Here is a 56,727-nt window from a genome sequence, read left to right as displayed (position 1 = left end):
GGTCGCTCCGGTGCCCACCTCGACGCGCAGCCTGCTGAAGGCGAACAACGCCCACGCGATCAGTGGGAGCAATACGACATAGGGCAGCCAGGCCCTGATGCCCGGCGCACCCATGTGGATCTCCGCAGCCAGCAAGACCGCCACGGCCGCACCCGCCGCCCACCACCAGATCGGCACCCAGAGTCGCTCCGAGTACAGCACGGAGTTCGCGGGTGCTGAGGAACCCGTGTGGGGAGTGGAGTCGCCGGACTCCGACGCGTGTTCGGCCTGTCGATCTGCAGTCACGAGTCCCAGGGTAGTCGCCACACCGAGACGGAAGCCGGCCAGCGTAGTCTCGTACGACGTGAGCGACGAAGTCACCGAGTCCGGCAGCGAACCATCCGTCGATCGACCCACCATCCCGTGCCTGCCTTCCGATCCGGTGTCCGAGGTCCTGGTACGCCGACTCGATCCCGAGCTTCCGGTGCCGACGCGTGCGCACGACGGTGATGCGGGGGTGGATCTGCGAATCACGGCTCCGGTGACCATCGCACCGGGCGAACGCGTCCTGGTGGGGACCGGAATCGCGATCGCTCTCCCGTTGGGAACCGTCGGGCTGGTGCATCCGCGATCGGGGTTGGCGGCGAAGTCGGGCCTGTCGGTGGTCAACACCCCGGGCACCATCGATGCCGGCTATCGCGGGGAGATCAAGGTCTGTCTGATCAACCACGACCTGCACACTCCGATCGAACTCGAGCGCGGCGACCGCGTCGCCCAACTGATCGTGCAGCGAGTCGAGTTGGTGACGTTCGTCGAGGTGGACGAGTTGGACGACACCGTTCGAGGGGCCGGTGGTCACGGTTCGACCGGTGGCCATGCGAGTCTGAAGCAGTGAGTTCCGCCACGACGTTCACCGGTGGCAGGCACAGTGGAAGCAACCGAGAAGAAGAGAGCTGAACATGTTCGGACGGCGTAAGAAGAACGACGCCGGCAGTGCCTCCGCGCCCGGTGCGGAGCCATTCGTCGACAGCGTCGAAGACGAAGACGACGATGTCGAGGCCGCGGACACGACCGCAGACGGGCCCCACGATCTCGAGGACCTCGACGACGATCGCGAGACCGTCGCCAAGACGCGACTCGACCTCGGCTCGGTGCTGATTCCGCTGCCGGAGGGCGGTCAACTCCAGGTGGAGATGTCGCAGGCCGGTAGCCCGCAGGCAGTGCACATCGTGACGCAGTTCGGGCGCATCACCATCGCTGCCTACGCGGCACCCAAATCGCCCGGTCAGTGGCGCGAGGTGGCAGCCGATCTGGCGTCGTCTCTGCGCAACGACAAGGCCGAGACGACAGTCGAGACGGGTCCGTGGGGACGCGAACTCCTCGGTGTCACGGCCAACGCCGACCTGCGCTTCATCGGAGTCGACGGCTATCGCTGGATGGTCCGCTGCGTGCTGGCGGGTCCGTCGGGTGCGGTGGGCGAGGGCCAACCGCTCGTGCGGCTGGCGCACACGATCCTTCGCCAGACCGTGGTGGATCGGGGTACCGAGCCGCATCCCGTTCGGACCCCGTTGCCGGTGGTGTTGCCGCAGGTACTGGCCGAGCAACTTGCTGCAGCCGCGCAGCAGCAGGCGGCAGCTCAGCAGAACGCTGCGCAACAGGCCGCGCAGCCCCAGGCTGCGGTACCCACCGCCGAACCTGTTGTGCCGCAGCAGGATTCGACGCCGCAGCCGACCGCCGCCGAGCGTGACCGCGCGCCGCGTCGGGGCGCGTCGGGATCGGCGATTCAGCAGCTGGGCGGCTGAGCCTGCGGACCGTCGAGACCGTCGAGACCGTCGACCGCCGCTCGGCCGAGGCATCCCGGGCCGCGTCCGATGTCGTCCAGGGTCACGGTGCGCAGCGCGCAGTTCGGTAGCGCCCGCGCCCACTGTCGAGCCACCTCGATCGGATGGACCGCGTCGTCCACTGCGCCCACGACGACGGCAGGCAGCTCCAGCCGAGCGAGCTCGTGGAATTCGGGGCTGCGGTGGCGAGCCGCCTCCTCCAGCGCGTCCGGAAGCGCGGGCCACTGGGCAGCCCATGACCTCCGCAGCGTGCGCGCGAGCCACGGCGGGCTCGACGCGGCCATTGCCGCGGTGACGGCGTCGAGCCCCTGTTCACGCAGGGATCGAACGGTGAACTCCGCGCTCAGGGCCGCGGGGGATCCGGTCGGGTCTCCGGTCCACGCCGGGAGCGCGAGTGCAACAGCCGCAGTGTTCGATGCGTTGGCCGCGGCCCAGCGAACCGCTACCGCGGCCCCGAGGGATATCCCCGCGATCACGACGCGTCCGTGTCGGTGCACGGCGTCGTCGAGGGCGTTCAGGTAGCTCTCGACCACCGCGGCCGGGTCGGGTTCGACCGCGATGGTGGTCAATCCCACACTCTCGAATGCGGCCGAGAACGCGTCGGCGGCGAACCGGGCATCGGACCCCGTTCCCGGTAGAACGATCGCGGTGCGGGTGTCGAATCGGCTGTGCACGACACGATTGTGCACGCCTTCCGACACCTCCGTAGCGGCGGTTGGTCAGCGTGACACTTGGGGTCTACAGTGGCGAAGTACCCACCCTGACGAGGGAACGACCCCCACCGCTGGAGCGCACAATGGCACCCGCTGCCGCAGGATACTTTCGCCGCCTGACGCGGAAGTTGACAGAGGACATCGATCAACTCGATGCCGAGGAGATGGCCGAAACCTCCGAAGCCTCCGGGGCTCGGCGAGCGTGCGACTGCTTGCGAGGCGAGGAAGTGACCATGCTCGGTCGGTTGCGCAGCGTCGAAGCCTGCTCGAAGGCGGCCAATGCCAACATCGAAGCCGAGTTCTTCGACGGCACCGACACGGTGACGCTGCTCTGGATCGGGCGCCGCAAGATCGCCGGAATCGAACCCGGCAAGACTCTGCTCGTGCGCGGACGTGTCGGCGAACGCGACGGACGCAAGATCGTCTACAACCCCTATTACGAACTGCGCGACGACAGCTGATCGTCGCCGGTATGGCACTCTCGTTGTCGTGACCAACAGTGACGATTCCGTGCCGCCCACGCCGACATCGAACACGCCGGAACCCACAATCGACGCGTCGAACACGGACCGCGTCGAGAAGGTGGCTCCCACCGTCCTCGAACAGCTCGGCGGTCTGAGCGGGCTCGTCTACTCCACCCTGCCCGTCGTCGTCTTCGTTCCGGTGAACAGCTACGTCAACCTGTCGGTCGCCCTCTGGTCCGCTCTGGGAGTCGCCGCCGCGGTGTTGGTGTGGCGGTTGGTTCGTCGCAGCCCCATTCAACCCGCCATCTCGGGATTCTTCGGAGTCGGGATCTGCGCGTTCATCGCATACCGGACGGGAGATGCCAAGGGCTACTTCCTGTTCGGCATCTACACTTCGCTCGCCTACGGTGCGGCTTTCGTGTTGTCGGTGCTCGCGCGCTGGCCGTTGGTCGGCATCATCTGGGGATACCTCAACGGCAAGGGAACGTCGTGGCGTGGCCACCGGTCGGCTGTGCGCTACTACGACGTGGCCACCATCGCCTGGGCATCGGTGTTCGGCGCTCGATACATCGTTCAGTCGCAGCTCTACGACTCCGACCAGACGGGCTGGCTCGCCGTTGCCCGCATCGGCATGGGCTGGCCGCTGACAGGGGTGGCGCTGTTGGTCACGCTCTGGGCCGTGCGTGCTGCCGATCGCGCGCTCGACGCTGCGTCGAGCGCGGACCGCAGTCGGGATCGGCTGTCGTCAGATCAGGCCGACAGCGGAGCGTAGTTCGTTCTCCACCTCTTTGGCCGCGACGAACAGCAGCTCGTCGCCGCCCTCGAGCGGATCGTCGTGCTGTGGAACGATCACTCGACCGCCGCGCAGAATCGTCACCAACGCTGCGTCCCTGGGCAATTGGAGCTTGCGGACCGGCTTGCCGGCCAGGGGGGTGTTCTCCGGCAGCGTGATCTCGACGAGGTTCGCCTGACCCTTGCGGAACGTCATCAGGTGGACGAGGTCGCCTACCGACACGGCTTCTTCGACCAGGGACGCGAGCATTCGCGGCGTCGAGACTGCGACGTCGACGCCCCAGGCGGCATCGAACAGCCATTCGTTGCGTGGATCGTTGACCCGGGCCACCACGCGATTGACGCCGAACTCGGTCTTGGCCAGCAGGCTGAGCACCAGGTTCGCCTTGTCGTCACCGGTGGCAGCGATCACCACGTCGTAATTCTCGAGGTGGGCGGCTTCGAGCAGACTCAACTCGCACGCGTCGGCCAGCACCCATTCCGCTTCCGGGATGGCGGCCTGATCGACGTGGTCGAGTTTGCGTTCGAGGAGCATCACATCGTGTTCGCTGCGGATCAACTCGCGTGCGATGGATCGGCCGACTGCGCCGGCTCCGGCGATAGCGACTTTCATGGCTTCCCGTTCGGGTCGATGGGGGAGGTGGGGAATGTGCGCGCGTGCATCAGTCGTCCGAGGGCGGCGGATTGCCCGCCAGTGCAATGGCTTCGGCGACGGTTCCCGAGACAGCGGCGACGTACACCTCGTCACCGGCTTGGATCACGGTTCGTTTGTCCGGTAGCAGTCCGCTGCCGAAACGGATGACGAACGCGGCCCGCGAGTTGGTGGCTTCCTCGAGTACCGAGAGCTTCTTGCCGATCCAGGCGTCGTGGAAGTCGAGCAGGACGACGGCGACGCTGCCCGACGGATCGCGCCACTTGGTGGTGGGGTCGTCGCGCAGCAGGTTGTGCAGAAAACGATCGGTGGCCCAGGGGACGGTGGCGACGGTCGGGATGCCGAGGCGTTCGTAGACGGCGGCGCGCTTGGCGTCGTAGATCCTCGCGACCACTTTGTCGACGCCGAACGTCTCTCGTGCGACGCGGGCGGAGATGATGTTGGAGTTGTCGCCGGACGACACGGCCGCGAAGGCCTCGGCCTTCTCGATTCCCGCGCTCACCAACACATCTCGGTCGAACCCCATGCCGACGACGCGATGGCCGGCGAAGTCGGGGTCCAGACGCAGAAAGGCTGTTTCGTCGCGGTCGATGATCGCTACCTCGTGTCCGATGCGTTCGAGCGCCCCGGCCAGCGATGCGCCGACGCGGCCACATCCCATCACAACTACGTACAACGCCCAGCTCCGTCCCGATCTCGATGGTCGACCACTGCCGACCGACACTGCCATGACCGGCAGGCGTGCACCAACGTATCGGGGGATCGGCCACCGTACGGATCGAGGGTGCGCTCCGACGCAGTTTCGGGCGCGTGGTTGAGACGACCGTAGGAGGACGGCCTACGCTTCTGTGCGTGTCCAAGGTCTCGACTGCCGCCAAGCGGCTAGTGCTCGGTAAGCCGTTCCGCAGCGACAAGCTCGGTCATACGTTGCTTCCCAAGCGGATCGCGTTGCCGGTGTTCGCCTCGGACGCCATGTCGTCGGTTGCGTATGCACCCGAGGAGATCTTTCTGGTGCTGTCTGTCGCGGGCATCTCGGCAGTCGCGTTCACCCCGTGGATCGGTCTCGCCGTCTGCGTGGTGATGGCCGTCGTCGTGGCCAGCTACCGACAGAACGTGCATGCCTATCCCTCCGGTGGTGGCGACTACGAGGTCGCGACCACCAACCTTGGCCCCGCAGCCGGATTGACGGTCGGCAGCGCACTGCTGGTCGACTACGTGTTGACCGTGGCCGTGTCCATCTCGGCGGCCGCGTCGAACATCGGGTCTGCGGTGCCGTTCGTGGCCCAGCACAAGGTGCTGTTCGCTGTCGTGGCCATCGTCCTGGTCACCTCCGTCAATCTTCGTGGCATCCGGGAGTCCGGAACTGCGTTCGCCATCCCGACGTACGCCTTCATGGGTGGCATGGTCCTGATGCTGGGGTGGGGCCTGTTCCGTGTCTACGTTCTCGGCGACGACATCCATGCCGAATCGGCAGCCTTCGATCTGCGGGCCGAGGATTCGCACCTGTACGGCATCGCGTTCGCATTCCTCATCGCGCGAGCGTTCTCGTCCGGTTGTGCGGCACTGACCGGGGTGGAGGCGATCAGCAACGGGGTACCGGCATTCGAGAAGCCGAAGTCGCGCAATGCCGCGACGACGCTGCTGCTGCTCGGAGTCATCGGGATCACACTGCTGATGGGCATCATCCTGCTCGCGCAGAAGATCGGCATCAAATACGCGATGGATCCCGAATACCAACTCGTCGGAGCGCCGGAGGGCTACCAACAGAAGACGCTCATCGCTCAGTTGGCGGAGGCGGTCTTCAGCGGATTCCCCATCGGGTTCTTCTTCATCACCACCGTCACGGCCCTCATCCTCGTTCTTGCGGCCAACACTGCGTTCAACGGATTCCCGGTGCTCGGTTCGGTGCTGGCACAGGATCGGTATCTGCCGCGCCAGCTGCACACTCGCGGTGACCGCTTGGCCTTCAGCAACGGCATCCTCTTCCTGTCCGGTGCCGCGATCGCCTTCGTCGTCGTGTTCGGCGCCGAGGTCACCAAACTCATTCAGCTCTACATCGTCGGTGTGTTCGTCTCGTTCACCCTCAGTCAGACCGGCATGGTTCGGCACTGGACGCGGCTGTTGGCCACCGAGACCGATCCCGAGCAACGCCGGCGCATGCAGCGCTCGCGGGTGGTCAACGGGGTCGGTCTCGGCATGACCGGAACGGTGCTGGTCATCGTGTTGATCACCAAGTTCGCCGCCGGTGCGTGGATCGCGATCGTGGCGATGGTGGCGATCTTCGTCCTGATGCGCATGATCAGAAAGCACTACGACACCGTGGCCCGTGAACTCGAGAACGAGGAATGGGACGGAGTGCTGCCCAGCCGGACGCACTCGATCGTGTTGGTCTCGAAGCTGCACATGCCGACCCTGCGCGCGTTGGCGTACGCCAGGGCGACCAGGCCCGACACACTCGAGGCGGTGACCGTCAACGTCGACGAAGCCGACACGCGCGCGCTGGTCAGGGAGTGGGAGGCGAGTGACGTCACGGTGCCGCTCAAGGTCGTCGAGTCGCCGTACCGAGAGGTCACCAAACCGGTTCTCGATTACGTCAAGCGAGTTCGCCGCGATTCGCCTCGGGACGTTGTCACGGTCTTCATTCCCGAGTACGTGGTCGGTCACTGGTGGGAGCAGGTTCTGCACAATCAGAGCGCGCTGCGACTGAAATCCCGACTGCTGTTCCAGCCTGGCGTGATGGTCACCAGCGTGCCGTGGCAGCTTCGGTCGTCCGAGAAGGCCAAGCGTGAGGTGCTCGGCAATGCGCCCGGTGCGTCGCGTCGCGGCTACGAGCCTCCGGCCGGCAAGTGAGCGAGAGTTGGTTCGGGCTCCTGCTCGAGGTCGAATTGGGCGCGCCAGGGCACGGCGGGTTCTGTGTGGCCCGCCACGACGGCCGGGTGATGTTCGTGCGTCACGGATTGCCCGGTGAACGGGTCCTGGCCAAGGTGACCGAGGACCGGGGCGGATCGTTCTGTCGCGCCGATGCCGTGGAGATTCTGTCTGCCTCTCCGGACCGGGTGGACGCGCGCTGTCCCATCTCCGGACCCGGCGGCTCGGGCTGTTGCGATTACTCCCACGCGAGTGCCGATGCCGGACGGCGACTGAAGTCCTTCGTCGTCGCCGAACAACTTCGCCGCGTCGCCGGAATCGAGCGTGAGGTGCACGTCGAGGAACTACCGGGGTCCGGCGACGGCACCGGGTGGCGAACCCGTGTGCGACTCGCCGTCGATTCCGGCGGACGGCCCGGCTATCACCGCTATCGCAGTAGCTCGATCGTCACCGAACTGACGTGTCCGCAAATGGATTCCGCGGCCTTCGAGGGTCTGGCGGATCAGCAATGGCGGCCGGGTGCCGAGCTGCAGGTGGTGCTCGACGGGGAAGGTGAGCGGCACGTGGTGGAGATCGCGCCCGCGCAGCTCTCGCCCACCGGACGCCGATCGCCGGGGCGTCGTGGCGCGGCCGCGCGTCGGGCTGCGTCGTCGCGGTCCCGGCCGGAGAAGGCCGTGATCGGATCGGGTCGGGTCACCGAACAAGTCTCGAACAGGGCGTGGACCCTCGACGCCACCGGATTCTGGCAGGCCCACCGCGGCGCGCCGCAGGTGTACACCGATGTGGTGGGCGACTGGGCGGACGCCACAGCCGGTGACGGTGCGTGGGATCTGTACGGCGGTGTCGGTGTGTTCGCCGCCGCGCTGGCCGATCGGGTGGGTCCGAGCGGCCGAGTCACCAGCGTCGAATTCTCCCGTCGCGCCGCCGAGGACGGCCGTTCGGCGCTGCAGGATCTACCGCAGGTCTCGTTCGTGCCGGGTCGGGTCGAGCGGTCGTTCGAGACGTTGACCGAGCCGGTAGCGGTTGCGGTGCTCGATCCACCTCGGGCGGGTGCCGGACGGGACGTGATCGACGCCCTCGCCGTCAGGTCTCCGCGTTCGGTGGTGCACATCGGATGTGATCCGGCCTCGTTCGCACGGGATGTGAGCTTGTATCGAGCTGCGGGATACGAACTGGTCGACATGCGCGCGTTCGACGCCTTTCCTTCGACCAGCCACGTCGAATGCATCGGCCGTTTCGTTCGTCGGTGAGGGCGGCGACCGATCAGGCCCGGTACGCAACTTCGGCGACCGGGGCGAAGGTGTGCGTGGGAACGGTCACGATGCGCTGGGCGCCGCAGGTGCACCCCTGATATCCGACGAGTCCCTCGCTCGTGTCGTGGGTGGAGTGGGTGGTCCAGGTGTGTGTGGTGTGTTCGGTGTGCATGCGTCCATCGTGATGTAATGGTCTTGTGCACATCAACCCTTACGGCGAATATGCGGTGAAACTCGGTATCGACCTGCTCAATTCACCGCCCACGTCGGCAACCGAACTGGGCAACCGCTGCGTCGACGCCGGCCTCGTACCGGACTGGACAGCAACCGACGCCGATCTTCTCGACACCCTCGAGTTCCTGCGTGACTGGGCCCGTGTGGTGGACGCAACCACCGAGAACGATCGGGCCGACGAGCTCAATGCGCTGTTGGCACAGGCGTCGGCGTACCCGCGGCTGACCAACCATGCCGACGACGGCTGGCACATGCACTATCGCGATCCCAACATCGAACTCGGCGGCGTCATCAGGGCCTTGGTGAGCGTCGGCACAGCGTTGCATCTGACCGGACGCGGAATGTCTCGCCTCGATCGCTGCGCCGCCGCCGACTGCACGCTTGCGTTCGCCGACACCTCGAGGACAGGCAGGCAACGCTACTGCGGAACTGCGTGCTCCAATCGCGACGCGGTCCGCAGGCATCGAGCACGCGCGGCCTCGTGATCGAGGCGATGCGCACCGTGTTCGCTAGGACTTTCGGTTGTACAAGCGCATCGTGATGGGCCCGAACACCGCCAGCAACACCGCGCACAGCATCAGCGTCACTCCCAGCCGACCGGTGTCCACATCGCCCTGCATCAGTCCGCGCAGTGACGTGACGAGGAAGCTGACCGGGTTGACGTCGACGAATGCGCGCAGCCAACCGGGCATCGTGCTGGGGTCGACGAAGATGTTGCTCGCGAAGGTGAGCGGAAACAGGATGAACATCGACACGCCCATGACCGCGGCCTCGGTGCGCACGATCATCGCGATCATGGTCCAGATCCAGGACAGGCAGAACGAGAACACCAGCAGCAGGGCGATGGACGCCACGACGCCGAGGACACCACCTTGCGGCCTGAAGCCGAGGACCAACCCGAGGATCAGCACGATCACCGACGCCAGCGTGTAGCGAACGACGTCACCGAGAAGCGCACCGACCAGGGGCGACGGACGCCAGATGGGCAGCGAACGGAATCGATCGAACACGCCCTTCTCGATGTCCTTGTTCATGGTCACGCCGGTGTACATCGTGATCATCACCACGGTCTGCACGAGGATGCCGGGGAGCAGGAACTGGATGTACGCCTCGGTCGACCCGGCCAGCGCGCCACCGAACAGGTAGGTGAAGAGCAACGTGAACATGATGGGAAAGGCCGTCACGTCGAACAATTGCTCGGGTACGTGCTTGATCTTGAGCAGCGCACGCCACCCGAAGCTCAACGACGTCGACAACGACGACGGACGCGGCGGACGAGGCCCGGCGGCACCGAGCACGTCGATGATGGTCGACGCCTGTGGCGTCGACTGCTGGGCTTCGGTCGTCATGACGCAACCTCCCGGTCGGATTCGACTGTGGTGCCGGCCTGATAGGTCGTTCCTGCAGGCTCCACTCCCGCCCCTCGGGTCGTTCCTGCAGGCTCCACTCCCGCCCCTCGGGTCGTTCCTGCAGGCTCCACTCCCGCCCCATGCCCGGTGAGGGCGAGAAACACCTCGTCCAAGCTCGGTTGCCCCAGCGTGAACGACGCGATGGGAATGCCTGCAGTGTCGAGTGCAGGCAGCACGGGCGCGGCCTGTGCCGGATTGTCCAACCGTGCGGTCACGGTGAACGGATCCGGGTCCTCGGTGACGTTGTCGCCGAGCAGATCTCGCAGGATCCGTGCAGCGGCCGTTCGCTGGGACGTTTCGAGAACTCGCAGGTGCAGTGAATTCGATCCCACCGATGCCTTCAGCTCGCCCGTCGTCCCTTCGGCGATGACCTTGCCTCGATCGATGACTGCGACACGCCCGGCCAGTTGATCGGCCTCGTCCAGATACTGTGTCGTCAGTAACACCGTCGTTCCGCCTGCGACCAACGCACGGACGATCTCCCACACGTGGTTTCGGCTGCGAGGGTCGAGTCCCGTGGTGGGCTCGTCGAGGAATATCAGTTCGGGAGTGACGATGATGCTGGCGGCGATGTCGATGCGACGGCGCATGCCGCCGGAGTAGGTCTTGACCTGCCGCGGTCCGGCATCGGCGATGTCGAACGCCGTCAGCAACTGCTCGGCTCGTGATCGGGCGGCAGGCCGTGAGTAGCCGAGCAGTCGAGCGAGCAGCACCAGATTCTCCGTACCGGTGAGATCCTCGTCCAGGGAAGCGAATTGTCCTGTCAGAGCTACCTTCTGCCGTACGGCCTCCGGTTCGTTCGCGACGTCGTGGCCCAGGACCCGGGCGTTGCCTCCGTCGATCGGAAGCAGGGTGGCCAGCATCCGGATGGTCGTCGTCTTGCCTGCGCCGTTGGGCCCGAGCACGCCGTAGACACCACCGGACGGGATGGACAGGTCGACTCCGTCGACAGCGATGTTCGTGCCGAAACGTTTGACCAGACCGTGTGTCTCGATCGCCGCCATGTCTCTCGTTCCCTCCGGTGGGCCGGTCGCCCGATTCCCCGCGATTGTCCGATTCTCCACCAAGGATGAAACGCGGTCCACAACTCCGCAAACGAATTTCGGTTCCGAACCATCCTCCGGTCGGTTTGTTCCGAATATGTACTGCGGCGGGAAAACGCGGAGGTTTCGATATGAGAGCGATATGACCACTAGTGTCATGATCGATGAACTCGATCATGAACCCGTCTGTTGGGACGACCTTCCGATGAGCGCGCCGTTGTCGGATGCGTCCGGATCGTCGGATGCCGGCCGTGACCGGCCGACGTCCGATGCCTCGGAGAACTACGCGGCAGAGGATGCGGTGTGCGCTGTTCCCAGTCCACAGCTCAAGAACCTGCGTGCCGACGAAACGGATCGTCTCCGCCGGTTGATGGCGTCGGTCGCACAGGGCGATCGGGCGGCGTTCGCCGAGTTGTACGACGCGACGTCGTCGCGGGTGTACGGCATGGTGCTGCGGGTGCTTCGCGACCCGGGGTACAGCGAGGAGACCGCACAGGAGGTCTTCCTTCAGATCTGGCGTGCGGCACCGAACTACGACCCGAACCAGGGCAGTCCACTGGCCTGGATCATGACGCTGGCGCACCGTCGCGCCGTCGATCGCGTTCGGAGCGAGCAGTCGGGTACCGACCGTGAGGCCGCGTACGGCGCAGTCAGTCACACACCGGAGCACGACGAGGTACTCGAGACGGTGACGCAGCGGCTCGAATCCGAGGCCGTGGTTGCCTGTCTCGATACTTTGACCGATACGCAGAGCGAGTCGGTCCGAATGGCTTATTACAGCGGTTACACCTATCGCGAAGTTGCGGAGCGGCTCGGGGTCGCGGTTCCTACCATCAAGTCGCGCATACGAGACGGATTGATCAAATTGAAGACATGCCTGGGGGTGATCCCGCAATGAACGAATCGTCACGACAACGACTGCTCGACGACGCGGTGGTCTATGCCCTGCACGCGACCACCGAAGCCGAACGACGCGACATCGAGACCGAACGGCTGCGCGTCGACGAGACCGCACGCGCCCAGTTCGACGTCCTCGTGGGCGAGATCCACGAGACGCTGGCCTTGGCAGCGGCGGCCGACGCCGCTCCTGCACCCGAGCGCCTCCGGCAACGGGTGCTCGATCAGGTCGCCGTCAGCGATCAGGAGCCCACGGTCCACAAGCTGCCACCGAACGTCACGCCACTGCACCGGCATCGGCGGGAACGCTCGAAGGCCTGGCGGTACTCGATGGTCTCGGCTGCGGCCGCGGTGGTCGTCGCCGTCGGCGGCGTAGTGGTGGTCAGCCAGACCATGGGCAACGATGCGCAGCCGACTCAGGCGGATCAGATCGTGGCCGCGCCCGATTCACGACAGGTGACGGCGGAGTTCCCCGGTGGCGGCTCGGCGACCGTGGCGTACTCGCTGTCCCAGAACGCGGTAGTCGTCGATCTCGACGGAGTCCCGCAGCCACCACCCGGCCGCGTCTACCAAATGTGGTTCGTGGACGGTTCACCTCGCTCTGCCGGCGTGGTGACCGAGGATCAGCTCACCTCCGAGGACGGCACGGTGGTCGACGGTCTCGGGTCGTCGACGAACTTCGCGTTCTCGCTCGAACCCGCGGGCGGGTCTGCGCAGCCCACCGAGGTGCTCACGATGCTGACGCTGGGTGCCTGAGAACAGCACACGCACAGTCGCCTCGGGCGGTTCGACGTTCGGTCAGAGGCCGATGTCGAACCGCCCGAGCGTTCTGATCACCGCTGCCATCTGGCCGTAGGCTCCGGTGGCGAGATTTTCCAGCAGCGCCAACTTGACCTCCGGTGCGTCGCGTGTGAGAGCCCGGAAGTGCGCCGCCGACACCACCACGAGATCGACCGGTGTGTCGGCGACCATGTCGAGCAGGAACGGTACCGACATCAGCAGAGGCATCTCACCGAAGCTCATCCCGGGGGAGAGTGTGGTGATGCGGTGCTTGCCACCGTCGGCGGCGACGGCCGTGGACGTCACCTCACCACGCAGCATCAGGAACAGGCCCGCAGCCGCATCTCCCTGGCGAACGATCACATCTCCGCGCGCGTAGTGCCGCTTCTCCAGATACGGAGTCACCGCGTCGAACTGCGCGGCGGACAGCCCGGCCAGCAACGGATGCTCGGCCGTGGTGACCACGGTCGGTTGTCGCACACCCGCGCAATGACGATCGAGCAATAGATTCTCGGCCCACTGGATGGCCGCACCCAGGCTCGAGTAGGTTCGGCCCGCGGGGTCCGCCGGGTCGAGACTCGACGTCGTGTGACCCATGATCGCCCTGGGATCCACCAGACCCACCACACAGCCGTGCTCCGCGAGATCCTGACGTAGATCCTCGAACATCGTCCGGGCGATGTCACTGACCTCGTCGACGCCGCGCACATCGATGACGAGGGCATCGAGTTCCCGATCGAGGTCGCCGATCTCACGGACGGCAGTCTCGGCACCGGAGAACAGTAGATCCCCGTGCAGTTCGTACACGCGGGCGCGATCGCCCACGGCAGCCAAGGTGGCCTGTTCCACGTCCGATCGCCGTTTGCGTGAGGGTGCCTCGGTGACCACGTATCGGCGCCGGATCGAGGATTTCGCCGCTCGGGTGACGTGCAGGAAGTGCAGTTCGAGTCGTGTCGAGAGTTCTCGGCAGGCGGCGACTCCACGCACGCTGTTCCCGTGCGAGTCGAGCCGCGGGGAGTAGACGGCGATGCCCATCTGCCCCGGAAGTACCGCCAGGATCCCGCCTCCCACCCCACTCTTGGCCGGCAGGCCGACCCTCGCGACCCAGTCGCCTGCGCCGTCGTACATCCCACACGTGGTCATGACCGACAGCACTCGTTCGACCAGTGCAGGTGCCAATGCGCGTTCACGCGTGCGTGGATTGACGCCGTTGTTGGCCATCGTTGCCGCCATCATGGCGAGGTCCGCGGCGGTGACGTCGATCGAGCACTGGCGGAAGTACAAATCGACAGCGGCGTCGGGATCGTGGTCGATGATGTCGAACGAACGGAGCATGTACCCGATTGCGCGGTTGCGATTGCCGGTGCGGGCCTCCGACCGGTAGACGGCGTCGTTGAACGTCAGAGACCGTCCCGCATACCGCGAGTACGAGGCTCGAATGCGCTCGAATCGATCCTCGGCACTTCGCCCGACGATCAGCGACGCCGACGTGATGGCACCTGCGTTGATCATCGGGTTGCGTGGTCGCTCGGTGACGGGGTCGAGACTGATCTCGTTGAACGGTTCACCGGACGGCTCGACGTCGATCTTGCGCGCCACGGCGTCCAGGCCCCGGTCGGCCAACGCCAACGCGTAGGTGAACGGCTTGGAGATCGATTGGATCGTGAAGGGGAGTCGAGTGTCGCCGACCTCGTAGACGTAACCGTCCGTGGTCGTCAGCGCGATACCGAACCCGTCCGGCGCGACGGCAGCGAGCTCGGGAATGTAGTCCGCCACCTGCCCGGACGTATCGTCGCGGCACAGTTCGTGAACTCGGCGCAGGATGGCATCGACCACGTTGCTCATAGGCCACACTGTATGTGTGATGTCCGTTTCGTCACTGCCCAGGTTAGGGGCGGCTGACCCAGGGCCTCTCCACGTTCGACGGTACTGTCGGCGTCACGATGCTGGGCGGAGCAGCAGTGCTCGATAACTCCGTAGACTGAAATTTCCATTGTGTTTTCCGGCCGGAGGGAGCGATCTCGTTGGGTGTCCTAGCTCGAATTCAGACGCCCGAGGACTTGCGCGACCTCGGCAGTGCGGAGCTGGCCGAACTGGCCCGCGAGATCCGTGCGTTCCTCGTCGAGAAGGTGTCCGCTACCGGCGGCCACCTCGGTCCCAATCTCGGCGTGGTGGAACTGACACTGGCGATTCATCGCATCTTCGACTCCCCGCGCGATCCCGTCATCTTCGACACCGGTCATCAGGCATACGTGCACAAGATGCTGACCGGGCGCACCGGTCTGTTCGACACGCTCCGTAAGCAGGGCGGCCTGTCGGGCTACCCGTCACGGGTCGAGAGCGAACACGACTGGGTCGAGTCCTCGCACGCGTCGGCCTCTCTCTCCTACGCCGACGGCCTGGCCAAAGCGTTTGCCCTGAAGGGCGAGACCGACCGCCACGTCGTCGCCGTGGTCGGCGACGGTGCCCTGACCGGCGGAATGTGTTGGGAGGCCCTCAACAACATCGCCGCAGGCCGCGACCGATCCCTGGTGATCGTCGTCAACGACAACGGTCGCTCCTATGCCCCGACCATCGGGGGCCTGGCCGATCATCTGGCGGCCCTGCGGCTCCAGCCCGGGTACGAGAAGGTGCTGGACAACGGTCGTCGTATCGTTCGTCGCATTCCGATCGTCGGGCCCACGGCCTACGCGATGTTGCACGGCATGAAGGCCGGGGTGAAGGACGCCATCAGCCCGCAGGTGATGTTCACCGATCTCGGTATCAAATACCTGGGGCCTGTCGACGGCCACGACCAGCACGCGATGGAATCGGCATTGCGCCGAGCCAAGGCATACGGCGGTCCGGTCATCGTCCACGCGGTGACGCGCAAAGGCATGGGCTACGTTCACGCCGAAAACGACGTCGCAGACCAGATGCACGCCACCGGGATCATCGATCCGTTGACCGGACTGGCGCGATCCAAGTCGGCACCGGACTGGACCTCGGTGTTCTCGGCGGCATTGATCGAGCAGGGTGAGCAGAACGAGGACGTCGTGGCGATCACCGCAGCGATGGCCGCGCCCACCGGTCTCGCCGCGTTCGGAATGCGGTTCCCCGACCGATTGTTCGACGTCGGAATCGCCGAGCAGCACGCGATGACGTCGGCTGCCGGGCTGGCGCTGGGCGGCATGCATCCGGTGGTCGCGATCTACTCCACCTTCCTCAATCGAGCGTTCGACCAGCTGCTGATGGACGTGGCGCTGCTCGGACTGCCGGTCACCGTGGTGCTGGACCGCGCCGGTGTCACCGGGGCCGACGGTGCCAGCCACAACGGCATGTGGGACATGTCTCTGCTCGGCATCGTCCCCGGCATGAAGGTGGCGGCACCGCGCGATGCCGAGACTCTGCGAGAAGAGTTGGCCGAGGCGATCGCCACGTCCGACGGACCCACTGCCCTGCGCTTTCCGAAGGGCGCAGTGACCGAGACCGTACCGGCAGTACGCAGACTGGACGGAATCGTCGACGTACTGAGCGAGCCGTCGGGTGCCACGGGCGATGTGCTGATCGTGGCCGTCGGAGTGTTCGGTCCGCTGGCCGTGCACGCCGCGGAGAAACTCCGACAGGACGGCATCTCGGCGGCCGTCGTCGACCCCAGATGGGTGCTGCCCATCCCGCAGGCGCTGCTGAAATTGGCGGAGGACTACCGGATGGTGGTCACCCTCGAAGACAGTGGCCTGCACGGTGGTATCGGTTCGACTCTGTCCGCGGCTCTTCGCGCGGCAGGTGTCGACACCCCGTGTCGCGATCTCGGTGTGCCACAACGATTCCTGGACCATGCATCGCGCGAACAGCTTCACCACGAACTCGGTCTCACCTGCGAGGACGTCGTACAGCGGGTTTCGCACTGGGTCAAGAGCCTCTGACGCCGGCTTCTCGCCGGACGTCGACGCCGTAGAACCCGCGGCGTCCGGTCACCGCGCCCGCGACTGCCATCGGTACTCGTCATCACGAGTGAGAAGAGCACCGACGGTTCCCACCGTTGCGTTGCCGAGTGACGATAATTTTCTTTGCGAATATGTGACCTGTGTGACTGGTGTGTCGTTGCTGGACAAACCGGGACGACTGGCATGTTTTGTCCATGACCCTCGTCTTCGACGGTAGAACCGACGTCTCGGACAGCCGAATCGATCCGGCTCTCGGCGACGGTGACTCCGACTGGGCTGCCGTCGAACCCGTGGATTGCACTCCTGCTCTGGATTCCCGGAACGACGGGGTGGAGCGACGGCATTCGCGGTGGTTCGTGGCGATGTCGGCAGTGATCGGTGTGGTGGCATTCGCTGCTCACGATCGTTTGCTGTCGTTCGACTCGTTGTACGGATTGTTCGGCAACGGTGTCGACGCTCTCGTCTACCGGCACGGCGGCGCAACCGTGCTCAGTGGCGAAGGGCTGTACTCGTTCTCGTTGTTCGGCACGCTGCCGTTCACGTATCCGCCGTTCGCCGCGGTGCTGTTCGCGCCTCTGGGCTTGCTGTCCGATACCGCCACCGGATTGCTGGTGAACATATCCAACGTCGTGTTGCTCTACGGAGTGGTCTATCTCAGCTGGCGTCGACTCGGTTACGAGAACAGCACGCGGACCAAGGTGGTGAGTGTGGCTCTTGCAGTGGGCTGCTCGTGGCTCGAGCCGGTGCGCATGTCGTTGTGGTTGGGCCAGATCAATCTGCTGTTGCTCGCCTTGGTGCTGTGGGATCTCGGTCGGCCCGAGGGCAGTAGGTTCCGAGGGTTCGGTGTCGGAATTGCGGCCGGTCTGAAGCTGACCCCGGGCCTGTTCGTCGTCATGTCGATCGTGCAGAAGCAGTGGCGAACGGCATGGACCGCGGCCGTCACCGGTCTTGTCACGGTGCTGATCGGGTTCGTGGTCGTGTTTTCCGACGCGTGGCGCTATTGGACCTCCGCGATCCTCGCTTCGGACCGGGTGGGGTCGACCACGTCTCCCGCGAATCAGTCGGTTCGGGGGATGGTGGCGCGGGCGTGGGGAACCGAGCATCCGCCTGTGTTGGTGTGGTTGCCGGTGGCGGTGGTTGTCCTTGCCGCGGGGATGTGGGTCTCGTATCGAGCTCACCGGGCGGGTAGAACACTGCTGGCGATGACGCTGTGCGGTCTCACGGCCCCGATGGTTTCGCCGTTCTCCTGGGGCCATCACTGGGTGTGGTGCGTTCCGTTGCTGGTGATCGGACTCGACGCGTGTTCGCGGTCGAGCACACGACACCGCATCCTCCGTGTTCTCGGAGTGCTCGCCGCGACTGCGCCTTTCGTGGCCTGGTATCGCACTCAGGCCGATGTGGTGGTGATCGGCACGTTCATGCAGTCCGTATCGCCGATTCTCGACGGAGGACTGCGGAACGCGTATTGCGTTGTCTACGTGATCGTTCTGGCGGTAGCGGCGACAGGATTGCGCAAGGACTCGACGATCCGTTACGTCCCGGCGGCCAATTCTTCGATCTGAACGCGATCTATCAGATGGGCCAGGGCGAAGGGGTCGTGTGCGAACATCCGCTCCACACTTGCTTTGTCGGTGCCTTCGACGATCATCGTGGCACCACTGTGATCGGCGAGCGGGCTCGACGATCGGAGGATCTTGCGGCGCTCGAGTTCTCGCAACCAGGCGCGGTGATCGGTGCGGTGATCGTCACGGCCCGAGGAGGTCTCGGGGGTGTACGCGTATTCGACGACGAACATCGGCATGTCAGATCTCCATGTCCTCGAGCTCCATTCCTTTGGTTTCCTTGATCTTGTACTTGACGAAGAAGAAGGACACGATCGCGAAGAACGCAAAGAACGAATAGATGAATCCGAGTCCGATGGTGTCGGACAACGGCGGAAACGCGAGTGTGATGGCGAAGTTGGCAATCCAGTTCGCGGCAGTACTGATACCGAGTGCGACTGCTCGCATTCGGTTGGGGAACATCTCTCCTAGCATCACCCACATGATCGGGCCCCAGGTTGCGGCGAAGAACACGACGAAAAGGTTGGCACCGACGAGAGCCACAGGGCCCCAGGGCGACGGCAATTCGAGTTGGTCCCCGCTACCCACTGCCTGGCTGAACGAGACGGCCGCGAGTACGAGGCCGACGAACATTCCGATCGAGCCGATCATGAGCAGATTTCGTCGGCCGAATCGGTCGACGAACAAGATGGCGACGAATGTCATCGTGACATTGATGACCGAAGTGATGACCGAGGTGACGAACGATTGATTCTCGCTGAAGCCGACGGACTTCCACAGAGTCGTCGAATAGTAAAAGATCGCGTTGATTCCGACGAACTGCTGCAGGATCGCCATGGTGATACCGACCCAGACGATCGGGTGCAGCCCGAACTTCGGTCCACGGATATCGGCGAAGGATGATTTCGATTCCCGGCGCAAGGTCAGTCGGATCTGTTTCACCCTCTCGTTCGGGTTCACCTCCCCGGTGATGTCTCCCAGAATGCGGGCCGCTTCCTCGTCGAGATGTTTTCCGACGAGGTATCGGGGCGACTCGGGAATCAGCGTGGCGAGAAAGCCGTAGACGAGTGCCGGTGCGACGCCGACGAGGAACATCCATCGCCAGGCCTCGAGTCCGAACCACAGGTCGTTCGACGGCCCACCTGCCGCGTTCTGCAGCACCGCGTCCGACAGCAGAGCAGCGAAGATTCCGATGGTGATGGCCAGCTGCTGCAGCGAGGCCAATCCACCTCGATAGCGGGCCGGGGCTATCTCCGAGATGTATGCGGGCGCGATCACCGATGCGATGCCGATGCCCAGGCCGCCGAGTACACGCCAGAGCATGAGATCCGGGACGCTGAACGCGAACCCGGATCCCACCGACGAGATGGTGAACAGTGCGGAACCGAGCAGCATCACCTTCTTTCGGCCCCAGCTGTCGGCGAGCCGGCCGGCGAACCAGGCACCGACCGCACAACCGAGAAGTGCGATGGCCACTGCGAAGCCGGTGACGAACGACGACAGTGCGAAGTTCTCCTGGATGGAGTCCACCGCGCCGTTGACGACGGACGAATCGAACCCGAACAGGAAGCCGCCGACAGCGGCGGCAATCGTGACTCCGATGACTTTGGCAGTGTGCCGATCGGTGGATTGCGTCATCACGTGACCCAGCTTTCGAGGTGAACCAGCATCCTTGGTGGTCGATCGCCATCATCGTCCTCGCACCGACGGAATGGGAGCGAAATCGACTCGATATTCGTGGCGTACAGGAATCGGCTCACCGAAAAAGGTGAATTGTCCGATATTCCGTCTGTCGAACTCGAAGTTGTGGACGGAAAACTGCCGAAAGTCGTCCACAGCTTCGAGTTCGGCGGCAGGTGGCTAGCGCGCCTGGGCGGCCGACCATTGATCGAAGGTCTGGAGACCGTGATCCGACTCGGTCGTGGTGACCAGCGTTCCGTCTCGCATCGCGCGACCGTACGCGCCGGGGATCGGGACCTCGAGCACCAGGCCGCGAGCACCGATGGCCCGTGCGTAGCGCCTCACCATCTCGGCCATGCGTTCCTCACGTGGTCCACCGAGATCGGCGACCCGACCTGCCGGGGACCGCTCCGCGAGGTCGATCAGTCGTTCGGCGACCTCGCGGGCCGCGATCGGTTGCGAGACCATCTTCGGGATGATGCTCACCGGACCGAACGACGCCTGCGCGCGGATCTGGCCGGCGAACTCGTGGAACTGAGTGGCTCGAAGAATTGTCCAGGGCACTGCTCCAGCACGAACGAGGCTCTCCTGCTCCACCTTTCCGGCGTAGTATCCGTGCGGTGCCTCGTCTATTCCGACGATCGACAGCGCCAGGTGATGGCCGACACAGGCCGCGCTCTCCGCCTCGAGCAGGTTTCGCGTGACGGCGGCGAAGAACGCCGTCGACTCTTTCGCCGAGACAGTCCGCGTCGACGCGACGTCCACGACCGCCTCGACTCCGGACATGGCGTCGGACAGTCCTGCCCCGGTGACGAGATCCACACCCGCAGATCGCGACAGAACGACCACGTCGTGGCCGCGTTCACGCGCAACCTCGACCACGTGCACTCCGACTGTTCCGGTTCCCCCGGCTACGGCTAGCTTCATCGCGTATCCACCTGTTTCTCGAGAGTTGATCGGACCGCGTGTGGCGGGCCTCTACTCTCTGACGACACAGCCGCGACGAATGTATGGCGTGCATCAGACCCAACGCCGGAGTTTGTCCGGATTGAGCACGATCCAGACGCTCGAGACCACGCCGTCGGCGACGTCGAACCCGATGACGCCGAACACCGCGCTGCCGCGCCGCATCACGATGCCCGACAGGCCGTTGACGGGTTCGATGGACCACTCGAGGTCGGTCGATTTGGCGGTGATGCCGCGAACGAACCGAGCGACTCGATCGGATCCGAGGACGGCGTTGCGGGCCGCGGAGACGTGGCCGCCGCCGTCACTGACGAGGGCGACGTCGGGCGCGAGCACCGAGACGAGGGATGCGAGATCTCCGCCTGCCGAGGCCGACGCGAAAGCCCGCACGACGCGGTCGTGGTCGATGGGGTCGGCGACGGAGCGGTGACGGGAATGCACGTGAGCTCGTGCGGCAGAGGCGAGTTGGCGGCAGGCGGCCGGTGATCGATCCAGGACGGTGGCGATCTCGTCGAACGGAACGGCGAACGCGTCGTGCAGTACGAAGGCGACTCGCTGCGCCGGACCGAGTGACTCGAGCACGACGAGCAGCGCGAGGGTCACCGAATCCTGTTGCACTACTCGGTCGGCCGGGTCCATCGTGGTCGCGTTGCGGGAATCGACGCCGGGGACAGGTTCCGGCAACCACTGACCGACGTAGTTCTCGCGTCGAGCGCGAGCGGAACTCAGTACGTCGAGGCAGATGCGGCCTACCACTCGGGTGAGCCACGCCGCTGGGACGTCGATGGCGTCGCGTTCGGCGTCGGTGAGTCGGTACCAGCGAACGAGAGCCTCGGAGGCGGCGTCTTCGGCGTCGCTGTAGGAACCCAGCATGCGGTAGCCGATTCCGATCAACCGACTGCGTTCGCTGTTCATCGGATCAGACCTTATCTCGACACGAAAAAGCCGAGTTCGAGGTTGTGGACGAAAATGCGGAGAAATCCGTCCATAACCTCGAACTCGGCGGGCAGTGCTAGACGCTGGCGACGCCCGGTGCGAGGAAGCGCTGACCGGTGGCGGCCTCGGAAGCCCCACTACGGTCCAGGTACGGAGTGATGCCGCCGTTCCAGAAGCCGAATCCGCCGCCGAGGAGCAGGCAGAGGTCGATGTCCTCGGCTGCAGCCACGACGCCCTCGTCGAGCATGATCTTGATCTCGTCGGCGATCGCGTTGCGGGTGCGCTCGAGCACCTGCTCGGCGGTCGACGGCGAATCGCCCTGCGGCCACAGTGCGGCGACCTCGGGATCGACGACCTGGCCCTCGGGTCCGTAGGTCCACACACCCGGCTTCTTCGCCTCGACGAGAGCGCGGAACCCGGCGGAGTCCTTGAACCGCTCCGGGTATGCCTCGGCCAGGGTTTCGGCGGTGTGCAGAGCGACGGCCGGTCCGACGAGTGCCAGCAACGTCAGCGGACTCATCGGCATGCCGAGTTCGCCCACAGCGCCGTCGGCGACATCGAACGGGGTGCCCTCGTCGATGGCGCTGATGATCTCGTTCGACGCGCGAGTGACGAGACGGTTGAAGACGAATCCGGGGAGATCCGCCGACAGTACGGCCGACTTCTTGAGGGTCTTGGCCGTCGCGAATGCCGTTGCGAGAGTGGCATCGTCGGTCTTCTCACCCTTGACGACCTCGAGCAGTGGCAGGACTGCGACGGGGTTGAAGAAGTGGAAGCCCACCACGCGCTCGGGGTGCTTCAGGTCTGCCGCCATCTTGGTGATCGACAGCGAGGACGTGTTGGTCGCGAGTATCGTGTCGGCAGAGACGAATTCCTCGACTTCGGCGAACACCTTCTTCTTCACGTCCAGGTTCTCGAACACGGCCTCGATGACGAAATCCGTGTTCGCGAACGCGGACTTGTCGATCGAGCCGGACACCAACGCCTTCAACCGATTTGCGGCATCGGGGGACAGGCGCTTCTTGCCGAGCAGCTTGTCGATCTCGCCGTGGACGTAGCCGACGCCCTTGTCGATGCGCTCCTGATCGATGTCGGTGAGGATCACCGGCACCTTCAGCTGCCGAACGAACAGCAGTGCGAGCTGGCTGGCCATCAGGCCGGCACCGACGATTCCGACGCCGGAGATCTTGCGCGCCAGCGATTTGTCGGGTGCACCGGCGGGACGCTTGGCGCGCTTCTGCACCAAGTCGAAGGCATACAGCCCGGCCCGGAGCTCGTCCTTGACCAACAACGTGGACAGGGCCTCGTCCTCGGCCGCGAAGGCCTTGTCGAGTGAAGCAGAGTCGGTGATGTCGGTGCTCTTGGCGAGTTCGAGCAGCTCCACCGCGGCGACGGGGCCGGGGGCGAAGTTGTTGGTCTTGCCCGCGACGATGCCCTTGGCGCGGGCGATGGCGTCGTCCCAGGCCTGCCCGCGGTCGATCTCGGGACGGGCCGGGGTGATCTCGCCCTTGACGACCTGAGCAGCCCACGCGAGGGACTGCTCGAGGAAGTCGGCTCCGCCGAAGAGGGCGTCGGCGATGCCGAGGTCGAGTGCCTGCTGCGGCTTGAGGACGCGGTTCTGGTTCAGTGCGTTCTCGATGACGACGGTGACCGCGTTCGAGGCTCCGATGATGTTGGGCAGCAACTGAGTTCCACCCCATCCCGGTACCAGGCCGAGGAAGGCCTCGGGAAGACCGAGTGCGGCAGCGTTCTCCGCGACGGTCCGATAGTGCGAGTGCAGTCCCACTTCGAGGCCACCACCGAGTGCGGCACCGTTGATGAAGGCGAACGTCGGAACGGTCGACTCGCGCAGGCGTCGGAAGACCTTGTGACCGAGCTGTCCGATCTGCAGCGCCTCGTCCTTGGTCTTGATGTTCGGCACACCGTTGAGGTCGGCACCGACGGCGAAGATGAACGGCTTACCGGTGACGGCGATGGCCACCGGGTTCGCTGCGAATGTCTCGTCGAGGGCGGCGTCGAACTTGGCCAGTCCACCGGGACCGAAGGTCGACGGCTTGGTGTGATCGAAGCCGTTGTCCAAGGTCACCAGGGCGATGGAGCCGTCGAGCCCCGGTACGGAGACAAGCTTCGTGAACGCGTTCGTGACTACCTCGTCGCTGAACGCTGTGGTGATGTCGCTCATGCCTTCGCTCCTGAATAGTCAGCGTGGTTGGGGTTCTCCCAGATGACGGTGCCGCCCATGCCGAGACCGATGCACATGGTCGTCAAGCCGTAGCGGACGTCGGGCTGCTGAGCGAACTGGCGGCTCAGCTGCGTCATCAGGCGAACACCCGAGGATGCGAGGGGGTGGCCACACGCGATGGCGCCGCCCCACTGGTTGACGCGCGGATCGTCGTCGGCGATGCCGTAGTGCTCAAGGAACGCGAGGACCTGGATGGCGAAGGCCTCGTTGATCTCGAACAGGCCGATGTCGTCGATGCTCAATCCGGTTCGGCCGAGCAACTTCTCGGTCGCGGGGACCGGTCCGATGCCCATGACGGCGGGATCGACGCCGGCGAAGCTGAAGCCGACCATGCGCATACCGATGTTCAGGCCGAGTTCGTGCGCGGTGTCCTCGCCGGCGAGGATCGCGGCGGTGGCACCGTCGTTCAGTCCTGCGGCGTTGCCTGCGGTGACGCGACCGGCGGGACGGAACGGCGTCTTGAGCTTGGCGAGGTCTTCGACGGTGGTTCCGGGGCGAGGCGGCTCGTCCTCGGTGGCCAGGCCCCATCCTGCGGCGGACTTGGTGGCGACGGGCACGAGAGTGTCGGCGATGAAGCCGGCCTTCTTGGCCGCGTCGTACTTGTTCTGGCTGGCGACGGCGTACGCGTCGGTGCGGTCCTTGGTGATGCTCGGGAACCGGTCGTGCAGATTCTCGGCGGTGTTGCCCATCACCAGCGCGCTGGGATCGACGAGCTTGTCGGCGAGGAAACGCGGGTTGGGGTCGACGCCCTCACCCATCGGGTGGCGGCCCATGTGCTCGACACCACCTGCGATCACGACGTCGTACTGGCCGAAGCCGATGCCCGACCCGGTGGTGGTCACCGAGGTCATCGCGCCCGCGCACATGCGGTCGATCGCGAAGCCGGGGACGCTGCGGGGGAGTCCGGCGAGCAGCGCGGACGTACGGCCGATGGTCAGACCCTGGTCACCGGTCTGCGTGGTCGCGGCGATCGCGACCTCGTCGATGCGCTCGGGAGGGAGATTGGGGTTCTTGCGAAGGAGTTCGCGGATTGCCTTGACGACGAGGTCGTCTGCGCGAGTGTCGGCGTACATGCCCTTGGGGCCTGCTTTGCCGAACGGGGTACGGATGCCGTCGACGAAGACAACATTCCTCTGTGAGCTGGTGGACGCGGGTACAGACACGCTTTTCGATCCTCCCGACAGATGCGGACGACTCGCCCGGGTGCCCGGACGCGACCCCTACTGTAGCGGGTATTACCCGTCGGTAACTTGAGAAGGGTGCAGTGCCTTCGTCAGTACCGGCACCACCAGCGTTCGCTGCCAGGGCCGGGCCCCGCCGTCGGCCAGTCGGGCCTCGATCAGCTCGGCAGGGTCGACATCGGGATCGACCGGACTCTGCCAATCCCACACCAGGCGGCGCAGCAGATCCGGCATCAACAGATTCTCGACCGGCACCGACACCGATTCGCTGAGCTCGGTCATCGCCGCTCGTACGTCGGCTAGTCGCGCTGCCGCATCGGGATCGCGGCGAGCCCACCGATTGACCGGGGGTGGACCGTCGAAAGACGCTGCCATCGAAGGCAATTCGGATGTCGGGAGCGCCCGCGCACGGGTCAGGGCCGAGGCCCACAATCGGGACGATCTGCGCTGACGGGGACCGCCGAATACCGGTAGCTGCTCGAGCTCGCGCGCGGATTTGGGGTCCGCCGTTGCGGCCGCCACGATGGCCGAGTCGGGCAACACCCGGCTCGGTGCCACGTCACGCTTGGCCGCCAGTTCGTCTCGGGTGCTCCACAATTCGCGAACGGCAGCAAGAGTGCGGGGAGATTTGATCGCATGGATCCCCGATGTCCGACGCCATCTGTCGGTCTTGGGTTTGGGTGGCCCGAGGGTGAGGATGTGGGCGAATTCCTGTGTGGCCCATTCGGTTTTGCCCTGCTGTTCGAGCTCTTCGGCCATTGCGTCACGCAGCTCGAGCAGAACCTCGACGTCGAGTGCTGCGTAGTTGAGCCAGGTGTCGGGTAGCGGCCGGGTGGACCAATCGGCCGCTCCGTGGCCTTTCTGCAACGCCAGTCCGAGGGTGCGTTCGACGATGGCTCCGAGCCCCACTCGATCGAATCCGGCGAGGCGGCCTGCGAGTTCGGTGTCGTAGAGCGTGGCGGGTACCAGGCCGAGCTCGGCGAGTCCCGGCAAATCCTGATCTGCGGAGTGCAGTACCCACTCGAGCGGGTTGATCACCTCGGCGAGCGGAGCGAGGTCGCCGGTGACCGGGATCGGATCGAGCAGAACCGTGCCTGCGCCGCGGCGACGGAACTGCAGGAGGTAGGCGCGCTGGGAGTAGCGGAAGCCCGACGCACGTTCGGCGTCGACGGCGAGGGGGCCGTGACCCGATGCGAGAAGGGCGGCAGCCGCGCGCACGGCGTCCTGCGTGTCGACCACGTCGGGTATGCCGTCAGCCGGGGCCAGTAGCGGAACGGCGACAGGCTCGTTCGCCTCGTCGTCCGGCGTGGTCTCGGGAGAACTCTCGGCTGACATGAGATGTGACTCTAAGCCCTGCGGGTGGAAGGACCGCCCACTATGTCCGGCTGGAACCGCGCTGGCCGAGGGTGGTGATGCCCGCAGGCGGCAAACCGGCGGCGTAGGCGAGCACCTCGCAGAACGCCTCGACGTGCGTCGAGAGGTCCTCGGACGTGGCCGTCCACGAGGCGCGTAGTTCGAGCTGGTGGGCCTTGGGTGGCCCGGCGATGTCGCCGTAGCGCACCGAGCTGGTCGAGGTGACCGTGCCGCCGAGTGCGTTGAGCGGCTCCGACCGCGACTCCAGTGCGTCGACCAGCCAACTCCAGCCGACCTCGGGGAGCAGAGGATCGTCGGCGAGGGATTCGTCCACGTCCGCTTGGATGTACGCGACCAGTCGGAGGGTGCCGTTCCAGGCCTCGGCACCGTCGGGGTCGTACAGCAGGATCAGGCGGCCGAAGGCGTCGCCGTCGCTCTGTTCGTCGATCCGGTCGGATTCCGGATGCTTGACCTCGGCCCCGATCGCGTAACTGTAAGGGGCGAGACGCTGCGGCGGCCGGATCGGACCGATTTCGATCGCCGGGTGTACCTGAGCCCGATGCATCGCGTCGATGGCGGCGCGGAACGGCGCAGGTTCGGCGGTGGATTGGGGTTCGGTCACGTCACCGGACGTTAGACGCGTCACGTTGCCTGGACGCGGAGGCGCGCCGGGCCGTGATGCAACCGAAGTCGGTGTGTCGCCCTTGGTGGCGGGAGCTTTCCTCACGCGTGGCAGCATGGAACATGATGAACGCCGAACCGCACGCCACAGCCCCCGCCCGTCGAGAACTCCCGGACGCGCCGTTCCTGGCCGCGATCGCAGGTCGAGCTCCCTCGCGTCGGCCGGTGTGGTTCATGCGCCAGGCCGGTAGATCGCTGCCGGAGTACCGCAAGATTCGCGCCGGCATCGGCATGTTGGACTCGTGCTTCCGACCCGACCTCGTGGCCGAGATCACCCTGCAACCTGTGCGTCGGCACGACGTGGATGCGGCAATCCTGTTCTCGGACATCGTCGTTCCGCTCAAGGCCGCCGGTATCGATCTCGACATCGTCGCAGGCACCGGGCCGGTCGTCGCGCAGCCGGTGCGGTCGGCTGCCGATGTGGCCGCACTGCCGATCCTGACTTCGGATCAGGTGGAGCCGGTGGCCGATGCGGTGCGTATCCTCACCCGTGAGCTCGCCGGTACACCGCTCATCGGTTTCGCGGGCGCACCGTTCACTCTCGCGTCGTATCTGGTCGAGGGCGGCCCGAGTCGTAATCACGAGAAGACCAAGGCGCTCATGCGGTCCGATCCGGCGACCTGGCACGCCCTGCTCGACGCACTGGCCACCACGACGATCACCTTCCTGCAGGCTCAGCTCGCCGCAGGCGTCGACGCAGTGCAGGTGTTCGACTCCTGGGCGGGTGCGCTGTCGCTCGCCGACTACCGCGAGTACGTGCTGCCGCATTCGACGCGCGTGTTCGACGCCGTGTCCTCGGCCGGTGTACCCAAGATCCACTTCGGCGTCGGAACCGGCGAGTTGCTCGGGGCGATGGGTGAAGCCGGTGCCGACGTCGTCGGTGTCGACTGGCGAATCCCACTCGACGACGCCGTGCATCGCGTAGGCGGCGGCAAGGTGCTGCAGGGAAATCTCGACCCGGCGGTGCTGTTCGCCGGCTGGGATGCGGTCGAGGCAGAGGTTCGACGCATCACCGCCGAGGCGGATCGCGCGCTGGCGGCCGGTGCTCGCGGACATGTGTTCAACCTGGGCCACGGAGTGCTCCCCGACACCGATCCGGAGGTTCTGACCCGGGTGGTCTCGCTGGTGCATTCGTTGTGACGGTTCGGCGGTACGCCGTGGTCGGCGGCGGAATCTCCGGCCTCGTCGCGGCGTATCGCCTTCGGCAGTCCTGCGGGCCGGGTGCCGAGATCACTGTCGTCGAGGCGTCGTCGCGTCTCGGCGGCACGCTGCGCACCACCGCGGTCGGCGCGGACTCGCTCGACGTCGGTGCGGAGGCTTTCATCGGTCGACGTCCCGAAGTACCGGCACTGCTGGCCGAGCTCGGTCTGTCGGATCAGCTGGTCTACCCGGCGCCGGTCCGTCCGCTCGTCTATTCCGGCGGTCGAACTCACGCGCTCCCGGTCGGCACTCTGATGGGCATCCCGTCGTCCGCCGATTCGGTACGGGATCTGGTGGACCCCGAGGACCTGCACCTCATCGAGACCGAGACCTCTCGGCCCTTCGCCTGGACCGCGGGTTCGGACGTCGGTGTGGCCGATCTCGTGGGCACCAGGTTCGGCTCCCAGGTGGTCAGCCGTTCGGTCGATCCGCTGCTCGGCGGCGTGTACTCCGGTTCGTCGAGCTCGATCGGCATCCGTGCGGCACTGCCCACGTTGGCTGCCGCGTTGGACGGTGGAGCAGCCAACCTGACCGAGGCAGTGCTGGCAGCGCTGCCCACCCCGTCGCCGGGGCCGGTGTTCGGCGGGCTGCGCGACGGTTACGCGGTGTTGCTCGATGCCCTCGTCGCTGCGACCGATGCCCGGACGGTGGTCGGTGCAGGCGTCGGTGAGATCCGCCGCGAGTCCGGCGGATGGTTCGTCGAAGGAGTCGGACGCGTCGACGGCGTGGTGCTGGCGGTCCCTGCGCCGATTCTCGGCCGGCTCATCGCCGAGGTGGCGCCCGCGGCGTCGCAGGCCGCGCGGAACATCGATCTCGCGTCCTCGGTCGTCGTCGCGCTCGCATTTCCCAAGACGACCGAGCTGCCGCAGAATTCGGGAATCCTGGTGGCCACCGACGCGGGCTTGGACGTGAAGGCATTCACCCTGTCGAGCCGCAAGTGGCCGCATCTGGAGGAGCGTGACGCGGTACTGCTGCGGGCCTCGCTCGGCCGCTTCGGTGACACGACGGCGTCGGACCGATCCGACGCGGAGTCGATCCAGATCGCACTCGCGGATCTCGCGACGGTGGCGAACATCGATGCGCAGCCGATCGCTGCGACCGTACAGCGCTGGCCGGGAGGCCTACCGCAGTACGCGCCGGGGCACCTCGATCGCGTCGCCGCCATCGAGGCCGGAGTCGCCGACCTACCCGGTCTCGAGGTCACCGGTGCCTGGCAGCGCGGTGTGGGGGTGCCCGCGTGTATTGCGTCCGCCACCACCGCTGCCGCCCGTCTGGTCGAAGTGGCACGATAGGGCCATGGCACGCCTCGATTACTCAGCGCTCAACTCGACTCTTCGCTACTTGATGTTCTCGGTCTACAAGGTCACGCCCGGTGTTCTCGGCGAGGATCGGGCCGCGGCAGCCAAGGAAGCGAAGGTGTTCTTCGAAAGTCGTGAAGACAAGGGTGTCGCGGTGCGCGGGGTGTACGACATCGCCGGTATGCGCGCCGACGCCGACTTCATGGTGTGGACGCACGCCGAGCGTATCGAGGACCTCCAGGCGACGTACTCCGATTTCCGTCGCACGACCGCGCTGGGCAAGGCGAGTACTCCGGTGTGGAGCAACACCGCGCTGCATCGCCCCGCCGAATTCAACAAGAGCCATGTCCCGGCCTTCATCGCCGGCGAGGATCCGGGCGCGTACATCTGCGTCTACCCGTTCGTCCGTTCGATCGATTGGTACCTGCTGCCCGACGACGAGCGTCGCACGATGCTCGCCGATCACGGCAAGGCCGCACGCGACTACAAGGACGTGCGGGCGAACACCGTGCCGTCGTTCGCACTCGGCGACTACGAGTGGATCCTGGCCTTCGAAGCTCCCGAACTCGATCGCATCGTGGACCTGATGCGCGACCTGCGGGCCACCGAGGCGAGGCGACACGTGCGCGAGGAGACCCCGTTCTTCACCGGCCCTCGGGTCGAGGTGGACGCGCTCGTCGAATCCCTGCCGTGACGACGACAGGCGCACCCGCGATCGAGGCCGTTCTGTTCGACTTCTCGGGCACGTTGTTCAGGCTCGAGGAGCACCCCTCGTGGTTCGACGGGATCCACGACGCCGACGGCACCCCCGTCGACGGTGCGGGAGCCGCGGAACTGATGCGCCGTATGACGGCACCGGTGGGGGAGACGGTCGAGTTCGACGATGCGACGCGTCATGCGTGGCGAAACCGAGACCTCGATCCGGCCCTGCACCGGCAGGCCTATCTGCATGTGCTCGCGCAGTCCGGTGTCACCGATCCGGCGCACGCACAATCCGTCTACGGTCGCGTGATCGACGCAGATTCTTGGACGCCGTACCCGGATACCGAAGCAGTGCTGAAAAAGCTCGCTGCCGAATCGATTCGGACCGGGGTCCTGAGCAACATCGCATTCGACATCCGTCCCGCGTTCGTCGATCGCGGTCTCGACAGGTTCGTCGACGAATTCGTGCTCTCGTTCGAGGTCGGTCACGTCAAGCCGCAGCCCGAGATCTTCCGGCACGCAGTGACGGCGTTGGGTGTGGACCCCGCGGTGACGCTGATGGTGGGCGACAGTGACGAGGCCGACGGTGCGGCACGAGAGATCGGATGCCACTTCGCTCTCGTCGATCCGGTGCCGACGTCGCAGCGCCCCGATGCACTACTGAAGGCGCTGCGCGAGTTCGGAATTCGATGACCGGGGTGGTTCGATGACTGGCGTGGCCGGCGTCCAGCACATGGGCCACTGGGGAATGTTTCGCGCCGAGTCGGACGGACGTGACGTCACCGCAATCCATCCCCAGGTGACCGACAGCAACCCTTCTCCGGTGTTGGGCAACCTCGTCGGGTCGGTGACCCATCGATCGCGCGTCACCTCCCCGGCGGTGCGCCGGGGCTGGCTCGAGCACGGGCCGGGGCCGACCGACACCCGTGGCAGTGACGAGTTCGTCGACGTCTCGTGGGACGAGCTCACCGATCTGCTGGCAGCCGAATTACGCAGGGTCGTCGACGCATTCGGCAACAAGGCCATCTACGGCGGGTCGTACGGGTGGGCGAGTGCCGGACGCTTCCATCACGCGCAGAGTCAGGTGCATCGCTTTCTCAACTGCATCGGCGGTTACACGCGATCGGTCCACAGCTACTCACTGGGCGCGACCGGGGTCATCATGCCGCACGTCCTCGGTGCGCATTGGAAGATGTTCTCGCGCTCCACCTCCTGGAACGTGATCGCCGCCCACACCGAGTTGTTGGTGGCGTTCGGCGGAGTTCCGGTGAAGAACACCGGCATCAATCACGGCGGTACGTCGGATCATCCGACCGTCGATTCGCTCGACGCGATGCGCGCCCGCGGTGGGCAGATCGTCACCGTGAGTCCGCTCCGCAGCGACATGAACGGCGACGCGCGCTGGATCGCCCCGCGGCCCGGTACCGACGTGGCGATGATGCTGGCTCTGGCTCACGTGCTCGCCGACGAAAAGCTGCACGACACAAAGTTTCTGGAGAAGTACTGCCAGGGCTACCCCGAGTTCGAGCGATATCTGCTCGGCATCACGGACGGAATTCCCAAGACACCGCAGTGGGCGTCGGCGATCTGCGGCGTCGAGGCCGCCCTGATCGCGGAACTTGCCCGGGAGATGGCGTCGAAACGCACGATGGTGACGGTCACCTGGTCACTGCAGAGGACGCGACACGGTGAGCAGGCCCCGTGGATGGGCGTGACACTCGCGGCGATGCTGGGCCGGATCGGCGTTCCGGGTGGGGGATTCGGGCACGGCTACGGGTCGATGAACGAGCCGGGTCTGGCACCGGTTCCGTATCCGTTGCCGACCTTGCCGCAGGGTGTCAATCCCGTTCCCGACCTGATTCCGGTCGCCGCGGTCTCGGACATGCTGCTGAATCCCGGTGCCGAATTCGACTACGACGGTAGGCGATTGACCTATCCCGACATCAAGATCGTCTATTGGGCCGGCGGAAATCCGTTCCACCACCACCAGGATCTGGGGCGGCTGCGTCGCGCTCTCGGTAGGCCCGACACCGTCGTTGTGCACGACCCGTATTGGACACCGATGGCCAAGCACGCCGACGTCGTCGTCCCGTCGACGACGTCGTTGGAACGATCGGATCTGAGCTGCACACGCAACGATCCCTTGCTCGTCGCGATGGAGCCGGCCGCCCCGCGGTACGCGGACTCCCGCGACGACTACGACACGTTCGCGGAGTTGGCTACGAAACTCGGTGTGGGGCAACAGTTCACCGAGGGGCGTAGCTCGCAACAGTGGCTCGAGCATCTGTACGAGCAGTGGCGCGGATATCTGCGCGCCGGGGGCGTCGATACTCCGGAGTACGACAATTTCCGTCGCGAGGGTTCGTTTCGGATGAAGACCGAGGACGATCTGACGTTCTTCGAGGATTTTCGACGCGACCCGGTGGGCAACGCGCTGCGCACCCCCAGTGGAAAGATCGAGATCTTCTCGGCGACCGTGGCGGGGTTCGACTACGAGGACTGCCGTGGGCATCCGATGTGGTTCGAGCCGCAGGAATGGCTCGGTGGACCCCGGGCGCAGCAGTTCCCGTTGCATCTGATCGCCAACCAGCCGCGCACCAGGCTGCACAGTCAGCTCGATCACGGTGCGGTGAGCCGTAACTCGAAGATCGAGGGTAGAGAGCCGATAAGAATGCACTCGTCGGCGGCCGGGGCCAGGGGAGTGTCGGACGGCGACGTCGTACGGGTGTTCAACGACCGTGGCTCGTGCCTGGCCGGTGTGGTTGTCGACGACGCGATGCTGAAATCGGTCGTGCAGTTGTCCACCGGGGCCTGGTACGACCCACTGGATCCGGCAGATCCCGATTCGATGTGCGTACACGGCAGCGTGAACGTGCTCACCGCGGACGAGGGCTCGTCGGCGCTCGCGCGCGGCTGCACCGGCCAGCACGTACTGGTGGAGATCGAACGCTACGACGAGCCGTTGCCGCCGATCACCGCGTTCGATCCACCTGCTCGGTCCGAGGTCAGAACACGACCCGAGAGATGATCTCGGCGACCAGCGCCGGCTTGTCCTCGCCCTCGATCTGCAACGTTCCTGCCGTCACCATCTGTAGCGCCCCGCCCGATACCTCTTCGACGGAGACGAGGGTGGTCTGCAGGCGCACGTGCGCGCCCACCTTCACCGGGTTGATGAAGCGAACCTTGTTGGAGCCGTAGTTGATTCCGAGCTTGGTGTTCTCGATGGTGTAGATCTGCCAGTTGAGCATCGATACCAGGGACAGGCTCAGAAATCCGTGGGCGATGGGTGCGCCGAACGGGCTCTCCTTCTTCGCCCGCTCGACGTCGACGTGGATCCACTGGTGATCGCCCGTGGCGTCGGCGAAGGTGTTGACCCGTTCCTGGGTGATCTGCAGCCAGTCACTGGTGCCGAGGTCTTCCCCGACGGCTGCTTTGATCTGCTCTGGTGAGGTGAAAGTGCGCATACTCACAGTATGCACCGTCGTAATAGGACGTTCGACGGGAACGAGCGCGGCGCGCGATGTTCGGCGTCGTCGTCGGTCTGCTGAATTCAGGCCGTACAGCGCGACGTGAACGGAAAAGCGGCAATCAGATCGTCTTGGATTTCCGTCAGATTCGGGACCGGTCGATAGTCGCTCCGAAGCTGCGCGATCTTGTCGTGATCGCGCGCGAGGTCCGACGAATGCTGAACTGCTTCTCGATCGAAAACGGAGTAGTAGTCGTCGAATTTGTATCCGTTGCCGCCGATATCCTGCGTCAGCTCGATCCACGCATTGGGGATGCCGAAGGAGTCAGCGACGATCAAGCCGTGCAGACTCGTCGACATCACGAAGTCACATGCGGTGATGTCGGCGATGACCTTGGCCGGCTTTCGGGACGGGTCGATCAACGTCACGTTCTTTTCTCGCGCAAGCGCAAGCACTACGGGATCCTTCTTGTGCACCCAGTGGTAGACGAGACCGATTCGTCCAGGTACCCGCGGGGAGCGTGAATAGACCCTGTTCGCCAACAGCCCGGGGTCCCCGACCGCGACCTTGCGCTCGGACTTGATGCGATTCGATGACAGATGCCCGCGCACAGCGTAGAAGTCGAAGTCGGGGTAGCTGAAGTCTTTTTCGTGGGCAGTCTCGCTGAGCATGAATCCCGAACCCCAGACCTTGAGGTCCTTCCGCGCCTGCATGAGCTGGACCATTTCGAGAGTGGAACCTGCCCCGATCATGTCGCTTCGCTTCGCACGACGCCAGGAACATTTCTGCCCGAACAGTGATTTCACCAGTTCGGGCGTCAATTCGTCGCCGAAATTGGGTCTGACGCCGGTGAGTTTTACCTGACGCCACCAGAATGTTTTGATCGAAGTGGCCATGACGGCAAATTTACCTTATGCATAGGTAATCAAAGGTAAATTTACCGGTCTGGGCTCCATTTCGACGAATCTGTAGCTCGTGGCGCGTTCAGCGCGGCGACATCCGAGTGTCCTGTCCGATCAGGATGCAGGCTTGAGTGTCAACGAGATCGAGTTGATGCAGTACCGCTGATCGGTCGGGGTGGGGTAACCCTCGCCCTCGAAGACGTGTCCGAGGTGGCTGTGGCAACTGCGGCAGACGACCTCGACTCGGCGCATTCCCAGTGTGGTGTCTTCCTTCAGGATGACGGCGTCGCTGTCGGCCGGGTCGAAGAAGGACGGCCAGCCGCAGTGGGACTCGAACTTCTCGGTGCTGCGGAACAATTCGGCTCCGCAGGCGCGGCACTCGTAGATACCTTCAGTGGTGGTGTCGGTGTATTCGCCGACGCCGGGGCGTTCGGTGCCTGCCTGCCGCAGCACCGCATACTCCTCGGGGGTCAGCTTCTCGCGCCACTGTGCGTCGGTGAGCTGGACGGCCGGGGCGGAATTGTTGTCGGTTGCTGAACTCATGCTCACACGCTAATACGATTTGTCGGGCTATGCCGTTTTCGCAGGTGGAGCGCTCGGCAGCAGGTAGCTCGGTTCGATTCCGTCGTCGAGTCGTCCTTCGCTTCGGGCGGCGAAATAGCGTCCGACGAGCACGCCGAAGATGACGACGATGAGCAGGGCCCAGCCGAAAGTGGTGCGCAGGTAGTCCAATGCGCGACCGGTTTCGATCCAGCGACCCGACAGCCATCGGTCGTAGTTCATGAACCCGTAGATCGCGAGCCAGGCGGGCCAGTTGCGCAGCAGTGAGTTCTTCAGCACGACGGTCATCAGCAGCGGGAACAGCATCATGGAGTAGTACATCTGACCCAGCGAGCCCAACAGCCAGTGTGCGGTGAGGATCAAGCCCGAGGTGGTCGCGAAGAAGAACAGGCGGTCCTCGCGGCAGTATCGGTAGAGCAGCCACAGTGAGATCAGAACCATGATTCCCAGGACCGCTCGGATTCCGAGGGTGAGGAGTTCGGGAACACCGTAGTAGCGGCCGTTACCGACGACAGCGCTGTTGAAGTAGTCGCGGGTCTGCAGCAGATACGGCAGTGTCCGGTCGATGAAGTTCATCGGATCCACCGACAGCGGCCAGGCGATGGCCATCATCACGACGGGGATGGCGATCGAGGTGATGAAGACCTTCCACTGACGCGTCATCAGCGGAAGCAACAGCAGCGGGGCGAGCATCGGCTTGATCGCCAGAGTCAGACCCATGGCGACACCGGCCGACAGGTCCTTGCGCTGGAGGAGGAACCCGAGGAAGGCGACCTCGCCGAGGAGTACGAAGCCGTTGAAGTTGGTGAACACCAACGTGTTGGTCACCGTCTCGCTGACGAAGGCGGCCAGCAGCAGCGCAGGTGCCGCGACCGAATCGAGCCGGAATCCGAAGATGCGCAACAGGATGTACAGGGCCAGCAGTATCGCGACCGTGCTGGCGATGATGAACAGCCAGCGGGATCGCTCGGGGTCGATGACTGCGATGGGGGAGAGCAGCATCGTCGCGCTCGGTTGATAAAGGTAGTGCGGATCGACCGAGTCGAAGTTCGCCGTGTACACCGGCTGGCGGTTGAGGAATGCCAGGGCGGCGCTGTACACCGGGTTGAAATCGTTGGTGATGTCTCCGTTCACGGCTTTGATCACCACGCGCTGGATGACGGTCATGATGGCGATCGGCCACAGGGCGTACTTGATTACCTCGGCGGTCGTCCGCCCTGACCGCGGCTCCAGAAAGCTAAGTGACACCCGGGAACGGTACCCGAGGCGGTCACCGTACCGGCGAAGGACACCCCGCGATGCGTACCCGACTCAGGCGGGGCAGACGGTGCCGTCGGTCGGAAGCGCGGTGTCTCGTGCGTAGTTCACCGCGGCGCCCTGCAGACACTGAGATCCGCCCAGACTCGGATGCCCGCTGCCCTGCCACGCGGCCGAGGCGACGGCCGCACCGGTTGCCCCGACCAACCCGGTGACCGAGGACAACCCGCCGTTGCCGACGATGGGGTCGCCTGCGTTGGCCAGCACCAACACCGGGACGTCCAGGGAGGTGGGCAGCGGAGTCGACGGCGCAGTCGGCCAGGACGAGCACAGTAGAGCCGTCAGAGCAGCGTCGGTGCCGTAGATCGGATAGCGGTCGTTCCACTGCGACGACAGGTCGCGAACGCCCTGCGGCGACGGCCACTGTTGGCCGTCCGTGCACCGGGACACGAACTGACCGTCGGTGCCGTAGGCGTTCCGACCCCGCTCGGCGAGCGCGGCCAGCGCGCTGGTGTCGGACCCGGCGGCCGAGGACAGGGCGGTGGAGAGCCCGGTGGCGCGGGACGACGCGTCGCCTGCGGTGGATGCCAGGGCGAAGGTGATGCCGTCGAGAATCTCGTGCGTGGACAGCGGCGAGAATTCGCCACCGGCGGCGCGTAGGAGCAGCTGGGCGACGGCCGCCGTCGGATCGCTGCCGAGGGAGCAGTTCAGCGCGACGCATCGCTGCGCGAACGCCGCGAAGGCTGCTTCCTTGCCCTGTGTCCGTTGTTCGGCCAACGTGATCTGATCGGCGCCGACTCCGGTCGGTGAATCGAGGATCAAACGCGAGATGTTGGCCGGAAACTTCGCTGCGTAGGCCAACGCGGTGAGCGCGCCGTTGCCCGATCCGATCAGACCTATCTGTTCCACACCCCAGAGTTGCCGCAGGCGGTCCAGATCGTCCGCCGCATAGGTGGTTCCGAACGCGAGTTCCTGCGGTTGCAAGGTGTCGGTGCATTCGATCGTGGCGTCACGACCGGCGTCGACGGCGCGGTCGACCGTGTCGGCATCGGATCTGGTGAACTGCCCCAGCGCGTCGACCTCGGTTTTGGTCTCTGCGTCGATGCAGTCCACGGCAGTGGATCGGCCGATGCCGCGTCGATCCACCGCGACGATGGGATGAGCCTCGAGCAGCGTCGCGAGCGGACCGGCGGCCATCGTGGCCAACGTGGCCGTCGAGGACCGATCCGAACCGGACGTCAGCACCAGAGGTCCCGCGTCGGTGGGCGTTCTGTCGAGCCGCGCTCGCAACGCGCCGACGGCGAACGTGCCGAACATCTGTCCACTCGCATCGACGTCGGCTTCGTATTCTGCGCATTCGAGTGTCAGGCCGGGAGTGGTGGCGGTGAGCCCGAACGTCCCGAGTGTGGCTGCGGTGCAGTCGGCCCAGGCCAGATCGGTGGCCGGAACGGCAAGTGCGACCGGTTCCGGTGGCGCCTCTGCCGAGGACTCGGCGGGCTGACCGGGGGAGCGTTGTTCCACCGCGACGTCGGGTCGGATCGACGGGCCGGCACCACAGGCCGCGCACATCGTGGCGAGGACGAGGACCGCGGCGAGCAACGTTGATTTCTGCGTCACCGTGCGAGGCTATCGACTTTTCGATCGATGCCGGGCCGCGCACTGTTCATGGCCGACGCACCCAGCGCGTGAGCAGCGTTCCGTCGGCGTCGCCCAGAACGTGTACCCGGTGCATCGGCGCGTCGGCGGCGTCGGATGTGTGGGCGATACGGCCCGCCTCTCCGGCGACCAGCATCGGCGAGATCGTCAGACACAGTTCGTCCGCCGCCCCGTCGGACACGAGCTGTCCGAACAGTCCCGGTCCGCCCTCGCACAGGACGCGGCGAAATCCGAGCTCGCTCAGAGTCGCGACGATGTCGCCGGTCGAGACAGAATCGCCGGTCACCTCGATCACCGTCGCTCCCACTGCCCGAAGCGCGGCCACCTTCGAGCCGTCCGCCGCCGCCGAGGTCAGCACCACCGGCTGCACTTCGGTGTCGGTGACCAATCGAGAAGCCGCGTCGATCGAACCGGAGGCGGTGACCACGACGATCGTCGGAACCGGTGCCAGCCCGGCCGCCACCCGACGTGCCTTCGCTTCGCTGGACAGCGAGACGCCGCCGTAGTTCTCGGCCCGCGCGGTTCCGGCACCGACCAGGACGGCGTCGCACAGTTCTCGCAGGATGCCGAACAGGCGGGCGTCGGCGGGGGTTCCCAGGCCCGCCGACTTACCGTTCGCGGTCACCGATCCGTCGATGCTGGCGACGAAGTTCGTGCGAATCCACGGTCGGTCCACGTCGGTGGGATACGCGTGCAGGGCGCGGACGGCATCGTCGTCGAGTGTTGATCCGACGCTGGGCACGGACTCGGGTGCCTGCTCCGATGTGAAGTAGGTCCCAATATGGAGAAGCTGCATGAGAGAGATCAGACCACGTCGTTACGCTCGGCAAATGCCCGCACGCCTTGTCGACCGAAATCCCGTGGTTCCATCCGATCAGCTGATCGCGCAGATGGTCCCGCCGGCGATGTTCGACGACGTCAGTTTCTCCTCGTACATTCCCGACCCCAAGGAGCCGACGCAGGCTGCTGCGGTTGCGAAGGCCGAGGAGTTCGCGAGCAAGGTGCAGAAGATCCGCGGCAAGGGCAAGCGCGGTCTCTTCGGTAAGAAGACCCCGGCCATCGGTGCAGGCCTGTACCTCGACGGCGGCTTCGGTGTCGGCAAGACTCACTTGCTCGCCTCGATCTATCACAGCGTTCCCGAGCCCAAGGCGTTCGGCACGTTCGTCGAACTCACCCATGTGGTCGGTGCTCTCGGCTTCAACAAGGCACTCGAGGAGCTCTCGAGCCACAGTGTGCTGTGCATCGACGAGTTCGAGCTCGACGATCCCGGCGACACGATGTTGGTCTCGCGGTTGCTCTCCGAGCTCTCGCAGCGCGGGGTATCCATCGTCGCGACGTCCAACACCTTGCCCGGGCAGCTCGGTGAGGGTCGCTTCGCCGCCGAGGACTTCATGCGGGAGATCAAGAAACTCGGCTCGATCTTCGAGTCCATCCGGGTCGACGGCCCCGACTACCGCCACCGCGATCTGCCTCCGGCTCCCGAGCCCACCTCGGAGTCCGAGCTGATCGACCGCGCCGATACCGTCGAGGGTGCAACCCTGGACGATTTCGACGAGCTGCTGGCGCATCTGAGCACGTTGCACCCCTCCCGTTACGGCAAGTTGCTCGACGGCATTCCGGCAGTGTTCCTCAAGAACGTGCACCCGGCATCGGATCAGGCCATCGCTCTGCGCCTGGTGGTCCTCGCCGACCGCCTGTACGACGCGGGCATCCCGGTGACGGCCTCGGGCGGCAAGCTCGACGAGATCTTCACCGAGGAGATGCTTGCCGGCGGTTACCGTAAGAAATACCTGCGCGCCACCTCGCGTCTGCTGGCACTGTCCCGTTTCGCTGCAGTCGGCTGAGCGGTCGTCACAGCCTCACCTGCATGACGTAGTCGTCGTGCGTCTGAACGCCGACGACGAACGTCTTGATGCCCACGATCTCGAACCCGTGTTTGGCGTAGAACTTCTGGGCCCGCACGTTCTGTTGGTTCACGCCCAACCATGCTGTCGCACAACCGGAGTGGCGTGCATGGTCGAGTGACGACGACATCAATCGCCCCGCGGCCCCGCTGCCGTGCTGGGTCGGCTGCACGTACAGCTTGCTGACTTCCATGGTCGGCTCGGGCGAGAGTGTCGCGCGAATTCCGGGGTCCGCAGGCGGCCCGGACACGAGCATGGCGTAGCCCACGACGTCGGCATCGCCTGTCTCGTCGATCAGCACCGTTCTGGCCGCGTCGTCGATGTAGTTCTCGAAGTGCTCGGCCGACAACACGTTCGAGACGAACTGCGCGATGTCCTCGGGCCGGGTTCCCGGCGGGCAGGCGAGGGGAAAGGTCGACGCGGCCACTTCGGCGACGCGACGTGCATCGGTACGTGCTGCCACGCGCACGGTCACAGCAGATCGACCGCGTTCTTGGCATCGCGCAACGACAGCCCGGTTCGGTCGCGCAGCAGTTTGATGGCAGAGATCGCTTTACCCTCGGATTTCAGTGACTGCAATCGCGGGATCAGATCGTCCCAGGGTGTCGGACCGGATTGTGCCGCGTCGACGATGGTGGCGGAGGACGGAAACGGCTCGCCGCGCTGGACGCTCTCGATCGCGTTCTTCGCGTCGGCGAGTCCGGCACCCGTTCGTTCACGAAAGACCTTGATGGCCTGAACCTTCTTGTTCGCGGCCAGTAGCGAATAAATGTCTGCGCGGGCGCTCTCGTCGAGACCGATGAGCCTGATGTTGCGCGAGGTCTCCGGGGACGAGCCCGGCTTCTTGCGGGCCAACAGCCACGCCGCGAGCACTGCAGCGTCGACGAGGACCAACGCCACGATGAACCATCCCCAGGTCGGCATGCCTTAGTAGACCACTTCAGCGCGACGGGTCGAAGAGCGGGACGACAACCGACGAATCGGACGTCGGGGCACCGAACAACGAGGCGGCTCCGGCAAGGGTTTTCGTCGCTGCGTCGTACTTCATCGGAGCAAGGTCGTGGCCCGCGCCCTCGATGTCGACGAGCAGAGTGGGAGCCGGGACGAGCGCGAGCGCAGCGCTCAATTCGGTCGTGGTGCCGAACGGATCCTTCGTGCCGTGCACCACCACCGTCGGTGTTCGAAGTTCGGGAAGGTGTTGTGTACGAGCCTTGTCCGGCTTGCCCGGCGGGTGCAGGGGATAGGAGGTCAGGACGAGTCCGTCGACGAGACCCGGTCGCTCGGCCGCGATCATCGAGCCCTGCCTGCCACCGTAGGAATGCCCACCGAATGCGATGAATCCAGAGGTCTCGGCGCGAAGGCGGTCGACGGCCGACGCGATTCCGAGCCGATCCTCGGCCGCCCTCGACGGGTGCGGCGGCCCCTTGGGTTTGCGTACTCGAAAAGGAAGGTCGAAACGCAGGACCGTGAATCCGGCTGCCGCCCATGCCGACGCGATGCGCTGCAGCAGCGGCGACTCGCAGTTGCCGCCCGCACCGTGCGTGAGAGCGAGGCCGCCTCGTGACGGTATGGAGGGTGTGTGCAGAAATGCGACGCCCCCGCCGAGATCGATGTCGGCGGGGGCGTCGGGACCATCGAGTTCAGGCATCGTTCGAGGACGTTACCTTTTCCTGGGTGTCGGCGTGATCGGTGTCCGCAGAGCCGTCGGAGTCGGTGGAGTCCCGGTCATCGGCGTCCACCATCTCGCCGTTGTCGTCGACCATGTCCGCGAAGGCGGTCCCGGCGACGGTGCCGTTGGTTCCCGGCAGTGCGACGGTGGGCCGGGCACCGGGTCGATAGCGATCGTCGAGGCCCTCCACGGACTTCTTCGCCTCCTCCAGGGTGGCGTCGTCGACTGTGGGTTCGCTCTGAGCATCGTCCGACACGTGAAGGTCCTTCCATCGAAGTGTGTGCGTCATCTCCACTGTGCACTTCTATGGCGTGAATCACCACAATTGATTCGTGAAGCACAAAAAAGACCCCCTCGAAAGGGGGCCTGATTTGTCTTGCTGTGGTGCGCGATACTGGGATTGAACCAGTGACCTCTTCCGTGTCAGGGAAGCGCTCTCCCGCTGAGCTAATCGCGCGTGTCCTCGCAACGGTCTTGCGACCGATGCGCTAGCGAGGTGGAGACGGGAATCGAACCCGTGTGCACGGCTTTGCAGGCCGTTGCCTCACCACTCGGCCACTCCACCATGGGTCGAGACCCTCGAGCGGATGACGGGATTCGAACCCGCGACCCTCACCTTGGCAAGGTGATGCGCTACCACTGCGCCACATCCGCATACCCCGGAGGCGCTCACTGCTGGGCAGTTGTTGTCTCCGTGGTGCGGGGAAAACATTAACCCAACGGGAGTGAAACTCACAAATCTCGTGGTCAGCCCCGGAATTGGCACGATCGACGCTGTGAAAGATGTGAAAGCAGAGGCGATGGGAGCTCTGCGAAGGCGGTCCGTGGACGAATTCGGTGATCGGGCAGGCGATTCGGTTCGTCGCGGCACCTCGTGTTAATGTTTTGCCTCGTTCGGTCCCGTGGCTCAGTGGGAGAGCGTCCGCTTCACACGCGGAAGGTCGCTGGTTCGATCCCAGCCGGGACCACAGAAAAGAAGGCCCGCACCGCCCGTCGGTGCGGGCCTTCTTGCGTTCGAGGCCGGTAGCCTGAGCCGGTGAGTACCGAAGAATCGAAGCCTCAGGCCGTCGCCGACCAGGGTCCGATGGACACAGCAAAGGTGAAGCACCGTCGCTTCCGGGCGCGCATCGCCGAGAACAAGTCCCTCGATCTCGCGTACCGAATCACGGTCGGTGTCGTCGGAACAGTGGTGTTGGTGCTGGGTGTACTCGCCATTCCCTACCCGGGGCCCGGCTGGTTGATCGTGTTCGCGGGCCTGGGCATCCTGGCGTCGGAATTCGCATGGGCCAAGAGTGCGCTGCGGTTCGTCCGCAAGAGATACGACGCATTCATGGCGTGGTTCTCGAAGCAATCGATGTTCGTCAAGGGTCTCGGAGTTCTGTTCACCACGGTCGTCGTGCTGGCCACGCTGTGGCTGCTCGGCACGTTCGCGTTGGTCGGGGGCTGGATCGGACTCGAGTGGACGTGGCTCGAGAGCCCGATCTGACGTCACCCGTCGCGCTGAGGCCAATCGAGTGGACCGTTGCCGATAGGCTGTCGGAGGCCTTCCTGGCCAGAAGAACCGATCGAGGAGTACATCGCTGTGAGCATGCCCGTTGTCGCCGCCGTTTCGCCCGCCCGCATCATGGTGCCGGCCGGAACGACGGCAGGTACGGCGCTCCGCGAGACCGGCCTGCCCAACAAGGGACCCGACGCAGTGGTCGTGGTTCGCGATCCCGACGGCAAGCTCCGTGACCTGTCGTGGGCACCGGAGGGCGACACCGAGGTCGAGCCCGTTCCGGCGAACACCGAGGACGGCCGAAGCGTCATCAGGCACTCGGCCGCGCACGTGTTGGCGCAGGCCGTTCAAGAGCTCTTTCCCGACGCCAAGTTGGGCATCGGACCGTTCATCAAGGACGGCTTCTACTACGACTTCGACGTGAAGCAGCCGTTCACTCCCGAGGATCTGACGGCACTCGAGAAGAAGATGAAGCAGATCGTCAAAGCCGGACAGCGTTTTTCGCGTCGGGTCTACGAGTCGGTGGAGCAGGCCCGCGAGGAGTTGGCCGGCGAGCCGTACAAGCTCGAGCTGATCGACGACAAGTCCGGTATCGACGATCCCGAGGTCATGGAGGTCGGTGGGGGAGAGCTGACCGCCTACGACAACCTCAATCCCCGGACCGGCGAGCGGATCTGGGGCGATCTGTGCCGCGGACCGCACATCCCCACCACCAAGTACGTGCCCGCGTTCAAGCTCACCCGTAGTTCGGCTGCGTACTGGCGCGGCAATCAGGACAACGCCGGACTGCAGCGCATCTACGGAACTGCGTGGGAATCCACCGAAGCGCTCGACGCGCATCTCGAACTGCTGGCCGAGGCGGAGCGTCGCGATCACCGCAAGCTCGGCTCCGAGCTGGACCTGTTCAGCTTTCCCGACGAACTGGGCTCCGGTCTGCCGGTGTTCCATCCCAAGGGTGGCATCATCCGGAACGAGCTGGAGAACTACTCGCGGCAGCGGCACATCGAAGAGGGCTACGAGTTCGTCAACACCCCGCACATCACCAAGGGCCATCTCTACGAGGTCTCGGGTCACCTCGACTGGTACCGGGACGGCATGTTCCCGGCGATGCACCTGGACGCCGAGCTCGACGAGAACGGTGACGTGCGCAAGCCCGGCCAGGACTACTACCTCAAGCCGATGAACTGCCCGATGCACAACCTGATCTTCCGTTCCCGCGGCCGCTCGTACCGAGAACTGCCGTTGCGTTTGTTCGAGTTCGGCTCGGTCTACCGCTACGAGAAGTCCGGCGTCATCCACGGTCTCACCCGCGTGCGCGGCATGACCCAGGACGACGCGCACATCTTCTGCACCCGCGAGCAGATGCGGGGCGAGCTCACCAGCACCCTCGAATTCGTTCTCGGGCTGCTCAAGGACTACGGCCTCGACGATTTCTATCTCGAACTTTCCACTCGCAACCCGGAGAAGTCGGTCGGCAGCGACGAAGTCTGGGAAGAGGCAACCAACACCCTCGCCGAGGTGGCGGCGGCGTCGGGCCTGAACCTGGTGCCCGATCCGGGTGGTGCCGCGTTCTACGGACCGAAGATCTCGGTGCAGGCCAAGGATGCGCTGGGGCGTACCTGGCAGATGTCGACCATTCAGCTCGACTTCAACCTCCCCGAGCGCTTCGAGCTCGAATACACCGGCTCGGGCGGAACCAAGGAACGCCCGGTGATGATCCACCGGGCTCTGTTCGGTTCCATCGAGCGCTTCTTCGGGGTGCTCACCGAGCATTACGCGGGCGCGTTCCCGGCCTGGCTCGCACCGGTTCAGGTCGTCGGCATCCCGGTTGCCGAGGTCTACCAGGATCACTTGTTCGCGGTGGTGAACGAACTGAAGAAGCGTGGAGTGCGCGCCGAGGTCGATGCCAGCGACGATCGGATGCAGAAGAAGATCTTCAACCAGACGGCGCAGAAGGTTCCCTTCATGCTTCTCGCCGGCGAACGCGACGTCGAAGCCGGAGCCGTGAGCTTCCGATTCCGGGACGGCACCCAGGTCAACGGCGTCCCCGTGGCGCAGGCCATCTCGGTCGTGACCGACTGGATCTCTCAGCGCAACAACGCATCACCGACCGCCGAGCTCGTGCAGACCGACCCCGCAGGAGTGAGCTGATCATGTCGGAACAGGACGAGTCGATCGTCGTCACCGGGGCCGGTGAGCCCGATCGGCTGCAGCGACTGTGGACACCGCACCGGATGTCCTACATCGCCGAGGCTCCGCAGGGCTCGGCGAAGTCGAACGAGCCGTTCTCCGACATTCCCAAGATGAGCGACGAGGACGGACTCGTCGTCGCACGAGGCGAATCGGTGTACGCGGTACTCAACCTGTACCCCTACAACCCCGGCCACGCGATGATCGTGCCGTACCGCCGCGTCGCGGCACTGGAAGACCTCACACCTGCGGAGAGCGCCGAGTTGATGGCATTCACGCAGCAGATGATTCGCGTCATCAAGCGAGTGTCACGTCCGCACGGCTTCAATGTCGGACTCAATCTCGGTGCTGCCGCAGGCGGATCGCTGGCCGAGCACCTGCATCAGCACATCGTGCCCCGGTGGGGCGGCGACGCGAACTTCATCACCGTGATCAGCGGTGCGAAGGTGATGCCGCAGTTGCTCCGTGACACTCGGGCCCTGCTCGCGTCGGCCTGGAACGAATGAACCACAGGCGAGAGGAGCACGCGCCGTGCTGAGCATTTTCGGCCGTGCGCCGGTGTCGAAGGTGACCGCGCCGCTCGGGCGTGCCCTCAACAGCACCGGGCTGACCCCCAACTCCGTGACGATCATCGGCACCGTCGTCACCGTCACGGCCGCGGTCACGATGTACCCCGCCGGCTATCTGTGGTGGGGTTCGGTCGTCATCACACTGTTCGTGTTGTTCGACATGCTCGACGGGGCCATGGCGCGGGCACGGGGCGGTGGCACCAAGTACGGTGCCGTCCTCGACGCGACGTGCGATCGAGTGGCCGACGGTGCGATCTTCGGCGGCTTGGCCTGGTGGGCGGTGTACTCCGAGCAGGACAAACTACTGCTCGTTGCCACCCTGATCTGTCTGGTCACCTCCCAGGTGATCTCGTACGCCAAGGCACGCGCCGAGGCCAGCGGACTCTCGGCCGACGGGGGGTGGATCGAACGTCCCGATCGCCTGGTCATCGTGCTCGTCGGCGCCGGATTCACCGGCGTCGGACGGCATTTCGACATTCCGTGGTTGGACAGCGTGATCTACCCGGCGATGTGGATTCTCGCCGTGCTCAGTGTCGTGACCGTGTTCCAGCGCGTTCTCGCGGTCCGCGGATCCGAGGGTGCTCGCGACATCATCGTGCCTCCGGTGGCACCGGCATCCGGCGACGGCGACGTGGCCGCGTCGTGAATCTCTCCGACAGGGCGAGCGACGCGGGCTACGCGGCCGGTTGGCGACTCGTCCGTTCTCTACCCGAGCCGGTGGCGCGACGCCTGTTCGATCGCGGTGCCGACTTCGCAGCGACGCGAGGCGGTGGCCCGGACCAGTTGCGTCGCAATCTCGCTCGAGTCCTGGGGACCACTCCCGCCGAGGTGCCCGACGAGCTGATCCGCGACAGCGTTCGCTCCTACGCCCGTTACTGGCGCGAGGCGTTTCGGTTGCCGTCGATGGATCTTGCTGCACAGGCCGCCGTCATCGATCGGTGCGTGAATGGCAAGGAACATCTCGAGGGTGCACTCGCCGCCGGTAAGGGAGTGGTGCTGGCATTGCCGCACAGCGGCAATTGGGACATGGCCGGAATGTGGCTGGTGCGCACGCACGGTGGACTCTCGACCGTCGCCGAACGGCTGAAGCCGGAATCTCTGTACCAGCGATTCGTCGCCTATCGGGAGAGCCTGGGCTTCGAGATCTTTCCGCTCAGCGGTGGCGAGCAACCGCCGCTTCTCGCATTGTCCGAGAGACTGCGCCAGAACAAGGTGGTCTGCCTGCTCGGCGAGCGCGACCTCGCCAAGCACGGGGTACCGGTCACCTTCTTCGGTGAACCGACCCGGATGCCCGCCGGTGCCGCGAAACTCGCGATCGACACCGGAGCGACGCTGTTGCCGGTACACGGCTATTTCGACGGCGACGGCTGGGGCTTCGACATTTCGCCTGCAGTGGACGTCTCGGCCGGAGTCGGTCCTGCCACCCAGACGTTGGCCGATCATTTCGCTGCCGGCATCCGAGCGCATCCGGCGGATTGGCACATGCTGCAACCGTTGTGGATGAGCGACTGGTCGGCCGAGCGACGTGCCCGAATCGAGGGCGCGTGAAGATCGGCATGGTGTGCCCGTACTCGTTCGACGTTCCCGGTGGAGTGCAGGCGCACGTTCAGCAGCTGGCCGAGGTGTTCATCGAACGCGGTCATCGCGTCAGTGTCCTGGCTCCGGCGTCGGACGACGTCGAGTTGCCGGATTTCGTGGTGTCGGCGGGCGAGGCGCTCGCCATTCCCTACAACGGATCCGTCGCGCGGCTTCGATTCGGGCCGATCACGTATTCCCGAATCCGTAAGTGGATCTCCGACAACGATTTCGACGTGCTGCACATCCACGAACCGAACGCGCCCAGCCTGTCGATGTTGGCGCTCAAGGCCGCGGACGGACCGATCGTGGCAACCTTCCACACCTCGACGACGAAGTCCTTGGTGCTCAGCACCTTTCAGGGTGTGCTGCGGCCGTATCACGAGAAGATCAGCGGACGTATAGCTGTCTCGGAACTCGCCCGACGCTGGCAGGTCGAGGCCCTCGGCTCCGACGCCGTCGAGATCCCCAACGGAGTCGACGTTCCTGCCTTCGCCGACGCCCCTGTCCTGGAAGGCTATCCACGTGCCGGTCGCACGGTGCTCTTCCTCGGACGCTTCGACGAACCACGCAAGGGAATGGCGGTTCTGCTCGGGGCGCTACCCGCCCTCGTCGAATCCCATCCCGACATCGAGATCCTCATCGTCGGTCGCGGCGACGAGGACAAACTCCGCAAGGACGCAGGCGCACTCGCCTCGCACCTGACGTTCCTGGGGCAGGTGGACGATGCGACCAAGGCATCGGCGATGCGCAGCGCCGACGTCTACTGCGCACCCAACCTCGGCGGTGAGAGCTTCGGCATCGTCCTCGTCGAGGCCATGGCCGCCGGAACTCCGGTGGTGGCAAGCGAACTCGACGCATTCCGGCGGGTGCTCAAGGACGGCACCTGCGGACTGCTGGTTCCGATCGACGATTCCGATGCCGTCGCCGCCGCAGTGACCGCGATCCTCTCCGACGACACCGTTCGTGCTCGCCTCGTCGATGCCGCCTCGGTCGCCGTGGCCGCCTACGACTGGCCCGTCGTCGCCGAGCAGATCCTGCGGGTCTACGAAACCGTCACCCTCGGGGGCCAGAAAGTGCGGGCGGCGAACTGATGACCCTCTCGGCGCTCACGATCTTGGTACTCGGTCTGGTCGCGGTACTGATTCTCGTCGTCGGCCTGTGGGCGTACGGCACGGCGAACCGACTGGACCGCTTGCACGTGCGTACCGACCTTGCCTGGCAGGCACTCGATGCAGCACTGGCCCGCCGTGCCGTCGTCGCGCGAGCGGTGTCCGCTGCCACCCGCGACACGGCCTCGGCGAGCAGAGAACTCGCCGCACTGGCCGATCGGGCCGAACGCGCCGACCGGTCGCAGCGGGAAGAGGCCGAGAACGCGGTGTCCATGGCTCTTGCCGTCGTCGAGCCGAACGCCCTGCCCCCGCAACTGGTCGCCGAACTGGCCGACGCCGAGGCCCGCGTGCTGATCGCACGGCGCTTCCACAACGACGCCGTCCGGGACACTCTGGCGCTGCGGGTCAGACGCCCGGTCCGGTGGTTGCATCTGGGTGGTACCGCGGCCCTGCCGTCGTATTTCGAGATCGCCGAGCGGTCTGCTGCCGCGACGTTCGGCAGCGAGAACAGAGCCACTCCGCGAACATCCGCTCGGGTGGTGCTGCTCGACGAACGGGGCCGCGTTCTGCTGTTGCGCGGACACGACCCGACGGTGCCCGACACCTTCTTCTGGTTCACCATCGGTGGGGCAGTGGAGAAGGGCGAGTCGCTCCGCGAAGCAGCGGTGCGCGAGGTGCACGAGGAAACCGGCCTGACCGTCGCGGCGGCAGATCTGCGCGGTCCACTGTGGCGACGGGTTGCCACGTTCCCGTTCAACGGAACCCTGATCCGTTCCGAGGAACTGTTCTTCGCGATCCGAATGCAGGAGTTCGAGCCGCACAGCGCCGGGTTCACCGATTTCGAGCGCCGCACCGTGACCGGCCATCAGTGGTGCACCGAGGCCGACATCCGTGCGCTCAGCGCAGTCGGCGAGAACGTCTATCCCCAGGACCTCGCGGAACTGCTGGACGAGGTCAATGTGGCTCTCGCGCGACGCGGCGACCCGGACGTGCGCGCTATCCGGTAGCAATCTGGACCCTTTTCGAGCAGTCCAGCAATCATGAAGTGGTTATGGGAAACCGTCGCCAGGAGGCCTACAGTTCTGGGCGCGACTTCGCGCCGCGCGTGATCGATTGCGCGGATGGACGTAGTTGCACATATCAGTCCGGTGCGCCACGAACGGTGCCCAGAACACAGGAGTCGGCTTGAGTACCCCACACGCATCCACTACACCCGCTGGATCTGCCGAAGGCGGGTCGGGCGAGAACGGAATCGGCACCGCGCGCGTCAAGCGGGGGATGGCCGAGATGCTCAAGGGCGGCGTCATCATGGACGTGGTCACCGCCGATCAGGCCAAGATCGCCGAAGACGCCGGAGCAGTGGCCGTCATGGCCCTCGAGCGCGTCCCCGCCGACATTCGCGCTCAGGGTGGGGTGTCGCGCATGAGCGACCCCGACATGATCGACAGCATCATCTCCTCGGTCAGCATCCCGGTGATGGCGAAAGCCCGCATCGGCCACTTCGTCGAAGCGCAGATTCTGCAGAGCCTCGGCGTCGACTACATCGACGAGTCCGAGGTGCTCACCCCGGCCGATTACGCCAACCACATCGACAAGTGGAACTTCACCGTTCCCTTCGTCTGTGGTGCCACCAACCTGGGTGAGGCGATGCGTCGAATCACCGAGGGGGCGGCCATGATTCGCTCCAAGGGCGAGGCCGGAACCGGCGACGTCTCGAACGCGACGACGCACATGCGCAAGATTCGCGACGAGATCCGTCGCCTCACCTCGCTCCCCGAGGACGAGCTGTACGTGGCGGCGAAGGAACTGCAGGCCCCGTACGACCTCGTCGTCGAGGTCGCCCGGGCCGGCAAACTGCCCGTCACACTGTTCACCGCCGGCGGCATCGCCACTCCCGCGGACGCAGCGATGATGATGCAGCTCGGTGCCGAGGGCGTGTTCGTCGGATCGGGAATCTTCAAGTCCGGCAACCCCAAGGAGCGCGCCGAGGCGATCGTCAAGGCCACCACGTTCTTCGACGACCCCGATGTGCTCGCCAAGGTCTCGCGCGGTCTCGGTGAGGCAATGGTCGGCATCAACGTCGACGACCTCCCCGTCGGACACCGTCTCGCCGAGCGTGGCTGGTGACGGTTCTGCGTCAGTAGCGTTCGAGTGCCGGGCGGTCGGGATGGTCCCATCGGACCAGAAGATCCGGCCGCTCGGCCGAGCCGTCGAGGCTCTCGTAGTACTCGAGCAACGGGGCGCAGGTCCACTGATCGGGGGCGCTCGTTCTGCGGCGTAGAGCGTTCGCGGACAGGCGTAGCTGCACCGACAGATCGACGTTCAATCCCCGTCCGAGCAGCATGGGTCCCGCGATCAGGACGATCTGATTCGCCGCCGCCGAGGTGGTGCGGGCCCGAGCCGAGCGGTCGGTGGCCTCATCCCACAGTCGCGGTAGAAAGTGACCTCCGCCACCGGGTCCCAGCGGGGCGATGACCTCTCGAACCAGGGCGTCGTAGTCGAACCACAGTGTGCGATAGCTCAATTCGTCGGTTCGCGAGTACTCGAATCGAATGGACGCAGGTCGGACGTAGTCGTGCAGGTCGACCACGGCAGCCGGACGGCCCCGAGAGCGGGCGTGTTCGGCTGTGCGCGTGGCGAAGTCGACCGGTCGCGCGGCATCGGCACCGTCGATCACGACGATCGAGCGGGCCCCGTCCGGGCACGAGTCGACGATCGACTCGACGAGAAGATCGGGAAATATCGGCATCGGTTGACCCACACCGACCATCTTGCCTGGTCCATCCATTGTTAGCCTGAGCCGTTGTCACAGAAAGGTGGACACCAGCCATGGCCAGCATCGAGGACATTCTCGAATTGGAACGGATCGAGAACGACATCTATCGGGGACGGACTTTCCCTTCTCGGTTGCCCCGTACGTTCGGCGGTCAGGTGGCGGGCCAGGCGCTCGTCGCGGCGGTGCGCACAGTGGCTCCCGAGTTTCGTGTGCACTCGCTGCACGGCTATTTTCTGCGTCCGGGCAATCCGAACGAACCGGCCGTCTTCATGGTCGATCGAATCCGCGACGGCCGGTCGTTCTGCACACGCCGCGTCACCGGAATTCAGCACGGCAAGGCGATCTTCACGATGTCTGCCTCGTTCCACGGCGACGACGACGGCATTTCGCACCAGGACGTCATGCCCGAGGTCGTCGGACCGGACAGCCTGCCCGATCCCACCACCCTCGCCGAATACGACCACTCGTACTACAAGGAGTGGTCGGAATGGGACATCCGTCTCATTCCTGATGACCAGACCGTCAAGCATCCCAGTTTCGCTGCGCAGCAACGTGTGTGGTTCCGCTACCGCGATACGTTGCCCGACGATCAGGTGTTCCACGTCTGCGCCCTCGCGTACATGAGCGACATGACGTTGATCGGCTCCGCCAAGGTGCCGCACCCGGACGCCGTCACCCAGACGGCCTCGCTCGATCATGCGCTGTGGTTCCTGCGGCCGTTCCGGGCAGACGAATGGTTGCTCTACGACCAGACGTCGCCCTCGGCCGATTTCGGCCGGGCACTGGCTCAGGGGCGAATTTTCGACACGTCCGGACGCATGGTTGCCGCGGTGGTGCAAGAAGGGCTGATGCGTTACGAGCGGGACCCGGACGCGCCTCATGTCGATCCCTTCGGCCGCAAGTGACCGCTCCGACCATCGGTGTTCTCGCGCTGCAGGGCGACGTTCGCGAACACCTGGCTGCGCTCGAGTCGAGCGGTGCGCGCGGAGTCACCGTGCGGCGTCCTGCCGAACTGGCGCAGATCGACGGACTGATCATCCCCGGCGGGGAGTCGACGACCATGAGCAACCTGCTCGGCGTGTTCGAGCTCCTCGATCCGCTGCGTGCGCGGTTGGCCGAGGGACTGCCCGCCTACGGATCCTGTGCGGGCATGATTCTGCTGGCGTCCGAGATTCTCGACACCAGGCCCGACGCCCGACATCTGGATTGCCTCGGCATCACCGTGCGGCGCAACGCTTTCGGTCGTCAGGTCGATTCGTTCGAGACCGATCTCGACGTCACCGGTATCGACGGTGGGCCGGTGCGGGCGGTGTTCATTCGCGCGCCGTGGGTCGAGCGGGTGGGCGAGCACGTCGAGGTGCTCGCCACCGTGCCGCACGGACCGGCCGCCGGACGCGTGGTGGCCGTTCGCCAGAACTCCGTTCTCGCGACGAGTTTTCACCCCGAGGTCACCGGCGACGATCGAGTGCACGCACTCTTCGTCGACATGGTGCGAAGCCGCTAGAACCTTCGACGGTCGGTCGGTGCCGAGCGCGGAACCGGGCGAGTAAAGTCGACAACACTGATTTCGAGCAGGAAGGGGCCCTATCGCATGAGCGGCCACTCAAAATGGGCCACCACCAAGCACAAGAAGGCGGTGATCGACGCCCGACGTGGCAAGTCTTTCGCCAAGCTCATCAAGAACATCGAGGTGGCAGCCCGGACGGGTGGCGGTGACCCCACCGGCAACCCGACGCTCTTCGACGCCATTCAGAAGGCGAAGAAGACCTCGGTGCCCATCGACAACATCGAGCGGGCGCGCAAACGAGGTGCAGGCGAGGAGACCGGCGGGGCCGATTGGCAGACCATCATGTACGAGGGCTACGGACCCAACGGTGTTGCCATCCTCATCGAGTGCCTCACCGACAACCGCAACCGCGCCGCAGGCGAGGTTCGCGTTGCGATGACCCGTAACGGCGGGAACATGGCCGACCCGGGTTCGGTGTCGTACCTGTTCTCGCGCAAGGGTGTGGTGACCCTGGAGAAGAACGGTCAGAGCGAGGACGACGTCCTGATGGCCGTTCTCGAAGCCGGTGCCGAGGAAGTCAACGACAACGGCGACACGTTCGAGGTCGTCAGCGAGCCGACCGACCTGGTCGCCGTGCGCACCGCGTTGCAGGAGGCCGGAATCGACTACGACTCGGCCGAGGCGAGCTTCCAGGCGTCGGTGAACGTCCCGGTCGACGCGGACGGTGCACGCAAGGTGTTCAAGCTCATCGATGCACTCGAAGACAGCGACGACGTGCAGAACGTGTGGTCCAACGTCGACCTCTCCGACGAGGTCATGGCCGAGCTCGACGCCGAGGACTGACGCCCCTCGCATCCGACGACGTGATCGACCGGGTGTCGTATCCCTGATCCGACGGTGGGCTCCGCTACGCTATCGAACAACAGTTCGTAAGCGGAAGGTGTGGTGGCGTGCGGGTGATGGGTGTCGACCCCGGTCTCACCAGGTGTGGGCTCAGTCTGATCGAGGGCGGTGTGGGCCGAACGGTGGTCGCGCTCGATGTCGATGTGGTGCGAACGCCTGCGGACATGGACCTCGCGCAGCGTCTGCTGCGCATTTCCGAGGCGGCGGAATACTGGCTCGATACCCACAAGCCCTCGGTGGTGGCGATCGAGCGAGTGTTTGCCCAACACAACGTTCGTACGGCCATGGGCACGGCCCAAGCCGGTGGCGTCATCGCTCTCGCACGCGCGGTTGACCGATGAAATCGGTGAGATTCTTCGGACGCAGACTCGTCTCGACATCCAGATCGTCGGACATCGCGTCCGCACCGACCTGGGATTCGGCGAACTGGTCGTCCTCGGTCACCCGGGCCTACCTGGACTTTCCGAGATACGCCAGCGCCGACCTCAACGCGGCCGACGCATTGGCCCTCGGTATCTGTCACTGCTGGCGAGCACCCATGATCGCCCGGATGGCGAAAGCCGAAGCCATGGCCGCCGAGCAGAAACGCAAGTACGACGCGCGTCTGGCCGAGGAGCGCAAGGCTCGCGCCGTCGTGGCACGCAGGATCGAGAAGATGGCCAAGAAGGAGGCGGGCGCACGATGATCGCGTCGATCAGGGGTTCGGTGGTGGACATCGCGCTCGATCACGCCGTGCTGGAGGCCGCGGGCGTCGGGTACCGGGTCAACGCCACTCCGGCGACGTTGGCCACGCTGCACCGGGGGAGCGAAGCGACCCTCCTGACGACCATGATCGTGCGCGAGGATTCGCAGACGCTGTACGGGTTCCCCGACAAGGAGTCGCGTGAGCTGTTCGAGTTGCTCCTCACCGTGACCGGCGTCGGCCCGCGAATTGCCATGGCGACTCTTGCCGTACACGAGCCCGATGCGCTGCGAACTGCGTTGGCGGACAGTGATATCGGAGCTCTGACCAGGGTGCCCGGTATCGGGAAGCGCGGCGCGGAGAGAATGGTCGTCGAGTTGCGCGACAAGGTCGACGCGGTGGTCGGACGCGCCGGAAGCGCAGCCGTGCCCGGGTCCGGTGCCGGCAACTCGATGCGAGACCAGATCGTCGAAGCGCTGATCGGTCTCGGATTCCCCACCAAGCAGGCCGAGGAAGCCACCGACGCGGTGCTCGCCCAGCAGCCCGAGGCCACGACGTCGACCGCGTTGAGGTCGGCGCTGGCGTATCTCGGAAAGTCCAGGTAGGCCCGGGTGACCGAGGACGACCAGTTCGCCGAATCCCAGGTCGGTGCGGACGCGATGTCCGACGATCTGGATGTCGAGACGAGTCTGCGTCCGAAGAATCTCACCGATTTCATCGGTCAACCGCGCGTGCGAGAGCAGCTCCAGCTCGTGTTGTCGGGTGCCAAGATGCGCGGCGGCACCCCCGATCACATCCTGATGTCCGGTCCGCCGGGACTCGGCAAGACCAGCATGGCAATGATCATCGCCGCCGAGCTGGGAACCTCGCTGCGGCTCACGTCGGGTCCGGCGCTCGAGCGGGCAGGCGATCTCGCGGCGATGCTCAGCAATCTCGTCGAGGGGGACGTGCTGTTCATCGACGAGATCCATCGCATCGCCCGCCCGGCCGAGGAGATGCTGTACCTGGCGATGGAGGATTTCCGCGTCGACGTCATCGTCGGCAAGGGGCCGGGAGCGACGTCGATTCCACTCGAGGTGGCACCGTTCACCCTCGTCGGTGCCACCACCAGGTCGGGTGCGCTCACCGGGCCGCTGCGAGATCGCTTCGGATTCGTGGCGCACATGGACTTCTACGAGCCCAGCGAACTCGAGCGCATCCTCATGCGGTCGGCGGGAATTCTGGGCGTACCGATCGACCGGGACGGCTGTGCGGAAATCGCCGGGCGTTCGCGCGGCACCCCCAGAATCGCGAACCGACTGCTTCGGCGAGTTCGCGACTACGCGGACGTGCGCGGCGACGGCACCGTCACCCAGGACACCGCGAAGGCCGCCCTGGTGGTCTACGACGTCGACAAGCTCGGGCTCGACCGACTCGACCGCGCGGTACTCAGCGCGCTCATCCGAAGCTTCGGCGGTGGGCCGGTGGGTGTATCGACACTGGCCGTCGCCGTGGGCGAGGAACCGTCGACGGTCGAGGAAGTGTGCGAGCCGTTTCTGGTGCGTGCCGGAATGATCGCCCGCACCCCCCGCGGGCGCGTGGCGACCGCTTCTGCGTGGCAACACCTCGGTCTGACACCGCCACCGGACCTCGCAGTGGGTGGAATTTCGGTCCGATCCTCGGAGGTCCAGCAGGGATTATTCGAGTGAATCGGGCACAACAGGACACGAACGGACCGGACCGGTTCCAGGTAATGGCACACTGGGTAGCTGCGAGGCCCGCACCGGCGGCGTTCTCGCACGAGACAATGACGTATATCGAACCCGACTTCGAGGACTGACCTTCCGATGGATTTGCTGTTTCCGCTG

The 56,727-nt window shown here is 65.4% G+C and carries 57 protein-coding genes, 4 tRNA genes and 1 pseudogene (1 of these 62 only partly in view); 32 read left to right on the top strand and 30 right to left on the bottom strand.

Going from position 1 to position 56,727, the window contains the following annotated elements; genetic code table 11:
* Positions 1-201, bottom strand: partial view of a DUF3093 domain-containing protein gene (locus CH256_RS05365; RefSeq protein WP_068050644.1) — the start only. The gene continues 264 nt to the left of window position 1, outside the view; the window shows 201 of its 465 coding nt (coding positions 1-201); it begins with the start codon at positions 199-201; its stop codon lies beyond the left edge, outside the window.
* Between the two features lie 220 nt (positions 202-421).
* Here CH256_RS05365 and dut point away from each other — a divergent pair, with 220 nt between their 5' ends.
* Positions 422-874, top strand: a complete 453-nt coding sequence (dut, locus tag CH256_RS05360) for a dUTP diphosphatase (protein WP_094642394.1) — start codon at positions 422-424, stop codon at positions 872-874.
* A gap of 64 nt (positions 875-938) precedes the next feature.
* Positions 939-1,781, top strand: a complete 843-nt coding sequence (locus tag CH256_RS05355) for a DUF3710 domain-containing protein (protein WP_094669061.1) — start codon at positions 939-941, stop codon at positions 1,779-1,781.
* Here the strand turns inward: CH256_RS05355 and CH256_RS05350 are convergent.
* Entirely contained in the window at positions 1,763-2,494 is a 732-nt protein-coding gene (locus CH256_RS05350; protein ID WP_256989377.1) for an alpha/beta fold hydrolase, read from the bottom strand. The genes CH256_RS05355 and CH256_RS05350 overlap by 19 nt on opposite strands.
* Before the next feature lie 122 nt (positions 2,495-2,616).
* On the opposite strand from CH256_RS05350, the gene CH256_RS05345 reads away from it, so the two are divergent.
* Both CH256_RS05345 and CH256_RS05340 read left to right on the top strand, forming a co-directional pair.
* Positions 2,617-2,994 (top strand): OB-fold nucleic acid binding domain-containing protein, encoded by a 378-nt coding sequence (locus CH256_RS05345; protein ID WP_068050637.1) that lies wholly within the window; start codon positions 2,617-2,619, stop codon positions 2,992-2,994.
* A gap of 88 nt (positions 2,995-3,082) precedes the next feature.
* A complete protein-coding gene (locus CH256_RS05340) occupies positions 3,083-3,769 on the top strand; it encodes a DUF3159 domain-containing protein (RefSeq protein ID WP_373454779.1) in 687 nt (228 codons plus the stop codon).
* On the opposite strand, the gene CH256_RS05335 is transcribed toward CH256_RS05340, so the two are convergent.
* Together CH256_RS05335 and CH256_RS05330 are read right to left on the bottom strand one after the other, a co-directional pair.
* Complete coding sequence (locus tag CH256_RS05335; RefSeq protein WP_068050636.1) at positions 3,743-4,402, bottom strand: potassium channel family protein; 660 nt, start codon at positions 4,400-4,402, stop codon at positions 3,743-3,745. The genes CH256_RS05340 and CH256_RS05335 overlap by 27 nt on opposite strands.
* A 49-nt stretch (positions 4,403-4,451) precedes the next feature.
* Positions 4,452-5,117 (bottom strand): potassium channel family protein, encoded by a 666-nt coding sequence (locus CH256_RS05330; protein WP_037190085.1) that lies wholly within the window; start codon positions 5,115-5,117, stop codon positions 4,452-4,454.
* Between the two features lie 176 nt (positions 5,118-5,293).
* Here CH256_RS05330 and CH256_RS05325 point away from each other — a divergent pair, with 176 nt between their 5' ends.
* Positions 5,294-7,291 (top strand): APC family permease, encoded by a 1,998-nt coding sequence (locus CH256_RS05325; RefSeq protein WP_068050635.1) that lies wholly within the window; start codon positions 5,294-5,296, stop codon positions 7,289-7,291.
* Entirely contained in the window at positions 7,288-8,559 is a 1,272-nt protein-coding gene (locus CH256_RS05320) for a class I SAM-dependent RNA methyltransferase (RefSeq protein WP_068050634.1), read from the top strand. The genes CH256_RS05325 and CH256_RS05320 overlap by 4 nt, the downstream gene beginning before the upstream one ends.
* 13 nt (positions 8,560-8,572) lie before the next feature.
* Here the strand turns inward: CH256_RS05320 and CH256_RS27970 are convergent, their stop codons facing one another.
* Positions 8,573-8,734, bottom strand: a complete 162-nt coding sequence (locus tag CH256_RS27970) for a hypothetical protein (RefSeq protein ID WP_179272008.1) — start codon at positions 8,732-8,734, stop codon at positions 8,573-8,575.
* Positions 8,735-8,759: 25 nt separating this feature from the next.
* Here CH256_RS27970 and CH256_RS05315 point away from each other — a divergent pair, with 25 nt between their 5' ends.
* Positions 8,760-9,281: a CGNR zinc finger domain-containing protein gene (locus tag CH256_RS05315; protein WP_179272007.1), complete on the top strand. Its 522-nt coding sequence runs from the start codon at positions 8,760-8,762 to the stop codon at positions 9,279-9,281.
* Positions 9,282-9,305: 24 nt separating this feature from the next.
* Here CH256_RS05315 and CH256_RS05310 read toward each other — a convergent pair whose 3' ends face one another.
* Together CH256_RS05310 and CH256_RS05305 are read right to left on the bottom strand one after the other, a co-directional pair.
* Positions 9,306-10,145, bottom strand: coding sequence for an ABC transporter permease (locus CH256_RS05310; RefSeq protein WP_068050632.1), 840 nt, complete (start codon positions 10,143-10,145; stop codon positions 9,306-9,308).
* A complete protein-coding gene (locus tag CH256_RS05305; RefSeq protein ID WP_094669060.1) occupies positions 10,142-11,209 on the bottom strand; it encodes an ATP-binding cassette domain-containing protein in 1,068 nt (355 codons plus the stop codon). Before CH256_RS05305 ends, CH256_RS05310 begins: the two co-directional genes overlap by 4 nt.
* A gap of 181 nt (positions 11,210-11,390) precedes the next feature.
* Between CH256_RS05305 and CH256_RS05300 the strand changes: the two genes are divergently transcribed.
* On the top strand, positions 11,391-12,146 hold the full coding sequence (locus CH256_RS05300) for a sigma-70 family RNA polymerase sigma factor (RefSeq protein ID WP_094669059.1): 756 nt from the start codon (positions 11,391-11,393) through the stop codon (positions 12,144-12,146).
* The gene (locus tag CH256_RS05295; RefSeq protein WP_094642011.1) at positions 12,143-12,901 is read left to right on the top strand and encodes an anti-sigma factor; all 759 of its coding nucleotides are present in this window, start codon (positions 12,143-12,145) and stop codon (positions 12,899-12,901) included. The genes CH256_RS05300 and CH256_RS05295 overlap by 4 nt, the downstream gene beginning before the upstream one ends.
* A gap of 42 nt (positions 12,902-12,943) precedes the next feature.
* On the opposite strand, the gene glsA is transcribed toward CH256_RS05295, so the two are convergent.
* Complete coding sequence (glsA, locus tag CH256_RS05290) at positions 12,944-14,770, bottom strand: glutaminase A (protein WP_094669058.1); 1,827 nt, start codon at positions 14,768-14,770, stop codon at positions 12,944-12,946.
* A 179-nt stretch (positions 14,771-14,949) separates the two neighbouring features.
* Between glsA and dxs the strand changes: the two genes are divergently transcribed.
* Together dxs and CH256_RS05280 are read left to right on the top strand one after the other, a co-directional pair.
* Positions 14,950-16,830: a 1-deoxy-D-xylulose-5-phosphate synthase gene (gene dxs / locus CH256_RS05285; RefSeq protein WP_094669057.1), complete on the top strand. Its 1,881-nt coding sequence runs from the start codon at positions 14,950-14,952 to the stop codon at positions 16,828-16,830.
* A 215-nt stretch (positions 16,831-17,045) separates the two neighbouring features.
* Positions 17,046-18,413: a glycosyltransferase 87 family protein gene (locus CH256_RS05280; RefSeq protein ID WP_094669056.1), complete on the top strand. Its 1,368-nt coding sequence runs from the start codon at positions 17,046-17,048 to the stop codon at positions 18,411-18,413.
* Here CH256_RS05280 and CH256_RS05275 read toward each other — a convergent pair.
* From CH256_RS05275 to CH256_RS05240, 8 genes are all read right to left on the bottom strand, one after another.
* The gene (locus tag CH256_RS05275; RefSeq protein WP_094642003.1) at positions 18,383-18,652 is read right to left on the bottom strand and encodes a YciI family protein; all 270 of its coding nucleotides are present in this window, start codon (positions 18,650-18,652) and stop codon (positions 18,383-18,385) included. The genes CH256_RS05280 and CH256_RS05275 overlap by 31 nt on opposite strands.
* Before the next feature lies 1 nt (position 18,653).
* Positions 18,654-20,051 (bottom strand): sugar porter family MFS transporter, encoded by a 1,398-nt coding sequence (locus tag CH256_RS05270; RefSeq protein ID WP_094642001.1) that lies wholly within the window; start codon positions 20,049-20,051, stop codon positions 18,654-18,656.
* Positions 20,052-20,273: 222 nt separating this feature from the next.
* Positions 20,274-21,020 (bottom strand): SDR family oxidoreductase, encoded by a 747-nt coding sequence (locus CH256_RS05265; protein WP_094669055.1) that lies wholly within the window; start codon positions 21,018-21,020, stop codon positions 20,274-20,276.
* Between the two features lie 93 nt (positions 21,021-21,113).
* Positions 21,114-21,974, bottom strand: a complete 861-nt coding sequence (sigJ, locus tag CH256_RS05260) for an RNA polymerase sigma factor SigJ (RefSeq protein ID WP_094669054.1) — start codon at positions 21,972-21,974, stop codon at positions 21,114-21,116.
* A gap of 97 nt (positions 21,975-22,071) precedes the next feature.
* The gene (locus CH256_RS05255) at positions 22,072-24,177 is read right to left on the bottom strand and encodes a 3-hydroxyacyl-CoA dehydrogenase NAD-binding domain-containing protein (protein WP_094669053.1); all 2,106 of its coding nucleotides are present in this window, start codon (positions 24,175-24,177) and stop codon (positions 22,072-22,074) included.
* Positions 24,174-25,400, bottom strand: a complete 1,227-nt coding sequence (locus CH256_RS05250) for a thiolase family protein (protein ID WP_068050622.1) — start codon at positions 25,398-25,400, stop codon at positions 24,174-24,176. The genes CH256_RS05255 and CH256_RS05250 overlap by 4 nt, the downstream gene beginning before the upstream one ends.
* 72 nt (positions 25,401-25,472) lie before the next feature.
* The gene (locus CH256_RS05245) at positions 25,473-26,753 is read right to left on the bottom strand and encodes an HRDC domain-containing protein (protein WP_094669052.1); all 1,281 of its coding nucleotides are present in this window, start codon (positions 26,751-26,753) and stop codon (positions 25,473-25,475) included.
* Between the two features lie 40 nt (positions 26,754-26,793).
* The gene (locus CH256_RS05240) at positions 26,794-27,336 is read right to left on the bottom strand and encodes a DUF3000 domain-containing protein (RefSeq protein WP_373454778.1); all 543 of its coding nucleotides are present in this window, start codon (positions 27,334-27,336) and stop codon (positions 26,794-26,796) included.
* A 182-nt stretch (positions 27,337-27,518) separates the two neighbouring features.
* On the opposite strand from CH256_RS05240, the gene hemE reads away from it, so the two are divergent.
* The 5 genes from hemE to CH256_RS05215 are packed head-to-tail and all read left to right on the top strand — an operon-like array spanning position 27,519 to position 33,680.
* A complete protein-coding gene (gene hemE, locus CH256_RS05235; protein WP_176460500.1) occupies positions 27,519-28,592 on the top strand; it encodes a uroporphyrinogen decarboxylase in 1,074 nt (357 codons plus the stop codon).
* Positions 28,589-29,944, top strand: coding sequence for a protoporphyrinogen oxidase (locus CH256_RS05230; protein ID WP_094669050.1), 1,356 nt, complete (start codon positions 28,589-28,591; stop codon positions 29,942-29,944). Before hemE ends, CH256_RS05230 begins: the two co-directional genes overlap by 4 nt.
* 4 nt (positions 29,945-29,948) lie before the next feature.
* Positions 29,949-30,644: a hydrogen peroxide-dependent heme synthase gene (gene hemQ / locus CH256_RS05225; RefSeq protein WP_068050615.1), complete on the top strand. Its 696-nt coding sequence runs from the start codon at positions 29,949-29,951 to the stop codon at positions 30,642-30,644.
* Positions 30,641-31,345 carry an HAD family hydrolase gene (locus tag CH256_RS05220; RefSeq protein ID WP_176460466.1) on the top strand — a complete coding sequence of 235 codons (705 nt, stop codon included), beginning with the start codon at positions 30,641-30,643 and terminating at the stop codon, positions 31,343-31,345. The genes hemQ and CH256_RS05220 overlap by 4 nt, the downstream gene beginning before the upstream one ends.
* Before the next feature lie 13 nt (positions 31,346-31,358).
* Positions 31,359-33,680: a molybdopterin-dependent oxidoreductase gene (locus CH256_RS05215; protein WP_179272006.1), complete on the top strand. Its 2,322-nt coding sequence runs from the start codon at positions 31,359-31,361 to the stop codon at positions 33,678-33,680.
* Here the strand turns inward: CH256_RS05215 and CH256_RS05210 are convergent.
* The 6 genes from CH256_RS05210 to CH256_RS05185 form a co-directional block, all read right to left on the bottom strand.
* Entirely contained in the window at positions 33,658-34,116 is a 459-nt protein-coding gene (locus CH256_RS05210; RefSeq protein ID WP_045195371.1) for a MaoC family dehydratase, read from the bottom strand. The two genes, CH256_RS05215 and CH256_RS05210, sit on opposite strands and share 23 nt — an antisense overlap.
* 86 nt (positions 34,117-34,202) lie before the next feature.
* On the bottom strand, positions 34,203-35,015 hold the full coding sequence (locus CH256_RS05205) for a polysaccharide pyruvyl transferase family protein (protein WP_094669049.1): 813 nt from the start codon (positions 35,013-35,015) through the stop codon (positions 34,203-34,205).
* Between the two features lie 120 nt (positions 35,016-35,135).
* Positions 35,136-35,564, bottom strand: a complete 429-nt coding sequence (msrB, locus tag CH256_RS05200) for a peptide-methionine (R)-S-oxide reductase MsrB (RefSeq protein ID WP_068050608.1) — start codon at positions 35,562-35,564, stop codon at positions 35,136-35,138.
* Positions 35,565-35,591: 27 nt separating this feature from the next.
* Complete coding sequence (locus CH256_RS05195) at positions 35,592-36,830, bottom strand: glycosyltransferase family 87 protein (protein ID WP_068050607.1); 1,239 nt, start codon at positions 36,828-36,830, stop codon at positions 35,592-35,594.
* A 63-nt stretch (positions 36,831-36,893) separates the two neighbouring features.
* Positions 36,894-38,456 (bottom strand): alpha/beta hydrolase, encoded by a 1,563-nt coding sequence (locus CH256_RS05190; RefSeq protein WP_094669048.1) that lies wholly within the window; start codon positions 38,454-38,456, stop codon positions 36,894-36,896.
* 46 nt (positions 38,457-38,502) lie between these two features.
* Positions 38,503-39,291 carry a pyrimidine reductase family protein gene (locus CH256_RS05185; RefSeq protein WP_094669047.1) on the bottom strand — a complete coding sequence of 263 codons (789 nt, stop codon included), beginning with the start codon at positions 39,289-39,291 and terminating at the stop codon, positions 38,503-38,505.
* Between the two features lie 34 nt (positions 39,292-39,325).
* Here CH256_RS05185 and zapE point away from each other — a divergent pair, with 34 nt between their 5' ends.
* The gene (gene zapE, locus CH256_RS05180; protein ID WP_094641984.1) at positions 39,326-40,339 is read left to right on the top strand and encodes a cell division protein ZapE; all 1,014 of its coding nucleotides are present in this window, start codon (positions 39,326-39,328) and stop codon (positions 40,337-40,339) included.
* Positions 40,340-40,346: 7 nt separating this feature from the next.
* Here the strand turns inward: zapE and CH256_RS05175 are convergent, their stop codons facing one another.
* From CH256_RS05175 to CH256_RS05145, 7 genes are all read right to left on the bottom strand, one after another.
* Entirely contained in the window at positions 40,347-40,874 is a 528-nt protein-coding gene (locus CH256_RS05175) for a GNAT family N-acetyltransferase (RefSeq protein WP_094669046.1), read from the bottom strand.
* The gene (locus CH256_RS05170; protein WP_094669045.1) at positions 40,871-41,323 is read right to left on the bottom strand and encodes a hypothetical protein; all 453 of its coding nucleotides are present in this window, start codon (positions 41,321-41,323) and stop codon (positions 40,871-40,873) included. Before CH256_RS05170 ends, CH256_RS05175 begins: the two co-directional genes overlap by 4 nt.
* Positions 41,324-41,339: 16 nt before the next feature.
* A complete protein-coding gene (locus tag CH256_RS05165; protein WP_094669044.1) occupies positions 41,340-42,047 on the bottom strand; it encodes an alpha/beta hydrolase family protein in 708 nt (235 codons plus the stop codon).
* Positions 42,040-42,324, bottom strand: coding sequence for a hypothetical protein (locus CH256_RS05160; RefSeq protein WP_256980953.1), 285 nt, complete (start codon positions 42,322-42,324; stop codon positions 42,040-42,042). Before CH256_RS05160 ends, CH256_RS05165 begins: the two co-directional genes overlap by 8 nt.
* Positions 42,325-42,450: 126 nt before the next feature.
* Positions 42,451-42,525: transfer RNA gene (locus tag CH256_RS05155), tRNA-Val, on the bottom strand.
* Positions 42,526-42,562: 37 nt separating this feature from the next.
* A tRNA-Cys gene (locus tag CH256_RS05150) sits at positions 42,563-42,633 on the bottom strand.
* A 17-nt stretch (positions 42,634-42,650) separates the two neighbouring features.
* Positions 42,651-42,722, bottom strand: a tRNA-Gly gene (locus CH256_RS05145).
* Between the two features lie 242 nt (positions 42,723-42,964).
* On the opposite strand from CH256_RS05145, the gene CH256_RS05140 reads away from it, so the two are divergent.
* The 9 genes from CH256_RS05140 (at position 42,965) to pdxS (ending at position 51,139) form a co-directional block, all read left to right on the top strand.
* Positions 42,965-43,036 (top strand) — tRNA-Val (locus CH256_RS05140).
* A gap of 116 nt (positions 43,037-43,152) precedes the next feature.
* Complete coding sequence (locus CH256_RS05135; RefSeq protein WP_068050610.1) at positions 43,153-43,554, top strand: TIGR02611 family protein; 402 nt, start codon at positions 43,153-43,155, stop codon at positions 43,552-43,554.
* A 102-nt stretch (positions 43,555-43,656) separates the two neighbouring features.
* Positions 43,657-45,717, top strand: a complete 2,061-nt coding sequence (thrS, locus tag CH256_RS05130) for a threonine--tRNA ligase (protein ID WP_094669043.1) — start codon at positions 43,657-43,659, stop codon at positions 45,715-45,717.
* Between the two features lie 2 nt (positions 45,718-45,719).
* Complete coding sequence (locus tag CH256_RS05125; RefSeq protein ID WP_032397953.1) at positions 45,720-46,262, top strand: HIT family protein; 543 nt, start codon at positions 45,720-45,722, stop codon at positions 46,260-46,262.
* A gap of 25 nt (positions 46,263-46,287) precedes the next feature.
* Positions 46,288-46,971: a phosphatidylinositol phosphate synthase gene (gene pgsA / locus CH256_RS05120; protein ID WP_068050599.1), complete on the top strand. Its 684-nt coding sequence runs from the start codon at positions 46,288-46,290 to the stop codon at positions 46,969-46,971.
* On the top strand, positions 46,968-47,873 hold the full coding sequence (locus CH256_RS05115; protein ID WP_068050598.1) for a phosphatidylinositol mannoside acyltransferase: 906 nt from the start codon (positions 46,968-46,970) through the stop codon (positions 47,871-47,873). Before pgsA ends, CH256_RS05115 begins: the two co-directional genes overlap by 4 nt.
* Positions 47,870-48,994 (top strand): glycosyltransferase family 4 protein, encoded by a 1,125-nt coding sequence (locus tag CH256_RS05110; RefSeq protein ID WP_094669042.1) that lies wholly within the window; start codon positions 47,870-47,872, stop codon positions 48,992-48,994. The genes CH256_RS05115 and CH256_RS05110 overlap by 4 nt, the downstream gene beginning before the upstream one ends.
* Positions 48,994-50,019 (top strand): NUDIX hydrolase, encoded by a 1,026-nt coding sequence (locus tag CH256_RS05105; RefSeq protein WP_094669041.1) that lies wholly within the window; start codon positions 48,994-48,996, stop codon positions 50,017-50,019. The genes CH256_RS05110 and CH256_RS05105 overlap by 1 nt, the downstream gene beginning before the upstream one ends.
* Positions 50,020-50,197: 178 nt before the next feature.
* Positions 50,198-51,139, top strand: a complete 942-nt coding sequence (gene pdxS / locus CH256_RS05100; RefSeq protein ID WP_082899040.1) for a pyridoxal 5'-phosphate synthase lyase subunit PdxS — start codon at positions 50,198-50,200, stop codon at positions 51,137-51,139.
* Positions 51,140-51,149: 10 nt separating this feature from the next.
* Here pdxS and CH256_RS05095 read toward each other — a convergent pair whose 3' ends face one another.
* Complete coding sequence (locus CH256_RS05095) at positions 51,150-51,800, bottom strand: hypothetical protein (RefSeq protein WP_256989375.1); 651 nt, start codon at positions 51,798-51,800, stop codon at positions 51,150-51,152.
* A 41-nt stretch (positions 51,801-51,841) separates the two neighbouring features.
* Between CH256_RS05095 and CH256_RS05090 the strand changes: the two genes are divergently transcribed.
* From CH256_RS05090 to ruvB, 6 genes and pseudogenes are all read left to right on the top strand, one after another.
* Positions 51,842-52,693 carry an acyl-CoA thioesterase gene (locus tag CH256_RS05090; protein WP_094669040.1) on the top strand — a complete coding sequence of 284 codons (852 nt, stop codon included), beginning with the start codon at positions 51,842-51,844 and terminating at the stop codon, positions 52,691-52,693.
* A complete protein-coding gene (pdxT, locus tag CH256_RS05085; protein WP_094669039.1) occupies positions 52,690-53,292 on the top strand; it encodes a pyridoxal 5'-phosphate synthase glutaminase subunit PdxT in 603 nt (200 codons plus the stop codon). The genes CH256_RS05090 and pdxT overlap by 4 nt, the downstream gene beginning before the upstream one ends.
* 87 nt (positions 53,293-53,379) lie before the next feature.
* The gene (locus tag CH256_RS05080) at positions 53,380-54,138 is read left to right on the top strand and encodes a YebC/PmpR family DNA-binding transcriptional regulator (RefSeq protein ID WP_094641944.1); all 759 of its coding nucleotides are present in this window, start codon (positions 53,380-53,382) and stop codon (positions 54,136-54,138) included.
* A 107-nt stretch (positions 54,139-54,245) separates the two neighbouring features.
* Positions 54,246-54,883, top strand: a pseudogene (locus CH256_RS28940) (crossover junction endodeoxyribonuclease RuvC).
* Positions 54,880-55,485, top strand: coding sequence for a Holliday junction branch migration protein RuvA (gene ruvA / locus CH256_RS05070; protein ID WP_068050592.1), 606 nt, complete (start codon positions 54,880-54,882; stop codon positions 55,483-55,485). The pseudogene CH256_RS28940 and the gene ruvA overlap by 4 nt, the downstream one beginning before the upstream one ends.
* A 54-nt stretch (positions 55,486-55,539) precedes the next feature.
* A complete protein-coding gene (gene ruvB / locus CH256_RS05065) occupies positions 55,540-56,568 on the top strand; it encodes a Holliday junction branch migration DNA helicase RuvB (protein ID WP_176460499.1) in 1,029 nt (342 codons plus the stop codon).
* Positions 56,569-56,727 lie beyond the last annotated feature (159 nt).

Source organism: Rhodococcus sp. 05-2254-6 (assembly GCF_002258565.1).
Classification (GTDB): domain Bacteria; phylum Actinomycetota; class Actinomycetes; order Mycobacteriales; family Mycobacteriaceae; genus Rhodococcoides.
Note: the sequence above shows the minus strand (reverse complement) of the source record. Positions and strands in the feature narration are given on the sequence as shown.

What these genes read in the sequence shown, in the direction of transcription:
- CH256_RS05210 (WP_045195371.1), bottom strand. Translation starts at nt 34,116, where the DNA reads ATGCGCACTTTCACCTCACCAGAGCAGATCAAAGCAGCCGTCGGGGAA.
- sigJ (WP_094669054.1), bottom strand. Translation starts at nt 21,974, where the DNA reads ATGAACAGCGAACGCAGTCGGTTGATCGGAATCGGCTACCGCATGCTG.
- zapE (WP_094641984.1), top strand. Translation starts at nt 39,326, where the DNA reads ATGCCCGCACGCCTTGTCGACCGAAATCCCGTGGTTCCATCCGATCAG.
- thrS (WP_094669043.1), top strand. Translation starts at nt 43,657, where the DNA reads ATGCCCGTTGTCGCCGCCGTTTCGCCCGCCCGCATCATGGTGCCGGCC.
- CH256_RS05355 (WP_094669061.1), top strand. Translation starts at nt 939, where the DNA reads ATGTTCGGACGGCGTAAGAAGAACGACGCCGGCAGTGCCTCCGCGCCC.
- hemQ (WP_068050615.1), top strand. Translation starts at nt 29,949, where the DNA reads ATGGCACGCCTCGATTACTCAGCGCTCAACTCGACTCTTCGCTACTTG.
- CH256_RS05215 (WP_179272006.1), top strand. Translation starts at nt 31,359, where the DNA reads ATGACTGGCGTGGCCGGCGTCCAGCACATGGGCCACTGGGGAATGTTT.
- CH256_RS05205 (WP_094669049.1), bottom strand. Translation starts at nt 35,015, where the DNA reads ATGGCCACTTCGATCAAAACATTCTGGTGGCGTCAGGTAAAACTCACC.
- CH256_RS05265 (WP_094669055.1), bottom strand. Translation starts at nt 21,020, where the DNA reads ATGAAGCTAGCCGTAGCCGGGGGAACCGGAACAGTCGGAGTGCACGTG.
- CH256_RS05170 (WP_094669045.1), bottom strand. Translation starts at nt 41,323, where the DNA reads ATGCCGACCTGGGGATGGTTCATCGTGGCGTTGGTCCTCGTCGACGCT.
- CH256_RS05280 (WP_094669056.1), top strand. Translation starts at nt 17,046, where the DNA reads ATGACCCTCGTCTTCGACGGTAGAACCGACGTCTCGGACAGCCGAATC.
- CH256_RS05255 (WP_094669053.1), bottom strand. Translation starts at nt 24,177, where the DNA reads ATGAGCGACATCACCACAGCGTTCAGCGACGAGGTAGTCACGAACGCG.
- CH256_RS05185 (WP_094669047.1), bottom strand. Translation starts at nt 39,291, where the DNA reads ATGCAGCTTCTCCATATTGGGACCTACTTCACATCGGAGCAGGCACCC.
- CH256_RS05080 (WP_094641944.1), top strand. Translation starts at nt 53,380, where the DNA reads ATGAGCGGCCACTCAAAATGGGCCACCACCAAGCACAAGAAGGCGGTG.
- msrB (WP_068050608.1), bottom strand. Translation starts at nt 35,564, where the DNA reads ATGAGTTCAGCAACCGACAACAATTCCGCCCCGGCCGTCCAGCTCACC.
- CH256_RS05305 (WP_094669060.1), bottom strand. Translation starts at nt 11,209, where the DNA reads ATGGCGGCGATCGAGACACACGGTCTGGTCAAACGTTTCGGCACGAAC.
- CH256_RS05335 (WP_068050636.1), bottom strand. Translation starts at nt 4,402, where the DNA reads ATGAAAGTCGCTATCGCCGGAGCCGGCGCAGTCGGCCGATCCATCGCA.
- CH256_RS05245 (WP_094669052.1), bottom strand. Translation starts at nt 26,753, where the DNA reads ATGTCAGCCGAGAGTTCTCCCGAGACCACGCCGGACGACGAGGCGAAC.
- CH256_RS05240 (WP_373454778.1), bottom strand. Translation starts at nt 27,336, where the DNA reads ATGCATCGGGCTCAGGTACACCCGGCGATCGAAATCGGTCCGATCCGG.
- CH256_RS05295 (WP_094642011.1), top strand. Translation starts at nt 12,143, where the DNA reads ATGAACGAATCGTCACGACAACGACTGCTCGACGACGCGGTGGTCTAT.
- CH256_RS05090 (WP_094669040.1), top strand. Translation starts at nt 51,842, where the DNA reads ATGGCCAGCATCGAGGACATTCTCGAATTGGAACGGATCGAGAACGAC.
- CH256_RS05165 (WP_094669044.1), bottom strand. Translation starts at nt 42,047, where the DNA reads ATGCCTGAACTCGATGGTCCCGACGCCCCCGCCGACATCGATCTCGGC.
- hemE (WP_176460500.1), top strand. Translation starts at nt 27,519, where the DNA reads ATGAACGCCGAACCGCACGCCACAGCCCCCGCCCGTCGAGAACTCCCG.
- ruvB (WP_176460499.1), top strand. Translation starts at nt 55,540, where the DNA reads ATGTCCGACGATCTGGATGTCGAGACGAGTCTGCGTCCGAAGAATCTC.
- CH256_RS05125 (WP_032397953.1), top strand. Translation starts at nt 45,720, where the DNA reads ATGTCGGAACAGGACGAGTCGATCGTCGTCACCGGGGCCGGTGAGCCC.
- CH256_RS27970 (WP_179272008.1), bottom strand. Translation starts at nt 8,734, where the DNA reads ATGCACACCGAACACACCACACACACCTGGACCACCCACTCCACCCAC.
- CH256_RS05095 (WP_256989375.1), bottom strand. Translation starts at nt 51,800, where the DNA reads ATGGATGGACCAGGCAAGATGGTCGGTGTGGGTCAACCGATGCCGATA.
- CH256_RS05345 (WP_068050637.1), top strand. Translation starts at nt 2,617, where the DNA reads ATGGCACCCGCTGCCGCAGGATACTTTCGCCGCCTGACGCGGAAGTTG.
- CH256_RS05270 (WP_094642001.1), bottom strand. Translation starts at nt 20,051, where the DNA reads ATGACGCAATCCACCGATCGGCACACTGCCAAAGTCATCGGAGTCACG.
- CH256_RS05135 (WP_068050610.1), top strand. Translation starts at nt 43,153, where the DNA reads ATGGACACAGCAAAGGTGAAGCACCGTCGCTTCCGGGCGCGCATCGCC.
- CH256_RS05310 (WP_068050632.1), bottom strand. Translation starts at nt 10,145, where the DNA reads ATGACGACCGAAGCCCAGCAGTCGACGCCACAGGCGTCGACCATCATC.
- glsA (WP_094669058.1), bottom strand. Translation starts at nt 14,770, where the DNA reads ATGAGCAACGTGGTCGATGCCATCCTGCGCCGAGTTCACGAACTGTGC.
- CH256_RS05300 (WP_094669059.1), top strand. Translation starts at nt 11,391, where the DNA reads ATGACCACTAGTGTCATGATCGATGAACTCGATCATGAACCCGTCTGT.
- CH256_RS05105 (WP_094669041.1), top strand. Translation starts at nt 48,994, where the DNA reads ATGACCCTCTCGGCGCTCACGATCTTGGTACTCGGTCTGGTCGCGGTA.
- CH256_RS05275 (WP_094642003.1), bottom strand. Translation starts at nt 18,652, where the DNA reads ATGCCGATGTTCGTCGTCGAATACGCGTACACCCCCGAGACCTCCTCG.
- ruvA (WP_068050592.1), top strand. Translation starts at nt 54,880, where the DNA reads ATGATCGCGTCGATCAGGGGTTCGGTGGTGGACATCGCGCTCGATCAC.